Raw genomic sequence first — 55,433 nt, 5'->3', positions numbered from 1 at the left:
CCCGTGCAGCCCGGCGAGGGGAACGCGGACGGAGAGCGCCGGGAGGGCGAGTCCGGCAGCGGCGGGCGGGACGGCGGCGGAGCCGAAGACTCCGTGGACCCCGATGGAATTTCCGATGCGCCCGCAGGCAGTCACGGGCTGCCCGTGGTGGATCTGGCCGACCTGCTGGGCTACCTTTCGGGTGGCCGGCGCGGCAGGTAGACCCGGCACCGCCCGCATCCGCCCGTCCCCGCAGTTCCGGGGGCGGCGTCATTCACGCATGTACAGCCACGCAGACACAGCCCACAGACAGAGCAAGGAGAACGCGCATGGCGCGACGCAGGATACCCGATGCCCTGCCCCCGTCCGGGGTGGCGGCCGACAACGACATACGCGACGTGAGCCGCTCGCAGAAAAAGCGCGAAAGCAACGCCATGCAGGCCCTGGGCGAGGAGTTGGTCCGCCTGCCCGCCTCGAAGGTGCGGTCCATGGGCCTGCCCGGCGACCTGGAGCGGGCAGTGCTGGAATGGCATGCCATGCCCACGCACGAGGCCAAACGGCGGCAGTTGCAGTTCATCGGCCGGGTCATCCGGGAAGGCGACTGGGAGGCCGTGGCCGCGCAGATGGGCGAGGTGCGCGCCGTGAAGCAGGCCGAGGACGACGATTTCCACCGCATCGAGGAACTGCGCGAGGAATTGCTGGCCGCCGGGCCGGACCGCCTGCATCCCTATCTTGAACAGTGGCCCGACGTGGACCCGCGCCACCTGCGCCTGCTGGTGCGCGACGCGCTGGCCGAGCGCGCGGCGGGCAAGCCGCCCCGCGCCGGGCGCGCCCTGTTCCGGCTGCTGCGCGACGTGGCGGAAGAATAGCCGCTCCGCTCCTGCCGTCTTCGCAATGAAAACGCGCCGGGTGCTTTCGCATCCGGCGCGTTTTGTCGTCGGTTTCTCGAAGGATTGCCTAAATACCCGCCTGCCGCCACACCTTCAGGGTATGCCGGGCCACGGTGAGCACGTCGTGCAGCACAGTGCCGTCCAGCATGCGTTCCAGCAGTCCGGCGGATTCCCCGTGGCCGTCCACGTCGATGCGGCGCGGAGTGCCGAAGCGGCCCAGCATGCGGCGGTGCAACTGGCTGCCCAGTTCCGGGTCCGCGCCGGACAGGGCGCGGCACACGGCGGCGGCGGTGCGTTCCGGCGCGCTGGTGAACTGGCAGGCGCGGGCCACGTGCTCGTGCAGGGGTGCGCCGGGGGTCAGTTCGCGCCCGGCCAGCAGGGCGGCGGCGGCATCGTCGATGCGCCCCTCGCGCAGCAGGCGCGCGGCTTCCCCCAGCAGGGGGTTGGGCGTATCGCGGGGCGCTTCGGCCAGCAGTTGGGCAAAGACCTGCTGGGCGCGCCGCCACTGCCGGGCGCGGGCGTAAATCTCGCCCGCGCGGCGGCGGAATTCGTGGCTCTTGTCCATGTCGCCCTTGCCGCGCCAGGCGTCGGACAGGCCCAAGCACGCCTCGGCATGCTGGGCGTTGCAGCGCAGGGTGCGGCCAAAGGCGGTGATGGCCTCGTCCCACTGTTCGCGCAGCAGGTGGGCCGTGCCTTCCAGGAAATGGATTTCCGCCTCGCCCGCCGCGTCGGTGGCGGCGGTGGCGAACCGCTCCAGGGCTAGGTCGAATTCCTGGTCCGAAAGCAGGCGCGTTCCGTCGGCCACGGCGCGGGCGGCGCCCGTTTCCAGCGCGCGGCGGGCGCGCAGCAGTTGCCCGTCCAAGGCGGCCAGGGTGTACGGGCGGCCCAGAAAGCCGCTGCATCCCGCGCCGATGGCCGCCAGCACGGCCTCGCGCGTGGCCGCGCCCGACACCACCAGCACCGGCAGGTCGAGCAGGCGCGGGTGCGCGCGCACCAGCCCCAGGAATTCAAGGGCGGTCATGTCCGCCAGGTGTTCGTGGCAGATCACCACGTCCACGGCGGGGCGCGCGTCGTCGTCGTCGGCCGCGTGGGCGCGGTGCTGCCGGGCCAGACGCCGGGCGGCGGCGGCGCCCGAGGTCAGCACGCTGATGTTGCGGGCGCCCGCCAGGCGCAGGGCGCGGCGTTCCACCGCGCTCAATTCCTCTCGCGGGGCCAGGATGAGCGCGTGCGCGAATCCGTGCGCGGGAAGGGCGTCCGTGTTGGGTGCGTAGGGTGCGTTGACCGGCAGGCTTTCGGTCCGCACGGCCTCCACCAGGTCGGCAAGGCTGGCCGCGCCGCGTCCCGCCCTGCGCCATGTGGGCTCCACGCCGAGGGCCGCGAGGCCGGTGGCGGTGATGCCGTCGCCGGGGCGAAACGTGCGGGGCAGGGGGGTGCTTGCGGCCACCGCCGCCGTAGCGGCCAGGCGGGCGGGGGACGTGCTGTGTCTGGGTGCGGAGTGCATGCCGGTCCTTCCTTTCGGGGCCTTGCCCCATGTACCGGATTCATCGGCGCGGCGGCGGGAAACTTTAGCGCGGGCGGTGCGGTACGGTGCACGCCGCCCGGCCCCGGAATGACGAAGGCCCGCCGGAAGCGGGCCTTTGGATGCGTCCGGCATGCGGGCGCGGGGTCATTTGACGAAAGGCAGCAACTTGCCGGTACGGACCGGGCGCACGGCCTGCGTGCCGGGCGGCGGCCCGTCCGTGGCGAGGCCGTCGCCGGAGCCGAGTCCGGCTGCGCGGCCCGCCATTTCCGCAAGCCCGGCCAGACCGGTGCGTCCGGCGTCGTGGGCCGTGGCCAGCGCCGCGCCCAGCCCGAAGCCGGGCATGGGCATGCCGTAGTGCGGTTCGCGGTCGTGCACGGTGCCGCAGGTGGCGCACCGCCACATTCCCTCGTGGGCGGCCAGACGCACCAGCACGCCGTCGCGGTTGTAGCAACTCTGGCAGAACGGCCCCTGCTTGATGTTGCCGGTGATGAGCCAATAGCAGAACCCGTCGAAGACGAGATTGCGCGACAGGTAGAGGATGTCCTCGAATTCCTGCACCTGCATCTTCAGCATGGTGTTTTCGTCGCACAGGGAAACGTAGCGCGACTGCATTTCCATCAGCAGGTGGCGCGCTTCCTCGGTCTTGCCTTTCATGAACAGGTCGTGGATTTCCTTGAATCTGTAATAGTCGAGCATGGCCGCACCTCTGCGGGATGGGGAACCGGCGGCCGGACAGCCGCGGTACATGTCTCCCATCGGCAGTTCGAGGCGGAACTTTAGGCCGGGGGGCGGTGCTCCATGCGGAGGGGAAAAGGCGAAAGCGTACTATGGACAGCCCCTAACGGGCGGCGCGCACGAGCCGCTCCACCAACTGGCGCTGGGCCTGCTCGGCGGCCTCGATCTCTGCCGGGGCAAGGCCCGCGCCCAGGGCCACGGCGCGGCGCTTTTCGGCGGACACGAAGTCTTCCTTGCGGTGGGCGTCGTTGTTGATGACCAGCCGCGCCCCGGCGGCGCGCGCGGTGATGGCCACATGGCCGTTGGACAGCGCGTGCGAGGGGCGGGTGGTGATTTCCAGCAGCACGCCGCGTTCGGCGGCGTAGGCGGCGTCCTCGGGCGTGAGCAGGCCGGGGTGGGCCAGCACGTCCGCGCCGCCCTCGATGGCGGCGAGGTTGGTGCCCGTCTCCACCACGTCGGCCAGCGACTGGCCGTGCACCACCACCAGTTGCGCGCCCAGGGCCCGCGCCTCGCGGATGGCGTCGGGAATGAGGGCCGGGGGCACGTGGGTCAGTTCCACCCCGGCGAAGACCTCGATGCCCGCGTACAGCCCGTATTGGCGGGCCATGGGCAGCACCTGGCTCAGGATGAGGTCCATGTTCGATCCGTCGGCATGGTCGGTGAGGGCCACGGCGCGGTAGCCCGCAAGGCGCGCGAAGCGCACGGCGGTGGCGGGCGTCATGGAGGAATCGCTGAAGCAGGTGTGCACGTGCAGGTCGATCATCTGGTGGCTCCGGTCATGGGATATGTGCGGGGGCGTGTGCGCAGGGCGGCCGGGAACGCGCCGCGCGGATGCCGCGAGGCGCGGGCGTGGCGATGCGGGTGGAACGGTGGGCCACCGGTACACTGCGGGCGGAACGGGATGGGCGTGGCGGCGGCCCGCGCCGGTGCGCGGGCTACATGCGGTACTTGGTTTCCGGGTCCAGCGAGCGCAGCAGTTCGGCCAGCTGTTCTTCCAGATCGTGCGGGTCGCGCGCGGGACCGGCGTCCTCGCCGCCGGAGGCGTCGGGGGCGGCCCCGGCATCCCGCGCACGGGCCATCTGCTCCACGATGCCCGCCACCCCGCCCTCGCCGTCGGCCCAGGGGGGCTGGCCCGCCTTGCGGCGCACGTCGCGCCGGGCGGCCTCTTCGCGGGCCATGGCCGACGCGGCGTCGGCCGGGCGGCGGGGGGCGTTCTCGTCCAGGTTGGGGCGCATGCGGTCTTCGGCGGCGCGGCGCAGCACGTCCTCGCTGACGAAGATGGGCACGTCGGCCCGCAGGGCCAGGGCGATGGCGTCGGAGGGGCGACAGTCCACGCGGGTGCGCGTGCCGCCCTGCAGGATGTCCAGTTCCGCGAAGTAGGTGCCGTCGCGCAGGTCCACCACGTCCACGGCCACCAGCTGCGCACCCAGCGAACGCAGGGTGTTCAGCAACAGATCGTGGGTGAGCGGGCGCGGCACGTCCACGCTGTTCAGCGCGATGGAGATGGCCATGGCTTCCATGGCCCCTATCCAGATGGGCAGCAGTTCCTCCCCGGCCTCGCGGCGCAGGACGAGGATCGGCGCCTTGGTGGCGTCGTCCAGCGACAGCCCCACGACCTTCATCTCTACCATGGGATACCTGCCTGTGCGCCCCGGCGGGCGTCTTCGCATGGCGCGTGCCCCGATCCGGCCTGCCTGACCTGGCTGATCTGGCTGGCCGGTATGGGAGGACGTTGCATCCGGCGCGTTCGCCGGTTCCTGTCCGGTCCGTCCTTGCGGGCCGCGGCGACGGCGGAAACGGATCATGCGCGCATGACCCCGCGCAGCGAATGCTTTTTGGCCTCGACGATGGTCACCGGCACGATCCGGCCCCGCCAGCCTTCCGGACGAGGGGGCAGCACCACGTTGACGGGCTGGCCGTAAGGGTCGCGCCCCTGCCAGCTTTCGCCGTGGCGGGGTGCCGGGCTTCCGTCCTGCCTGCCGTCGCGTCCGGCGTCGCGTCCGGCGTCGCATACGTCCGGGGGGGACTCCGGCGGGGAGATGCCGGGCTTCTTGCTCATGCCGTCCAGCAGCACCATTGTGTGCAACCCTACCATGTTCCGCAAGCATTGTTCAGTATAATCATTCTGCCATTCCTGCAGGCGGGCCAGGCGGGCGGCCTTTTCGGCGGCTTCCAGCTTGCCGGGCAGCATGGCGGCGCGGGTGCCCGGCCGGTCGGAATAGCAGAACGAAAAGCTGGTGGCGAAGCCCACGGCCCGCATGGCGGCAAGGGTGTCCTCGAAGTCCTGTTCCGTCTCGCCGGGAAAGCCCACGATGATGTCCGTGGAAAGCTGGATGTCCGGCCGGGCCGCCTTCAGCCGGTGCACGATGTCCATGTACCGGGCCATGTCGTACTTGCGGCCCATGGCCTTCAGGATGCGGTCGGACCCGGATTGCAGGGGCAGGTGCAGGCGCGGGCACAGGTTGTCCAGCGTGCCGAAGGCGTCGATGACCTCGGGCGCGATGTCCTTGGGATGCGGGGTGACGAAGCGCAGCCGGGCCAGCCCCGGCAGGGCGGCCACGCGGTGCAGCAGCCCGGCGAAGGTCACCGCGTCCCCGTCCGCACCACCCGCCACTGTTGCATGGCGGGCGGCTTCCGCGTCTTGCCCGTAGGAATTGACGTTCTGGCCGAGCAGGGTGATCTCCTTCGCGCCGCGATCCACCAGTTCCGCGCATTCGCGCACCACCGCGTCGGCCGCGCGCGACTTCTGGCGGCCGCGCGTGTACGGCACGATGCAGTAGGCGCAGAAGTTGTCGCAGCCCTGCATGATGTTCACGAAGGCGGAAGGCGGCACCGGCCCGGAATCCAGTTGGGCGTCGCGCTCGGGGTATTCCTCGGAAAAATCCAGCAGCGAGACGCGCAGGCCCGGCTCCGCGCACAGCCGTTCGATGGCCTGGGGGGCCATGGCCGAGCCGTCGCCGCCGAACACCAGGCGCACCTGGGGAAAGCGGGTGAAGAACCCGGCGCCGATCTGCTGGGCCACGCAGCCGCCCACCACGGCAAAGGCGTCGGGCAGCTTGCGGGTGGCCTGGCGGATGCGTCCGAGCACGCTGTATACCTTCTGTTCCGGCTTTTCGCGCACCGAGCAGGTGTTGACGATGTTCACGCGGGCCTTGCCCAAGGGGGCTTCCGTGAAGCCGCGCGCCACGAGGGCCCTGGCCAGCCAGTCGGAGTCGTTGACGTTCATCTGGCAGCCGAAGGTCAGGATATGAAATGTACGGTCGCTCATGGTCCGGGGGTCTGCTGGTGGAGGGCCGGGATGCACCCGGCGCGGGTGGGTGGTGAAGAAGGGCCGCGCTGCGGCTATTCGTTGCCGTCGCCGTCGGCAGGGGCCTGGGCCTGTGCGCGTTCGGCCCTGTCACGTTCGGCCTGGTCGCGTTCTGCCCGGTCGCGCGCGTCCGCGCGCCCGCCGTGCTCGCCCGCCAGGTAGAACAGGGCCACCGGGGCCAGCAGGCAGGCCACGCACCACAGCGCGGGGTTGCGCCCCTGCCGCCGGGCCAGCACCACGGCGATGAGGCCCACACCGGCCCAGATGAGCGCCATGTAGACATAGCCGGAGGTGGTGAAGTCCAGTTCGAGCATTGGGTGTGCGGGGGTTGCGGTGGAGGGGCGTGGCGGCGTCGCCGCAGGTCGTGTGCCGTCAGGCGTATGCCTCGGCGGCCCGCCACGGACTGCCACGGATCGCCACAGATTGCCACGGATCGCCACAGATTGGCGGTCCCTTGAGGTAAGGCATTCGCAAGGGGCGCGCAAGGGGTCAAATCCTACTTGCACAGTAGGATAAAGCGGTATAGTCTCGGCATTGAAGACGAAGCGTCGTCACGCGCCGGTGGCTGTCCCGGCGTTTCCCTTCACATCGTGCGCCGCGCCCGCGGCATACCGCCCACGCGGGGAGGATTTCCCATGAAGAAGTACAGGGTGAAGGGGCTGCAAAGCCCGGACTGCGCCGCCACCGTGACCACCTCCATCAAGACCCAGGCCGGGATCGAGGAAGTGAACGTGAACCTGGCCACCGGCGAGATCACCTACGGCCCGGCGGTATGCGTGGACACGCGCATCCTGCGCGAGGCCGTGGAGAGCGCCGGGTACACGCTGGAGGAGGAAGAGGCGTAGCCGCATCGTTCCGTGGCGCGCGCCGGACGGCGGGCGCCGCGGCGCCGGATTCGCTTCGCATGAAGGGGCGGGGGCCTGTGCCCCCGCCCCTTCGATCTTTATTATGCTTTCATGCCTTCATGGGGGGGGCCGCCCGGCCCGCTACACGGCCTGCGCCGGTTCCGAGCCGTCCTTGACCAACTGGTAGTAGGGCAGGATGTCCGCCCCGAAGCTGAGCTTGAACCAGCCCCGGCGGGGGCTGTTCACCCCTTCCAGGTCCACCTCGGCCACGCCCGCGCGGGCCAGTTCGCCGAAGGCGTCCCACAACACGGCCGTGCCGCAGGGGGTGTTGCGCAGGTGCGGGTCGCCTGCGCCGAACAGGTAGTAGGCGCGCTTGCCGTCCATGCCGAACAGGGCCATGGCCGCCAGTTCCCCTTCCGGGGTGCGGGTGGCGAACAACCGGCCGAAGCCGCCCGCCAGCACGGCGGCGGCCAGGTCGCGCAGTTCGTCCAGCCGTTCCCGCTCCACCTCTATGCCCTGGCGGCCCATGGTCAGGGCGTAGAAGGCGGAAAGGTCGTCCGGGGTGGCGTCCTCGGTGGTGCGCACGCCGGTCTTCAGCGCCTTGCGCACCTCCTGGCGGCGCGAATAGGAAATTTCCGGAAACAGGGGCACGTCTTCGGGGGCGGCGGCATCGGCGAAGCCCGCGAGGCTGGCGTAGGCGGTGTAGCGCACGTCGGCCGCGTAGCGGGGGGCGTCGTCCCTGCCGTAGTTGTGCCACAGGAAGGGCCGGATGTCGGTGACCTGCGGCGACAGGGCCAGTTCCACCCGCTCGTAGCGGCGCGACAGGGCGGCGGCCACGTCCACGGCGATTTCGAACCGCTCGGACAGCACCGTGGAGCGGTTCTGTTTGTTGGCGGGCGGCGCGAAGAGGATGCCGTTGTGGATGACGAAGTCGTGCAGCACCGCGCGCGAGCCGTCGGCCGATTCGGTGACGGCCACGGCGGCGCGGCGCTCGTTGCCGTTCAGGCACCAGTACAGGCGGCTGGGCTGGCGCACGGCGGCCAGGTACGCGGACAGCGAGAAGATGGTGCCGTTGGGGGAAGCCTCGACAAAGGCGTCCCACTGGGCGCCCGGCGCGGTCTCTTCGAGACGGTATTGCGTGGTCACGGGGGCTCCGTTGGATGGCGCGGGAAGGCTGCCGGGCCGCGCGCAACGCGCGGCGCGCCGGAGGGCGCGGACGCGTCGCCCGCCGCCGGGCGGAACATGACACCGCCGCCCCCCGCCGTCAATATGCGAGGCGTGGCGGGCCGGATGTCTTATCGTACTCGACCGGAATAAAAAGGTGTTCTGACGACGGCAGAAGCAAAAAGGCTCTTGCGCCAACCAGCTACGCTACGAGCACCCCCGCGTACCCCACCACCCGCTGCATGTCGCCGCTGACCTCGCCCGAGGTGGCGTAGGCCACCACGCGCGCGGTCTGGGCGCCCAGGGCCAGCGCGGCGAACAGCCCCAGGGTGGCGGGCAGCACCCCGCACATGGAGATGCCCCGGTCGCGCACCGTGGCGTACAGGCCCACGGGGTCCAGCGCCTCGATGCGGGCCAGGGCCATGCGGTCCAGGCGGGCGGCGTCGGCGTGGGTGACGTAGTGGCTCATGTCCGAGGACACCACCATGGCCACCCGCCGTCCGGCGGCGGCCATGCGGCGCAGCGTGTCGGCCAGGGCCTGCGACGCATCGCGCAGGGACTGGGGATGCGGCTCGGCCACGGCCACGGGCACGATGGACAGGTCGGGCGTGTATTCCTGCAGGAAGGGCAGGACCACCTCGATGGAGTGCTCGCGCACGTGGGCGGCGGTGTCGCGGGTGAAGCCCGCGTCCGATTCGGCCAGGGCGTCGGCCAGCTCGGCGTCCACGGGCACGGGACCGAGGGGGGTGTGCCAGTGCCCGCCCGGCCAGACCGACAGCGGCGCGCCGAGCCCGGTGTGGTTGGGGCCCAGCAGCACGATGGTGTCGGGCAGGTTGGCCGCGCCCAGGGTCTGCCCGGCCACCTCGCCGGAATAGACGTAGCCCGCGTGGGGCACCATGGCCAGCAGGGTGGGGGCGGGGTCGCGGGTGGCGGCGGCAAGGTGCTCGCGCACCTCGTGGCGCAGCAGGTCCGGGTCGTCCGGGTAGAACATGCCCGCCACCACGGGGTTGCGGTCGATGGCGTGTCCGTTGTCCAGATGCCTGTCGTGCATGGTGGCCTCCTGTGGCGGAGCGGGCCGCTTACTGCTGCGCGCCCTGGGTGAACCCGGAAAGGCCCTTGGTCACGTCGGTGGTGCGCAGTTCGGAGGCGGCCATGCGGCCGTACAGCGACTGAGGGTCGCGCCGGGCGAGGTCTTCAAGGATGGACTTCCACGCGTCCATGTTGCCCGTCTTGCGTTGCAGGCGCGCGGTGCGGAAGCGCATGGCCGCGTAGCCGGGGTCGGAATCGGGCACGTATTTGGCGTACTGCTCGGTCCAGTCCAGCGATTCGCGCAGGCGGCCCGCCGCCTCGGTGATGTCCATGAGCGAGATCAGGCAGTCCTTGATGCGCGGGGCGTCGGCCTTGTCCGGATTGGCCTGGGCCACGGCCAGGAAGTCGGTGAGGGCCTCGCGCGTGAGCAGGTAGGCGTTTTGCAGTTCGCGCTTGCGCTCGGCGTCGCGCGACAGGAAGAAGCTGACGTAGGCGCGCTGCTCGGGGGGCATGCCCTTGCGCTCGTGCAGCCGTTGCCACAGGGGGACCGCCAGGTCGGAATGCTCCTGGTTCTCGTGGGCCAGGGCCAGTGCGTAGTCGGCCTGGGCCTGCACGGGATCGGACAGGGTCCACCCGGACACGCTCTGCATCAGGTCCACGATGTTCTGCCAGCTCTGGTTTTCCAGGTACACCGAAAGGGCCAGCGACAGCGCGGTTTCGCCGTGTTGCGCGTCCTTGGGGCCTTTCAGGAAGCCGTCCAGGATTTCCAGCGCCCGCCGAGGCTGGCCCTCGCGCGAGTAGCTGAGGCCGAGGGCCACGCGGGTGTCGGCGGACAGGGCCTTTTCGTTCTCGCGCAGCAGCGGGTACTGTTCCCACAGTTGCAGGATGCGGCCGTAGTTGCCGTCGGCCACCGATTCGGCGGCGGCCTGGGTGAAGCCTTGCAGGGCCACGTCGCGCACCTTGGGCAGCATTTCGTTGCCGGGGTGGGCCTGGATGAATTCCGCCGAGGTGGCCAGCGCTTCCGGATACTGGCGGTTCCACAGGTACCACATGGCCAGTTTCAGCCGGGCCAGCGGCACCAGCGCGCTCTGCGGATGGCCCGAGATGATGGTGGTGTAGGCCTGCACCGGACGGGTGTTGTCCGGCCGCTGGAACACCGAGACCATGTCCCCCAGGTTCGGCGCGTCGTGGATGCCTTCCTCGGCCAGGCGCATCAGCGAGACGAGGCCGCCGTCCTTGTCCGGGAAGCGGCGCACCGCCTCTTCGTAGATTTCGCGGGCCGCCTCGGTCTGCTTCTGCTTGGCCAGGATGTCCCCGATGCGGGCCAGCGCGGTGTCGGTGTCCTCGCCGTCGGGAATGAGGTTGTAGTACAGCCAGTAGTGGCTGCGCGCGTCGTCCAGCTTGCCCACCTGGTAGGCCACGTCGCCCGCGATGGTCAGCAGCGGCGGGTATTCCAGGTAGAAGCGGCCCCAGCGCTTGTCCACGAAGTCGAGGATGGATTCCGCCTGCTGGTAGTAGCCCATCTTGTGCAGGGAGCGGGCCAGGCTGACCGACCCTTCGCGCACGTACTTGCTTTCCGGAAAGTCCTGCACGATGGACTGGAACTTGTCGGCCGCCTTCTGGTACTCGCCGCGTTTGTAGGCTTCTTCGCCGGCGTAGTAGAGGGCCAGGGGCACGTTTTCATCGTGCGGATACTGGCGGCGCAGCAGGTTGAAGTAGCCTTCCGCCTCCTGCGAGTTGCCGATGCGCATGTTCACCACCCCGAGGCGCAACAGGGCCTGCGGCACCCGGCGCGACTTGAGGTTGTAGTTCATGGCCTCGTTGGTGGCGGTCACGACCTTGTCGTAGACGGCCAGCATGTTGTCCTTGCCCTGAGCGAACAGCACGTCGCCGATGAGGTACAGCGCCTCCTCGCGCATTTCCCTGGGCGTGTCGCGCAGGCCCTTCAGGGTTTCCAGCAGTTCCAGGGCCTTGGGGTAGTCGCCGTTGACCATGAAGGTCTTGACCTGTTCCATCAGCTCGGCCGGGACCGGCGGCGGGGGCACGGGATTGCCCTTTTCGTCCACGTACACCACCTGGGTGGCGTTGGTGGCGTTGCCCCCTTCGGCGGCCTGCTTCGCCTGCGGCGAGGTGGCGTCCACCTTTTCGGGAGTGCCGGGCTGCGCGTCCGCCGTGGCCTGGCCCGGCGTTTGGGCCGACTGTTGGGCAGGCGGCACCGCGCCTTCCGGGCGCTGCGCGGCGGATTTGCGCGCCTCGCCCTGTGCGCCGTCGCCCTGTGCGCCGTCGGCAGGGGTGGCCGGAGCGGGGGGGGGAGGCGTGGCGTCGGCGGTGGCCTGCGCGGATGCCTCTGGAGCGGGCTGGGACGCGGGTTGCGGCGCGGCGGGCTGTGCGGCCTGCTGGGCGGTGGCGGCGGGGCCGGCCTCGCCGCGCGAGGGCACCGGCGCGGGAGCCGTGGTGGGGGCGGAGGCAGCCGCCTCTTCCGGCCAGTCGGACGGGCCGCCGGGGTTGATGCGCGCCCGCACGGAGTAGGGCACGGCAAAGAAGCTGCGTTGCGGCTCGGGCGGTTGGGCGGGAGATGCTGCGCCGATCTGCCCGGTGACCTGAGAGGGCGGCGCTGTGCCCGGGCCGGAGGAAAGCTGGCCGGTGACCGCGCCCTGGGGAGCGGACTGCTTCGCGTCCTGTTCCGGAGCCGGGGGGGCGGCCTGCTCGGGGGCGCCGGGTTCCGTGGGTACCGTGGGCAGCGGCGCATCGGCCTGCGGGCCTGTGGCGTCGGTGAGGGCGCGTTCGACGATGCGCGGCTGACGGGCGCCGTTCCGCGCCGGGTCGGGCGCGGTGGAGGGCAGGGGAGCGGGCGTTGCCTGGGCCTGGGGTACGGGCTGCGTGGGGGGCGCGGGCTGCGCCTCGGGCTGGGCGGCCGTCTGGGCAGGAGCTTGGGCCGCGTCGGACGGTGTCCAGCGTTCGCCCATGGGGTCGCGGAAGATGTCCACCACCACCCGGTCGGGCGCGGGACGGGTGACCACGTAGCCGAACCCCGGCGTGCGCGTGTCGATGCGCAGGCCGCCGGGCTGCGGCGCCACCTCGCCCACCAGCGCCGCGCGGGCCGGGTCCGCCCCGCCCATGCGCGCGGGGGCCGCGCCCACGGCGCGCGAGGTCAGCGACAGGGTCTGTCGCCCGGTGCGCGCCACGTCCACCTCGCCGGGCCGGTCCAGGGTGATGGTCACCCGCTCGCGGTCGGGCAGGCCGCTCCACTGCCACGAGGCCGCGTGCGCGGCCGTGGCGGGCGGCCCGGCAAGGGCCGCGATGAGGAGCAGCCGGGCAAGACCGGCGGCGGAGGGTCGTTTCACGCGGAAATCCTGTGCATGTACGCGTATGTGTGCGCGTGCGGGGGCATGCCCGTGCCCCGGCGCCGGTTCCGTTGCGGATGCCGTGCCCCGTGCCCGACGGGAAAAAACCGACACGGGCACTTGTTCATAGCAAAAAACGTGCAGCGGCGGATAGCTGCGCGCATCCCGCCTTGCCCTATCCGCCCTGTCTGCCCGGTCCGCCCGGTCCGCCCGGTCTGCCCGGTTCGGGCCGGGCGCGCGCCCCGATCACGAGTCCGTCCGCTTCTTCTTCAGCTTTTCGATGAGCGTGGTGCGCTTGATGCCCAGGATTTCCGCCGCCTGGTTCTTCACGCCCTCGGCCATGCCCAGGGCTTCGTCCAGCAGGCGTTCCTCCACGGTGTCCAGGAAATCCTTGAGGTTCATGCCCTTGTCGCGCAGGTCGGTGATGGTGGGCCAACTGAAGCCGGCGGGCATGCCGCAGGACGCCGCTCCGGAGGCCACGGGCAGCGGGTCGGGCGGGGTCGGTTCCGGCAGCGAGACGATGTCGCCCACCTCGTCCAGGATCTTGCGGGGCAGGTCGGCCGGGGGCACCACGTCGTCGTCGGCGAGGATGCTGAGCCGCTCCATGAAGTTTTCCAGTTCGCGCACGTTGCCCGGCCACGAATAGGCGGCCAGCACCTTGCGTGTGTCGGGCGCCAGGACGAGGCAGCGGCGGCCCTTGCGCTCGCAGAAGCGGCGCATGAAATGCTCGGCCAGCACCAGGATGTCGCCGCCGCGCTCGCGCAGGGAGGGCAGGTGCAGGGGAATGACGTTGAGCCGGTAGTACAGGTCTTCGCGGAAGCGCCCAGCGGCCACCTCGCGTTCGAGGTCGCGGTTGGTGGCGGCCACGATGCGCACGTCCACCTTCTTCACCCCCGCGCCGCCCACGCGCTCGATTTCCTTTTCTTGCAGCACGCGCAGGATCTTGACTTGCAACGTCAGGTCCATCTCGCCGATTTCGTCCAGGAAAATGGTGCCGCCGTCGGCCAGTTCGAACCGGCCGGGCCGCGAGCGGATGGCATGGGTGAAGGCGCCCTTCTCGTGGCCGAAGAGCTCCGATTCCAGAAGTTCCTTGGGAATGGCCCCGCAGTTGATGGGCACGAAGGGCATGGCCCGGCGCTGGCTGTTGGAGTGCAGCGCGCGCACCAGCAGTTCCTTGCCGGTGCCCGATTCGCCCGTGACCAGCACGGTGCTGTCGGTGGGGGCCACCTTGGCGAGAATGCGGAAGACGTCCCTGAGCGATGTGCTTTGGCCGATGATGCCGCTGGTGTCGAGATCCATCCCCTCTCCCGGAAGGCTCGCTGAATGTGTCCCGCTTCCCCCCGCGCCACCCCGGTGCGCGCCCCGGCCCGGCCCGCCCTGGCCCATCTGGCCCGCCTTGGCCGCCGGGCCATTCGGCCGCAGTGCCGCGCGCCCGGCGCGATGGCGAGATGCCCGGAACACCGGACCGCGCGGGCGGCATGGCGCGTCTGGCTTCATCAGTGTCAATTCGCTGACGCGAAGTCAAGTACAGGGGCGAAAAAAGCGGATTCCGCGTGCCAGGGCGGGGGAGGACGGCCATCCTGCCGCCATCCCGCCGCCACGCGGGCGCGGCGGCGCGTGCGCACGCGCACGGGAAGGCGGCGGAAACCGGCCCGGCGGGCGGGGGGGGATGGCCTCGGGCATGGTATCCGGCAGGTGCGTACCTTGCCCGCGCCCCCGTGCGGTCGTATGTTCGGGGTTCACGCCATCATCCACAGCCGTACCGGCCAACGTCTGGCACAGCCGTACCGGCCAACGTCTGGCGGGCCGCCGAGCCCGCCGGGGAGTTTTACGTGCTCGACATCCTTTCCGCCCTGGTCCCGGTGTTCGGCATCATCGTGCTTGGCATGTTCGTGGAACGGCTGGGCAGCCTGCCCAGGGGCACCCCGGCCGCCCTGAACCAGTTCGTGTTCCGGGTGTCGCTGCCCGCGCTGCTGTTTTACGCCGTGGCCCGCAAGACGCCGGAGGAACTGGCGCGCGGCGGCTTCGCCGCGGGCACCGTGGCGGGCATGCTGCTGGCCTTTGCCCTGGGCTACCTGCTGTGTTCGCGCGGGGGGCGGCGCAACGGCCCGGACATCGCCGTGCTGGCCCAGGCGGGCAGCTTTCCCAACAGCGCCTTCCTGGGGCTGCCCATCGTGGTGTCCCTGCTGCCCGGCAACGACGACGCGGTGCTGGCCGGGGGCATGGTCTCGGTGCTGTGCCTTGCGGTGCTGCTGGTGACCATGGCCCGGCTGGAGGCCATCCGCAAGGGCGGCGGCCTGTCGTGGCGGGTGCTGCGCGAGGTGTCGGCGGCCCTTGGGCGCAATCCCATCCTGCTGGCCTCGGTGGCCGGGGTGGCGGTGAGCCTTTCCGGCCTGGGGCTGGCCGGGCCGGTGGCCGTCATGGCCTCCATGCTGGGGGCCACGGCCTCTCCGTGCGCGCTGTTCGGCATCGGGATGGTGCTGGCCGCGCAACTGACCGCCGAGGGCGCGGGCTGCCCGCCCGAGAGCGGCGGGGGCGGCGAATGCGACCCCGAGGCCCTTTCGCCGCTGGCCCGGCAGGTGGTGGTCAACGCGGTGAAGCTGTTCGCCCATCCGGCGCTGACCTGGCTGTGCCTGTGGGCGTTCGGGGTGCGCGGGCACTGGCTGGGCATGGGCGTGCTGTTCGCGGCCATGCCCACGGCGGCGGTGGCCTACGTGGTGGCGGAAAGCTACGGCGCGGGCGCGCGCGACACCTCGCGGGCCATCGTGGTGAGCACCATGCTCTCCGCGCTGACGCTGTTCGGCGCCGTGGTGCTGCTGCGGCATCTGGAACTTCTGTAGCGGCGGGCGATACGCCAGAGCGGAAGGGAAAAGAAGCGCGCCGCGTACCCTGTGGGGGTGCGCGGCGCGCATGTTGCCTTGGCTCTGCCCGGCGCAAGCGCCGGTGGATTGCGGGGCGGTGCCCCTCGGTTCCGGTCGGCCTTCCTTGTTCCTTCGCGCGCTTCCGCTCTCCCTTTTCAGGTAAGCACGGTGGAGTTCCCGTGCAAGCGCCCGCGCGCGTGAGGAAACAACCCCCTAGACGAAACGGTCCACCAGTATCCCGGTCATCTCGTCCCGCGCGCGCACCACGGCGGCGTTGGCCTCGAAGGCGCGCTGGTCCGTGAGCATGTCCACCATCTCGTTGGCCACGTCGGTGTTGCTGCCCTCTATGGCGCTGGTCTCCACCGAGACGGAGCCGTCCTCGTGCAGGATGCGGCGCAGGTCGAGGCGTACCGGGCCGTGGGTGGTGCTTTGGCGGATTTCCGCCACCTCCACGCCCTGTTCCCGGCCATCCTGATCGGCAGGGCCGGTTTGCAGGCGCACGTCGGAGGCGCGGAATTCGTCCGTGTTCATGTTCGCCACGTTGTTGGCCGTGACGGTCATGGACGTCCCGAAGGCGTCCAGTGCGCTGAGCGGCGTGCCGAATCCGTCGATCATGGCGTGTCTCCCGTGCGGTCGCGCGGTGGCGGTAACCCCCTGATCGCTCCTGCCCCCTGCGGGAGAGAATAATGCCGATGGCCTCGCCTGTCACGGGGGAGGGGTGCGGGCAGCGCGGCTACCCCTTGCGCACCTCTCGCTCGATGCTGGCGAAGGCGTTGTGGCAGTGGATGGACTCGAAGCTCTCCACTTCCACCCGGAACCAGGCCACGTGCGGGTGTCCTTCCAGGCGCTGGGCCGCCGCGCGCACCACGTCCTCGACAAAGGTGGGATGGGCGAAGGCGTCCTCGGTGACGAACTTCTCGTCCTCGCGCTTGAGCAGGGTGTACACCGGCGACGACCCGGCCGCCTCGGCCAGTTCGATGAACTCCTCCATCCAGCTGAACCCGGTCATGCGGATGGACATGCGCACCACGGCGCGCTGGCTGTGCGCCCCTTCGTCGCTGATGGCCTTGGAGCACGGGCACACGGTCATCACCGGCACCTCCAGTTCCAGCAGGAACGAGGGCTTGCCGTCGCCCAGTTCGCCCGTCAGGCGGCATTCGTACCACACCAGGCCCGAGCTGGCCGTGGCGGGCGCGCCCTTGCGCACGAAGTAGGGAAAGCGGAACAGCGCGTACGCCTTGCGGGCGTGCAGCCGTTCCTTCACGTCTTCGAGCAGGCGCTTCATGGAGTTGTAGTCCAGTTCCTCGGACCAGTTCTCCAGCGCTTCGACGAAGCGGCTCATGTGGGTGCCCTTGAACTCGGCGGGCAGGTCCACGCCGATGTCCACGGTGGCCACGGTATGCTGGCGGCCCTGCGCGCGGTCGCTGACCACCAGGGGCAGCTTCAGGTTCTTCACGCCCACGCGGTCGATGGGCATGGCCACCTGCGCCGGGCTGTTCTGTACGTCTTCCATATTTCTCTGGGGTGTGTTCGCGGATTAGGATTTTTGTTCGCTGGCAAGGAAAACAAGCCTGCCATGAAGGAATATGCCTCAGCCGTTGGCGAGTCCCCGAGCCATTACGGATGAGGACCGCAACGCGCTCTTCTCGTATTTGACTGAAATGGCGGGCGCTGTTTGACGACGCCAGCGGGCAAAAAGACAATACGCGGGCATACCCCTACGTCAGGTCCTGACCGGTAGTGGTGAGCGAGAGCTTGCCGTGCTTCACGCCCTTGGTGGAGATGAGCCGTTGCGACAGGGTGCGCACGTCGGCGCCGGGGCCCTTCAGCACCAGCACTTCAAGGCAGTTGTGGTGGTCCAGGTGCACGTGCAGCGAGGTGATGATGATGCCGTGGTGGTCGTGCTGGATTTCGGTCAGCCGCTGGGCCAGGTCGCTCTTGTGGTGGTCGTACACGATGGTCAGGGTGCCCGCGATTTCGCGGTCCGTGTCTTCCCATTCCTGCTGGACCAGGGTGTTGCGGATCAGGTCGCGGATGGCTTCGGACCGGGTCTGGTAGCAGCGGTCGTCGCACAGGGCATCGAACTTTTCGAGCAGGTCGGAATCGAGGGAGACGCCGAAGCGGATGGTGCGGCCCATAACGGCTCCTGTGGTTGCGGTGGCGGTGTCCTGCGGTGGAACAAGCGGTCTGGAGGGAGGCAGGGATATCTGAAAAATGTCTTTCAGAGGGTGCCGTCACGAGTAGGATTTTTGTTCTCTGCCAAGGAAGAATGATTTTTTATGGAAGGAACATACTCTGATGGTATTTGACTGGAATAAAAAATCATTCTGACGAAGGCAGAGGGCAAAAAGACACTCGTGGCGACACCCTCTAGGTGTGCGGGGGGCGCATCTCCCACAGGTATACGGTAACACGTTCGGCCTGCCGGTACAGCGCGTCCACCTGCATGGTGCGGGCGCAGCGCGTGGTCCAGCCACGGGCCTCCAAGGTTTCCCGGAACGCAGCGTACACGTTTCTGCCCGGTTCCGCCACCCAGACCATCCCGTCCCGTGCCACGGAATGATCCAAGAATTCACTGACGGGTGTTACGAACCGGCGCTCGTACATGATGTCGCCCGCCCAGACCGCATCCAGCGAACGGGGGGCCACGGCGGGCACGCGCCAGTCCATCACCGTCCACAGGGGCTGCGCCACCCCGTTGCGCGCGGCGTTCAGCCGGGCGAAGCGCAGGGCCGCCTCCTCGTAGTCCATGCCGATGACCCGCGCGCCCAGCCATTGTCCGACGATGGCCGTGAGCCCCAGCCCGCAGCCCAGGTCCAGGCAGCGGCGGCCGTGCAGCGCGGCGCGGTTTTCGGCCAGCCATTCCGCCAGGGCAAGGCTGGCGGGCCACAACTCGGTCCAGTAGGGCAGCCGTTCGTCGTCCACGAAGGCGGCGCGGGCCGCGTCCGCCGTGCCGGTGGAACCCGCCACGGGGTTTGGGCCGTCGCAGGCGGCCAGTTCTTCCCACAGCGATTCGAGGTCGGCGTGGCGCTCCAGCGTCCAGACGCGGCCGCAGGCGTGCACCTCCACGACGGGGGCGTACGTGTCGGGGCGGCAGGGCGCGGAAGGGGGGCCGGAGGAAGGTGGAGACGGGGCGGACATGGGTGTTTCGGATAGCAGGGTAGTTCGCCCCCGTCCAGCACCGGCATGGAGCGGGGAAGGGCGTGATGCCGCGTCAGGCTGCGCCGTCCGCTTCCGTCGTGTACCAGGGAAGTACACTCCGGTCGCGGTCGGCGTGCCTTCCTTGCCTGACGCCCCTCCGCGTTCCATGCCGCCGGTGCGCGGGCCCGAGGTCACTGCCGAGCCTCCTCGTTGACCGGCGCGGGCCGTGGCCCTATGTTCGGGCGCGAACCACAACCCCGCGCGGACGCGCGGACGGGAGCCACATGCACGACGCCCCGCTGGCGGGCCTGCACCGCTTGGTCTGGACGGCCCTGATGGCCGCGCTCATCGCCGTGGGGGCCATGGTCATGCTGCCCGTGGGGCCGGTGCCGGTGACCCTGCAAACCCTGTTCGTGGCCCTGGCCGGGCTGGTGCTCGGCCCCGTGCGCGGCGCCGGGGCCATGCTGCTGTACGTGCTGGCCGGGGTGATGGGGCTGCCGGTGTTTTCCGGCGGCAAGGCCGGGTTCGCCCACCTGCTGGGTCCCACCGGGGGGTACCTGTTCGGGTTTGCGTGCATGGCGTTCATCGCCGGGTTCGGCGGACTGGGTGGGCTGCGCGGACGTGATGTGGGGGATGGCGCGATCGGGTTGCCCCGCGTCGCGCTGGCCCTGTGCTGCTGCCTTGCCGGACTGGCCGTGGCCTATCTGGCGGGCGCGGCCCGGCTGATGCAGGTGCTGGACATCGACGCGGCGTACGCCGTGGCCGTGGGCGTGCTGCCCTTTCTGCCCGGCGACGTGGTCAAGGTGGCGCTGGCCGTGGCCGCATGGCGGTTCCTGGCTGCGCGAAGGCTGCTGCCCCGATGATCGTCGTCAGGGGGCTGCGCTACACCCATCCCGGCACCCCGGCCGGAACGCCGCCCGCGCTGGACGGCGCGGATTTCGCCGTGCCCCCCGGCGCGCTGCTGTGCCTGTGCGGGGTCAACGGCAGCGGCAAGTCCACCCTGTTGCAATTGCTGGCCGGACTGCTGCGGACCGGTGCGGGCACGCTGGACGTGGCCGGACACCACTGCCCCGGTGCGGAGGCCGCCCTGCGCCGCCACGCCGCGCTGGTCCTGCAGGACGCGGACATGCAGATGCTGGGGGCCACGGTGGCGGAAGACCTACTGCTTACCGCGCCGCCCGCGCACACCCCCGACGGCGCGGCCGCCCTTGCCGCCGCGCGCGATGCGGCGGCAAGGTTCGGCCTTGCCGCGCACTGGGACAGCCCGGTGCATACCCTGTCCTACGGGCAGAAGCGCAAGTTGTGCCTTGCCGCCGCGCTGCTTGCCGCGCCGGGCCTGCTCTTGCTGGACGAGCCGTTCAGCGGGCTGGACCACCCGGCGGCACTGGAACTGCGCGACATCCTGGCCCGCAACCGGGCCGCCGGGCTGACCCAGGTGGTCTCGGTGCACGAACTGGAGCCGGTGGTGGACATGGCCGACCTGATGCTGGTGCTGGACGGGGGGCGGCAGGCGCTGTTCGGCCCGCCCGCCGCAGTACTGGACCGGGTGCGCGCCCACGGCATCCGCCCGCCCTGCTCGTGGACGGAGCGGCGGGAGATCGTTCCCTACGAGTAGCAGGCCGCCCGGCAGCCCCGCTACCGGCGGCGGCCGGTGCCCAGCGCCACGCCCACCATGACCACGGCGGCGGCCAGCATCTGGGTGGCGTTCAGGGTTTCGCCCAGCCACAGCCAGCCGAACCCCACGGCGGTCACCGGCACAAGGTTGATGAACGCGCCCACGCTGCTGGCGGGCAGGTGGCTGGTGGCCCAGTTGAACAGGCCGAAGGCGCCCAGCGAGGCCCCCGCGCCAAGGTAGACCACGGCCAGCACCACGTCGGCGGGCCACTGCCCCGCGCCGGTGAGCACGGCATACGCGCCGGGCGCGAAGAACAGCGCCCCGGCCACGGTCTGCAACGCCGTGAGGGTCCACGGATTCCAGCGGAAGCCGCCGCATTCCCCGTGTCCCCCATGCGCGGACAGCCTGCGCACCAGCAGCATGTTGCCCGCCGCGCAGGTCATGGCCAGGAGTTCCAGCATGTTGCCCAGGAGCGGGTCGGGCGCGGATTCGGTGCCCGCGCCGCCGGACAGGGTCAGCCAGGCCACCCCGGCGCACGAGAACGCCACCCCCACCCACAGCCGGGGCGAAGGCCGCTCGCCCAGCAGCAGCCACGCGCCCGCGCCCACCAGCAGCGGCACCGAGGCGGAAATGACCCCGGCCTGAGAGGCCGTGGTAAGCTGCATGGCCTTGGATTCGAACAGAAAGTACAGGCAGGGCTGCAACAGCACCGTGGGCAGGAGCAGCAGCTTGTGCCGGCGGGGCACGCCGCTCCAGAACCCGCGCCGCACCAGCGTGCCGGAAGGGGCCACGGCCACGGTGCGGGCGGGGAACAGCCGGGCGGTGAACGGGGCCAGCAGCGCCATGGCCACCATCATGCGCGCCCACATCAGCGGCATGGGGCCAAGGGCCTGCACGGCCACCTTCATGGCCGGAAAGGACAGGCCCCACAGGGTCACCGCGCCCAGGGCCGCCAGACCGGGCAGCAGCAGGGAGGGACGGGCGGGGGCGTTGCCGGAAAGGTCGGCGGCGGCAGGGGCGCAGGGTGCGGAATCGGACATGGAAGGCGTCTCCGTGAAGTTATGATGTGCGCCGGATGTACCGCGTTGCGGGGCGGTGCGTCTTGCACGGAGTTTTTGCAGGAAATTGCGGTGGGGGGCGGGGGCGCGGGGCCGTCGGAGGCGGGGGCGCGCGTCTCAGCGCGACAGGTACTGCCCCGGCGTGGCCCCCACGTAGCGGCGGAAGGTGTTGGCGAAGTGGCTCTGGTCCACGAAGCCGGTTTCCTGCGCCGCGTCGGCCATGGCCCAGCCCCGGCGCAGCAGCAGCTTTGCGCGGTCCACGCGCAACTGGGTGTGGTAGGCGTGCGGGGTCATGCCCGTGGCGTCGCGGAACACCCGCAGCATGTGGAAGCGGCTGAGGCCCGTGGCCTCGGCCAGGTCTTCCAGCGTCACCTTGTGGGCCAGCCGTTCGGCAAGGTAGGCGCGCACCCGGCGCACGGCCGCGTTGCCGTCGCGGGCGGTGACGGCTTCCGGCCGCACCCCGCCGTGGCGGGCCAGCACCAGCGAGAAGGCCCCCACCATGGCCGACTGGCGGGCCAGCAGTTCCGCGCCCTCGGCCACCAGGTCGCTGAGGCGCAGGAAGGCGCGCAGCACGTCGGCGTCGGGCACGATGAGCCTGCGGAAGTCGGGCGGGCCCCCGTCGCGGCCGCCCAGTTCCACGGCCACGCGGTGCAGCCAGCACGGGTCCGCGTAGAACATGCGGTAGGTGGCGGGCACGCCGCGTTCCGGTTCGCCGCTATGCACCTCGCCGGGGTTGAACAGGCAGACCTGCCCGCCCACCACCACGGAACTGCGCCGGGAACGGCCGTGGCAGTAGTTGGCGCCTTCCTCCATCAGGCCCACGGCGTACTGCTCGTGGGTGTGCTTGGGGAAGGTGTGCGCGCTGCGGAGCACCCGGTTGGTCTCCAGACCGTCCAGGTCGTCGCTGCGCCAGTAGCGCACGTTTTCGAGGGGCTGCCGCATGCCGGGCTCCGCTAGCGGTACGCCTTCTCGAAGATGGCGATCACCGCGTCCTCGCGCAGGTCCACCGGGGTGACGGCGAACAGTCCGCCCATGGTTTCGCGGGCGTTGCGGGCCAGGGCGGGAATCTCGTCGCGGGTCACCCCGTAGTCGGACATCTTCAGGCCGTCCAGCCCCACGGCGACGATGAGCTTGCGCAGGGCGGTGACCAGGGCCAGCCCCTGCGCGCGCAGGTCCATGCCCTCGATGTCCTCGCCCATGGTCACGGCCAGGTCCGCGCAGCGCTTGGGCTGGAAGCGGGCCATCACCTCGAAGTAGGGCAGGGACAGCATCACCAGGCCCGCGCCGTGCGGCAGCGCCGGGTGGTGGGCCGACAGGGCGTGCTCCAGCGAATGGTGCGAGATGCACGACGACAGCGATTCGCACAGCCCCGCCGCCGTGGACGCCCACGCCAGCATGGTGCGCACCTGCACCGAACTGCCGTCCTTCACCGCCTGCGGCAGGAACTGGGTGATCAGGCTGACCGCCTCCAGCGCCAGCAGGTCGCTGGACGGCTGGCGCGCCGTGGAAAGATACGCCTCCGCCGCGTGGAAGAAGGCGTCCATGCCGGTCATGGCCGTCACCGCCGGGGGCACGCTGACCATCAGCATGGGGTCCACGATGGACAGCGCGGGGTAGGTGGAATCGTCGCCCCAGCCTGTCTTTTCGTTGGTGTCCTCGCGGGTGATGACCGTCCACGGGTCGGCCTCGGTGCCGGTGCCCGCCGTGGTGGGAATGGCCACCACCGGCAGGGCCGGGCGCTCCGGCCGCTTGCGGCCGCCGGTGCCGCTCTGGATGTAGTCCCAGTACGAGCCGGGGTTGGCGGCGGCCAGGGCGATGGCCTTGGCGGAATCGATGCTGCTGCCCCCGCCAAGGCCCAGCACGAAGTCGCAGCCTTCGGCGCGGGCCAGCGCCGCGCCCTCGTCCACGTGGGTGAGGACGGGGTTGGGCTGGATTTTTTCAAAGACCACGGTGGTGCAGCCGTTCTGCGCCAGCAGGGCCAGCACCTTGTCCAGATGCCCGGTGCGGCGCATGGAGCCGCCCGCGCTGACCACAACCAGCGCCTTGCGGCCCGGCAGGCGGGTGCGGCCAAGCTCGGCCAGCCTGCCCGCGCCGAAGACGATGCGGGTGGGCATGTGAAAGGTGAAGTCGAGCATGACGGTCTCCTTGGGCTGTGCGCCACGGGCGCGCGGTGGTGGTGCGGCCGGGTATGGTCTGGCCGGGTACGGTGCGGAAAGCCGCCCGCGCCGGGCGGAATGCGTCGTCGCGTCGCCGGCTACTTTTCCAGAAACGCCGTGTAGGCCAGCCGGGTGGCGTACAGGTCGGCCACGCTGGACAGCTCGAACGGGCTGTGCATGGACAGCACCGCCGGGCCGAAGTCGATGATGTCCATGCCGTAAGCGGCAAGGTACATGGCCACGGTGCCGCCGCCCCCGCCGTCCACGCGGCCCAGTTCCGCCATCTGCCATGGAATCTTGCGGCCGTTCAGCACGCCGCGCAGCCAGCCCACGTATTCGGGGTGGGCGTCGTTGGCCTCGTACTTGCCCCGGTGCCCGGTGAACTTGCAGAAGCACGGGCCGTGGCCGATGACGGCGGCGTTGAGCTTTTCGTGCAGTTCCTGCCAGTCGGGGTCCATGGCGGCGTGCACGTCGGCGGACAGGGCGCGGGTGGCCAGCATCACGTCGCTGAAGCGGGCGGCGGGCTGCCACGCGGCGATGAGGTCTTCGATGCAGTATTCGAAGAAGCGCGACTTGGCCCCGGTGGAGCCTTCCGAGCCGATCTCCTCCTTGTCCCAGAACAGCACGCACTGCGGCTGCTGCGGGTTTTCCGCCGCCAGCAGGGCCTCCAGCGCGGCGAACACGCAGATGCGGTCGTCCTGCCCGTAGCCGCCGACGAGGGAACCATCCAGCCCCACATAACGGGCGGGACCGGCGGGCACGGCCTGCAACTCGGCGGAGTACAGGTCTTCCTCGCGGATGCCGTACTTTTCGTGGAGCAGGGCCAGCATGCGCGCCTTGATCGGATCCTTGGGGGCGTCCTTTTTGGCGGGGGCGCTGGCCGGGGCGTCGGGCGGAGTTTCGGAGGCAGCGGCGGAGGCGTCCACGCCGTTTCCTTCCGTCACGGGCTTGGGCGCGGGCCGGTGTCCCAGCACGATGTTCAGCTTTTCGCCCTCGAAGGCGTCGGCGATGGTCTGCCCGGCCTGCTTCTGGGCCAGATGGGGCAGCAGGTCGGCGATGGTGAACACCGGCTCCGCCGGGTCCTCGCCCAGGGTGACGCGCACCGATTCGCCGTTCTCCTTCACCACCACGCCGTGCAGGGCCAGCGGGCGGGCCAGCCACTGGTACTTGCGGATGCCGCCGTAATAATGGGTCTTGGCCTGGCCGATGCCCGCCTGTTCCTGCAACGGACGCTGCTTGAGGTCGAGGCGGGGCGTGTCCGCGTGGGCGCCGATGAGCCGCAACCCCTGCGACAGCGGGGCGCGGCCCTTGCGGGCGATGAACACGGTCTTGCCCTTGAACACCCGGTAGACCTTGTCGTGGGCGAAGTTTTCGGTGTAGCCCGCCGCGCGCAGGCGCGTGACCACGTAGTCCACGGTTTCGCGCTCGGTCTTGCAGCGGGACAGGAAGTCCACGTAGCGGTCGGCCAGTTCGCGCATGGCGGCCTGATGCTCGTCGCCGGCGTAGGCTTCCCAGCAGTTGGTGGTCTCGAAGTCGAGTTTGTCCATGAGGGATCCTTTCGGGGAAGATGCCCGTATGTGGTGCGGCGCGAAACCGCGAAGGTTTGCGGGGGGCGCGCGGTGCTGTGCAACGCGGCGAAGGACTAGGTAATATCTCTTGCGGCGGGGGGCAACCAGGGGATGGGGGTTTGTCGGCAGGGGAATGGGGGAGAGAAAGAGGGGGAGGAATGTCGTGCGGGGTTGCACCCGTCTTCGTAGAGGCCGCGTCCACCAACGCACGAACCTCTCTTCCCCCCCGCGCAGCCCCTTACACCTCCGCTCCTTCCTCCCTCCGCGACCTCAGCAATCTCTCGAAATACTCCACCGTCCGCTTCAACCCTTCCTCCATGCTCACCCTGGGCTCCCAGTCCAGCTTTTCCCGGGCCTGCGCGATGTCCGGGCGGCGGCGGCGCGGGTCGTCCTGCGGCAGCGGGCGGAAGTCGATGGTGGAGCGCGAGTTGACGAATTCGATGATGATTTCGGCAAGGTTCAGGATGGTGCGTTCCTCCGGGTTGCCGAGGTTCACCGGCAGGTGGGTGTCGTCCGGGGCGTGCATCAGCGCGGTCAGGCCGTCCACCATGTCGTCCACGTAGCAGAACGAGCGGGTCTGGCTGCCGTCGCCGTAGATGGTGATGGGCTTGTCCTGCAATGCCTGAAGGATGAAGTTGCTGACCACCCGGCCGTCGTTGGGGTGCATGCGCGGGCCGAAGGTGTTGAAGATGCGCGCGATGCGGATGGGCACCCCGTGCTGGCGGTGGTAGTCGCTGAACAGGGTTTCGGCGCAGCGCTTGCCTTCGTCGTAGCACGAGCGCGGGCCGATGGGGTTCACCCGGCCCCAGTAGTCTTCGGTCTGGGGGTGGGTTTCCGGATCGCCGTAGACTTCGCTGGTGGACGCTTGCAGGATGCGCGCCTTGACCCGCTTGGCCAGCCCCAGCATGTTGATGGAGCCGTGCACGCAGGTCTTGGTGGTCTGCACCGGGTCGAACTGATAGTGGATGGGCGATGCCGGGCAGGCCAGGTTGTAGATTTCGTCCACTTCCACGTAGAGCGGAAAGGTGATGTCGTGGCGCAACAGCTCGAAGCGCGGATGGTCCTGCATTTCCTGCACATGGTCGCGCGAGCCGGTGAAGAAGTTGTCCACGCACAGCACTTCCGCGCCACGGTCCAGCAGGCGGCGGCACAGGTGCGAGCCGATGAAGCCCGCCCCCCCGGTGACCAGGATGCGCTTGCGGGCCAGTTCCTTGAATTCGCCGTTTTGCATGTGGGCTCCGATTCTAGCGGGTGCGGTGGGCGCGCGGCGCGCGTTTGCCGGGCGCGGCGGCGGGTCGCGCCGCATCCGGTGAGTTGGGCAGGCCAAGCGCCTGCGCCAGCGCGGCGGCCACCAGGGGAAATTCCGGATCGTCCAGGGTGCGCGGATCCAGCCGGAAGGTGTCGTCCTCCAGCCTGCCGACCAGCGGAAGGGCGGGCGGGGCGACATCCAGCAGCCGTTCCTTCAGCGTGGTGGCGGAACACCCCGCCGGAGCCACGCTGACCAGCGTGGTGGGCAGGTCGCGCTCGGGAAACGAGCCGCCGCCCACCCGCGACATGCCGGGGGCAAGGCCGATGACGGCCGCATCGCCCAGCGCGGCGCGCAGCCGGGTGGCCAGTTTGCGCGCCCGCCGGGCCAGTTCGTCGGCCGGGGCGGTCATCATGCGCAGGGTAGGCACCTTGCGGCGGGCCAGTTCCGGGTCCAGGTACAGGCGCAGGGTGGCTTCCAGCGCGGCCAGGGTCATCTTGTCGATGCGCAGGGCGCGGTTGAGCGGGTTGCGCTTGATGCGCGCGATGATTTCGCGCCGCCCCACGATGAGCCCGGCCTGCGGGCCGCCCAGCACCTTGTCGCCCGAAAAGCTGACCACGTCGGCCCCGTCGGCCACCACCTCGCGCACGGTGGGTTCGCCGGACAGGCCCCACGGGGTGAAGTCCAGAAAGCTGCCGCTGCCCAGGTCTTCGATGACCGGCAGGTTGCGCGCCCGGCCCAGGGCCACCAGTTCCGCCAGGGGCACTTCCTTGTGGAAGCCGGTGATGCGGTAGTTGGAGGTGTGCACCTTCAGCAGGGCCACGGTGCGTTCGGTGATGGCGTTCTCGTAGTCGCGCAGGTGGGTGCGGTTGGTGGCGCCCACCTCGCGCAGCACCGCGCCGCTCTTTTCCATGACTTCGGGAATGCGGAAACTGCCGCCGATCTCCACCAGTTGCCCGCGCGAAACCACCACCTCGCCGCCCTTGCACAGGGTGTCCAGCACCAGCAGCACGGCGGCGGCGTTGTTGTTGACCACAAGGCCCGCCTCTGCCCCGGTGACCTTGCACAGCAGTTCTTCCACGTGGGAGTAGCGGCTGCCGCGTTCGCCGGTGGCCAGGTCGAACTCGAGGTTGGAGTAGTTGGCGCAGGCTTCGGCCACGGCGGCGGTGGCTTCTTCCGCCAGCAGGGAGCGCCCGAGGTTGGTATGGATGACCACGCCCGTGGCGTTGAGCACGCGGCGGAAGTGGGGGCGCGCGGCGCGCAGCACGTGCGCGGTGAGGGCGGGCAGCAGCGCATCCGTCGAGAGGGCGGCCGCGTCGGTGATTTCTCCGGTCCGGATGGCCTCGCGGCACTGGTCGAGGAAGGCATTGGTCAGGTCGCGCAGCAGGGGGCGCGGCAGTGCGGTGAGGTCCGGCGCTGCGGACGTTTCCGGCCCTGTCAGTTCCGGGTGTGCCAGGGCGGTGAGCAGGGCGTCCATGGAGGGCAGGGACCGGAACAGGTTCGACACGTGGGACTCCTTGCTGGCGGTGCGGCGGATGCGGGGCCGGTCAGTTGCCGGAGGGCGACGGGGGGTGCGGCGTTTCCGGGGCGTCGTCGGGGGCGTCGTCCGGAACTGTGTCCGGGGGCGCGGCGGCCACTTCACAGACACCGCCAGCACCCCGCGATTCCAGACAATCGGGCCGAAGTGTAAAGAACTCGCCGAGCAAATACAAGGAGCCGCACAGCAGTACGGGGCCTTGCGGGGCAAGGGCGGCGGCCTCGCGCAGGGCGGCGGTGATGTCCGGCACGGCGCGGGCGGTGGGGCCCAGCAGAACGGCCAGGTCCTCGCCGCGCGCGGCGCGGGCGTTGCCCTGGATGGTGGGGACCAGCACGGGCGCATCACCGGCCAGACGCCGCACCCCCTCGGCCACGGCGACAAGGTCCTTGTCGGCCAAGCACGAGAAGATCACCACGGCGGGCCGCGTGCACTGGGCGGCCAGGGCCTCGCGCAGGGCGGCCAGCCCGTGGGCGTTGTGCGCGCCGTCGATGACCAGGCGTGCGGGAAGGGGGGGCTGCGTTGCCGTTTGGGCGGCATCGGGCCGTTCCACCCATTGCAGGCGGCCGGGAATCCACGCATCGGCAAGGCCCCGGCGCACAGCGTCCTCGTGCGATTCCCATTCGTTGGCCTCGGCCAGCGTGGCCCATGCGGCCAAGGCCAGCAGCGCGTTGCCGCGCTGGTGCGGCCCGGAGAGGCCCAGTTCCGCCTTGGAGGGCAGCTTTGCCACGTCGTCGGCCTCGTGCAGGGGGGCGCCGCAGGCATCGGCGGCCGTGCGCAGTTCGGCCATGGCGTCCGATGGCTGCGGCGCGGTGACGGCGGGCACGCCCGGCCGCAGCGCCCCGGCCTTGTCGGCGGCGATGGCGGCGATGGTGGCGCCCAGCACGGCCTGATGGTCGAGGCCAATGGGCGTCACGCAGACCACGTCGGCGGCCACGGCGGTGGTGGCGTCGTGCGCGCCGCCGAGACCCGCCTCCAGCACGGCCAGTTGCACGCCCGCTTCGCGGAAGGCCAGCAGGGCGAGCACGGTGAGGAATTCGAAATAGGTCAGCGCATCGCCGCCCCCCGCCATGATCCGGTTGGCCAGGCCCGGCCACAGATCGGCGGCCAGCATGGCCCCATCGATGCGGATGCGCTCGCGCGGGGTGACGAAGTGCGGCGAGGTGTACAGGCCGGTGCGCAGCCCGTGCGCCGTGCCGATGGCCGCCAGAAAGGTGGACGTGGAGCCCTTGCCGTTGGTGCCCACCACCTGCGCCACCGTGAACGGCGGCGCGGCCAGGCCCAGCGCGTCCAGCACGCGCTCCATGCGGCCGAGGCCAAGGTCCATGTGGAACATGCCCAGCCTGTCCAGGTGGGCCTGCACGTCGTCGTAGGTGGCGAAGCTGGTGGGCGTGGGTGCGTGCGTCATGATGCATGTGCCTGTAGAGGGTGCGGTGGTGCCCCCGGAGCGTAACGTGCGGACGTCCGACAGCCGGACGCCGCGCGCGGGCGCATCTATTCCGGTAGGACGCCCGGCCGGGTGCGTCAAGCAGAGGAGGGGGCTGTCCACTAGGGGGCGTTGCGTGTCCGCCGCGTTTCTCTGTGAGGAGCGGCTTGCGCCACATGGGAATGCGGCTGGCAATACGTACTCCCCCAGGACGCAGTTGCGCGTCCCCCGGACGGTCGCCCGCCGTGGGGTGTTCGCCGCCCTTGACCGGCGGCACCGGCTCGGCTAAAAAAATCCCCTCTCGTCACGCGCCCGTAGCTCAGTCGGACAGAGCAGGAGCCTTCTAAGCTCTTGGCCGGGGGTTCGAATCCTCCCGGGCGCGCCAAAATGAAATCAAGTTGTTGGATGATAAAAAGAGCATGCTCGGCAAGGGTTGGAAAAACTTTTCCAACCCTATTTCCAACCTTGGGGATGTGAATAGAAATACTCTGGTGGCAGTCCAGGTGAAAGCAGAGGGCGCGGAGCTTGGTTCCGCGCCTTTTGCTTTGGGTCGACATGGGCTGATTTCACCAGCCGTTCCTTCCGCTTGATGGGTATAACGGTTCTTTGTTGGGGCGGGGTGTTGATCTTCGCAAGGGTGGTCACAGCAGTTGGCTCGGCCACAAGGTGCGAAAATCACCCCTGTGGTTTCTCCCCATTTAGGTTGGTTTGGCCTGCCGGGGCGGGGTGCGCGGTATTGCGCAGTTCCCCTTGGGTGGAAAAGGTGCGAACAAAGGGAGCGTGATTTCAAGGGATAATGCGGATTGGCATTTCCCCTTTAATTCAGCTATGGTAGCAAGGTATTGGCACGCCAGACATGCCGAAGGGGCACTTCATGAGCCAGCAGTACCAGCCGCCTTTCTCCATCACCCCAGCCATCGTCACTCTTGTCGGCCGGATCAGCGAAGCCGTGGGGCGGTTGACCATTCTTCGCGAACAGGCGGCGTCACTCCGGTTGCGGCGTATCAACCGTATCCGCACCATACGCGGGTCGCTCGCCATAGAAGGCAACCAACTCAGCGAAGCGCAGATCACCGCCATCCTCGACGGAAAACGGGTCATCGCGCCTCCTCGTGAGGTTCAGGAGGTGCGCAATGCCCTTGCTGCGTACGAGCGCTTCGATGACTGGAGCCCTGTCGTCGAAAAGGATCTGCTGGAAGCGCACGGCATCCTGATGTCCGGCCTGATCGACGAGGCAGGCAGCTACCGCCGGGGTGGCGTCGGCGTGTTGGAAGGCTCCCACGTTATCCACCTGGCACCTCCGGCGGACCGGTTGCCCGTGCTTATGGGCGATCTGTTTCACTGGTTGGCGACCAGCGATGCCCACCCGTTGGTTGCAAGTTCCGTGTTCCACTACGAATTCGAATTCATCCATCCCTTCGCCGACGGGAATGGCCGCCTGGGGCGGTTGTGGCAGAGCCTCATTCTGGCCCGTTGGAACGGGTTGTTCGCCGATCTCCCGGTGGAGAACCTGATCTTCGCGCATCAGGCCGAGTACTATGAGGCGTTGCAGGAAAGTACGCGACAGACGGACAGTGCCCCCTTTATCGAGTTCATGCTCACGATGATTTTTGATGCCGTGATCGCGTCCGTTGCTCCAGATGCCCCCCAAGTCGCCCCCCAAGTCACCCCCCAAGTCGGGCAGCTATTGCAGGCCATACATGGCGAAATGTCCCGTGAGGAGTTGCAGAATGCACTTGGTCTGCAAGACCGCAAGTCTTTCCGGGAGCGCTATCTCAAGCCGGCCCTGGCGGATGGGTTCATCGAGATGACCGTTCCCGACAAGCCCAATAGCCGCTTGCAGCGGTATCGACTGACGGACAAGGGGCACCAGTGGCTGCAACTCCGTCGTGAAGGGTAGGTTCCAGACACGGTTGTTGGCGGTTCCACGGCAGTGCCCGCAAAGCATGTTTGCGGCATAGGGGGGCCGCAGCCCCCCTGACGGTAGTCCTAGCCTCCTCCTGCCTCCCCCTCCGGCAGCGCCAGTTGCGCTTCCTCTTCGCGCTCCTTGCTACCTTTCAGACTTGCCGGGGTGTCCGATACGATGGCCGTCACGAACACGCCAGCGACCCCGGCCAGGCAGCCGCCAAGAAACACCCAGGCCCTGTTCATTCCCTTGTCCTTGGATTCGTGCTCAGTCATCGATGCTCTCCTTGACGACGTTAAGTACCGCGATGGCTATGGCGATGATTGATCCCCAGTTCATATCTTTATCCTCCTTGGGATGCGGACCTTCGGGCAGTCCGCGAAGAGCACGCATTCCGCAGGCGGCAGAAGGCATTTCTTCCACGGCCAGAACCGGCACAGGTACATCCAACGCATACGACCTCCTTGTCGGGGTGTTGAAAGAGAACGGGGAGGCGTGGTGCCTCCCCGTTGTTCGTTGCCGGTGTTTTTCGTCGTTGCATCATGTCGCGCGCCTTCCGACCAGCGCGCCTTGGAGCAGGCCGAACATCGCCGGGGCAAGTTCGGCCATGGTGTTGATCGTCCGGTGCCGTCCCGGCAGGTGCTGCAGGATGTTCACCGCGTCGATGCCTATGGCGTAGACCTCGAACCCCAGCCGTTCGGCGTGCCGGATGGCTTCCAGGGCACATGTCGGCGTATCGGGGTCGCCATCGGTCAGCAGCAGGATGAGCTTGCGGGCCTCACGCAGGGGCAACATTTCCTGCATCACCCACCACAGGGACTCGGCCAGTGGGGTGGTCCCCACGGCTGCCACCTTTAGTCTCGGATGTACCCGCTGTCCGTGCCGCACCAGGCGGCCCACGGTTTTCTGTTCCGTCGACGCCGGGTCATGGCTGGCCGGAAAGGCGGTGATAGCCACGTTGATGCTGACGGTCTCAAGGGCCGAGGCCACGGCGTGACAGGCCGTGCTGGCCAGCCGGATGTTCGGGGTCATGGACCCGGAGCAGTCGAGAAGCAGATGCACGGCGGTGTTGATGCCGACGCGCGCTCCCTTGCGCATGAAGACGCGAGCGTCATCCGTCGCGATGCGGTGGAGCCTGCGCGGGTCGAGCCTCCCACTTCGTGCCCCGTGGGTCCGGCTGATGGTCGCAGCCTGTAGTAGGCCATGGAGCCGCGTCCGCAGGGCCGTTGATGCCCGTTTGGCCGCTGCGATGTCGTCGGGGTGCAGGTCCCAGCTTACCTTGTGGGTGACGGTGGCCACGTTCACAGGCAGTCCATCGCTTGCGGGTGTCTCAAGTTTCAGGGCCTCACTAAGGATTGCGCCGAATTTCTGCGGAAGTTCGTCCTCCTGGGCGTGCAGCAGGTTCCGTATCCGTTCCCATGGTGATGCCGTGGGCTGGTTGCCATTGCCGGGCGCACCATCCGGGGTGCCCCCGGCCTGACTGGCATCCGGATTCCTACCTGACGCGGGTTGCGGCGTTTGCGCGGCCTTGCCCAGTTCCGCGACGATGGCCCGCGTATGGGCAATGGCTTCGACAGTGGATGCGCACGAGGTGCGTACCGCCTCGACAGCACAGGCCATGCGGGTAAGCAGGCCCGGACAGAGTCTATCGAGATGCGCTGCGATGGTGTCGCGTTGCTTCCCTATGGCCGGGACGTCCCACGCCCGAACCGTGAGCAGCAGCCAGTTCAGGAACAGCACTGCGGGATCGTCCGTTGTCCCTGTCGCCTTGCCGCCGAAGAAGTGTTCTATGAGCCAGTCGAAATTTCCCCGGCAGCCGGGGAACGAGGCGACCAGGCGGTTTTCCACCCTCCAGTCCTCGATGATGTTCCATACATGGTGCTCAAGGGGGGTAAGGTTCGCGGCCTTCAGCGCCGTGAAGTCGGTATCCCGCAGGTGGGCGGCCTCATGGTCGATGTAGCCACGGGCCAGTGCGAGGAAGGTGTCGGGCACGCCCACTGGCAGGGCGGGGAGATGGATCGCGCTACCGTCCGTGTACGCCTCTGTGCCCCCGATGGTCACGGTGACGCCATATTTCCTGCCGAGCACGCTCGCCACCAGCGGCAGCGAGCGCATCACGGCGCGTGTATCCAGCATGTGGTCCTCCGAATGCGAAAAGGCCCCGAAGCTTGGTGCTCCGGGGCATTTCGCGGCTTGGGCTGTGTGGGGTCAGGCGGCGGTGCCGAGCAGTCGCCAGTAAGGTTCGAAGCTGGCCGCCACCAGCGCGCCGATCTGCGCGAGGAAAGGGGCGTAGTCGCCGCGCACCCCGATGGCGTCGAGGTTCTCGTAGTACGCGGCCCGCTGTTCCACCGGTATGATCACCGTGGGGAACCCGGCCCGCATCAGTTCAAGGTTCATCAGCAGCCGGGCGGTGCGTCCGTTGCCGTCCGTGAACGGGTGGATCACCACGAAGTCGGCATGGACGCGCGCGGCCAGTTCCACGGGGTGCAGGCGTGCCGCCGCATCCGCGTACCAGCGAAAGAAGGCGTCCATGCGTTCCTGCACGTGCAGGGCATCGGGCGGGGTGTGCCCCGCGCCGGAGATGATGACATTGCGGGTCCGGTAGCGGCCCGCGTCATCGGCAATGCCCCGGAGTACGAGTTGGTGCAGGTCCTTCAGGGTGCGTTCGTCCAGCCCGCGTCCGTCTCGCACCACCTCTTCCAGAAAGCCAATGGCTTCCCGGTGGTTGATGGCTTCAAGATGCTCGCGCATGGACTTGCCGCCGATGGTCACCCCGTCTTCCAGCACCACCTTGGTCTCCATGAGGGTCAGCGTGTTCCCCTCGATGGCGTTGGAATGGAAGGTGTACCGAAGCACCATGTCCGCCCGCAGTTCAGCCACCATGTCGGGCGGCAGCGGACGATGCCGGTCGAGCCGCGCCTTGAGGGCGTCAAGTTGGGCGAAGTCGATGGGTGGTGTGGGCGATGGCGTTGTCATGGTGTGCTCACGGGTAACATGCAATCTCGTCAACAGTCTCGATAGGTAAACGGGTTGGCGTGGCCTGTCCAGCCACCTACCACAGCCCGCAATTGGGCAGGACGGGTTGCAGGCCGGGCATGACATCGCGGGGGATGCCGCCCTGCGCAAGGTCGTCCCCAAGGTCGGGCATGTCGTCTTCCCCACCTTCGGGTTCGTCTGTGGACGTTACCCGTCCATTTCCCGTGTCCCCATCCTGCCGCAACAAGGCATCCAGCAGGTCTGCCGGCCGATGCCCCTCCATGATCCGCTGTCCATGCTCCATGAGTGCGGACGGGTCGCGCAGCAGGGCCACCAGCCCCTGCAGCATGAGCAGATGCGCCCCCTGTATCCTGCCCCGCTTGGGCAGGTTGGCGAAGGCCGTGCCGATGAGGTCGGCCACCGGGGCTACCCTCGGTTCCACGAAGGTGAGCCCGGCCAGTTTCTGGTGGATGGTTCGCAGGGGAGACAGCGCCTTGTGGGTCACTTCGCTGCGGCCCGCATAGCACTTGTGCCAGGCCTCGGTGGCGGCCTTGGCCACCTCGTCGAACAGGGTCCGGCCAAGCCCGCGCACCTCTTCCGCAAGCCCCTGGGCCACCGGCTCCGCATCGCCTGGGGCAGGTGGCACGATGCGGTAGACCTGCCAGCGGAATCCCATGCGGCTGCGCACATAGTCCGCGCTGACGGTGGAATCGGCGATGATGCGTTCCCACTCGCCGTGCCGGGCTATCCAGTCCCGAACGGCGTCATCGTACCGGGTGAGGAAGGTATCCCTGGCTGCCAGGAATTCGTCCCGAATGCGGTCGAGTTCTTCCACAAGGACGGGGGCTTTTTCCTCCGGAATGCCCCAACCGCCAAGAAAGCGGACGCCGTGACGGTCGAGCAGGTTCACCGCGCGCGCCTTCAGCGTGCCGAAGATCTTCAGTTCCTCGGGGTCGCAGATGCGCTTGCTGCCGAGCGAGGCAAGTTCCTCCGGCGGTAGGTCCGCGCCGCCGAAGTCCGCCGGGGTCAGCTTGCGGCGGGCGGTCCAGATGTTCACGTCGAGGTTGATGGCCATGAGGCAGTTCAGGATGGTGTCGTTCATGTGCGTGCTCCATAAAAGCGGAACGCCCCTCGGGGGAGGGGCGTCCTAGATTCCGTTGAGGAAGTGGTAGTGGCCTTTTTCGATCTTCTCTGCGGCCCGTAGCCACATCTCTTGTACCGGGTCTTCGTCGAGGCACTGGCCCCACCCGATGGTGTGGACCGTGACCCGCGAGGGATGGGGTTCCTCGTCATCCCCGGTCCAGGTGCAGAGCTTGAGGAGGTAGAGTTCTGCTTCCGCCTTCCAGTGTTGGCGGACGCCGTTGGTGTGGATATCCCGGACGAGATGGATACTGCGGGTGAAGGGGAAGATGCGCATGGCGGATGTCGCTTTCATGAGTCCGTGCTCCTCGTGGTGCGGTATAGGGCAGAGTCGTTCCAGAATGCGGAATCGTCGGGAGGGAAATCGCGGTTATGGGAGGGGGCCGTATGACGAGACGAGCCGATAGCCTTCCTTGAGTTTTCCGAAGATGCGTGACCGCGCCTCGCGGATGGGGCTACCTCGGTTGCACCGGGTGATGGCCAGGGCGAGCCGTTGTCCTTGCGTATTGAGCTTGCCCCAGTGGAGGTCGATGCCGTGCTCTTGGATGGTGCAGGACCAGAACTTGCCGCCCGAAGGCGTGTCCTTTTCGAGGCGCAGCCAGGGAGACGAAGGGAGGGAGGCGAAGAAGGCGGGATCAAAAGACTGACGGGTGAGCAGGGAATCCATGAACTGGAGCACCAGGCCGGTATTGCCGGGGATTCGGGGAGACGCGGCATCCTTGCCGGGGGTGTCCGCAGCGGACGTGTTCGGCGCGGTAGCAGCGTCCCCGTTCACTCCCCCGTGGGAAACATGCGCTGGGCGATTTCGTGGAGGAGCGTCCGGGTTTCCCGTGTGGCCTTGAAGCCGAGCGTCCGGTCGAGGGCGTAGGCCACGGGCTGGATGCCCTGCCGGGCGAGCGGCTGGAACCGCTGGGTCAGGTCGGCCCAGCGGATCAGGGTGCGGGTGGAGAAGGTCACCTCGATGGAGGCGCCATGTGCCGTGCCCGATTCGCCCATGAACAGACGCCGGACCTCGTTGGCGTAGTCGATCATGGTGCGCCGCAGGGGTGCAGGGAGTTGCGGCGCTATGCGCTCCAGCAACCGTTCTTCCGCTGCGGGTTCGGGGTAGCCCATCTCGCACAGCCAGAACCGGTCGAGAAAGGCGAGGTTCTGGCGCAGGGTGCCCTGGTAGAGGCCCGTTTCGTCGGAACCGCCGTTGGTATTGGCCGTGGCCGCGAACCGGAACATGGGGTGCGGCATGACCAGTTCACCGCCATTCTCCGGGATGCATAGGGGCTGGCCGTCGAGGATGCCGTTGAGGCCCGTGGCCGTGGCGGGTTCCAGCAGGTCCAGTTCGTTGAGCAGGAAGAGCCCGCCATGCTTCATGGCCAGCGCCAGCGGTCCGTACCGGAATTCCATGGACCCCTGATGCACGGACAGGTGGCCCACGAGGTCGGGGAACTCCAGCCTGCCGTGCCCGGTGACCTCGAAGACAGGGTAGTTGAGCCGGGCGGCCAGTTGCCGGATGGCGCTGGACTTTCCGCTGCCAGTGGGGCCGAACACGTAGAGCGGATCGGATGCGGTCATCAGCCAGACCACGATGTCGCGTGTGGTCTCGTGGAAGATGTGGTCGGGATCGGCCTTGGGGGTATACGTCGAGGGCTGGCGGTAGCCCTTGATCATGCGGCCCGACGGGGTGCCGCTGAACACGGCGCCGGCGTCGAGATCGACGGGCTGCAACGCGTGCAGGCCCGAATCGGTATGGGGCATGGTGGTGCTCCTTGATGTTGTGTCGGTTTGGGATGTTGGCTATGCCGTCGGAATGGGGAGGTACGCATGGCCGATTGGGATACGCATCTCGACCCGGAAACGAAGGGACGACTGGAGGCTCTGGCGAGAGCCATGGGCAGGCCCGTGCCTGAACTCATGGCCGAAGCCGTTCGGCGGTATGTCCGGGACGAGGAGTGGGCTGTGGCCGACATCGCGGAAGGCGTTCGTCAGGCGGATGCCGGACTCTTCGCATCGAATGATGAGGTCCGGGAGTGCTTCGCGCAGTGGGGCGTGGACACGGAACCTGGAAAGAACCCATGAGGCAGCCTGGTCGGGCGTACCCACCCACGGAGTGATCATGCCGCATTCGACGAGCATCCGTTTCGACAAGGCCACCGTGGATCGGCTGGACGAGATCGCCGCAACCACTGGCAGTACGCGTGCAGCAGTCATTAAGGATGCCGTTGCGCAGTTTCTTGACCGCGATGCGCGGTTTTGCCGCACGGTGCAGCAAGGGCTGGATGCCGTGCGTGAAGGCCGCGTGGTGAGCCATGAAGATGCCAAGGCCCGGATGTGCGCCCTTGGCATCACCCTGGAATGATCCGGAAGCGGTGCGCCTGGGGCCGCGCTGACCGAGGGGGCTGCGCCGACGCCCCTTAGCCGAAGTCGATGGTTCGGAACAGGCGCGCATCGAAGGGATTGTCCCACCAGCCGCCGAGAATCTCGGCATCGTCAACGTCCTCGCCGATGCGCAGGAAGAGGTAGTCGTCAACGTCAAGTTCATCCATGACGTCGGTGATGAATCGTACCTCCTCGAAATCCGCGTACCATTTGACGCCTTCCCAGTAGTACAGCACGCCTTCCGAGTCCGGCGCGTCCTGCCTGAGGCCGTTTTGCAGGAACAGTTCGATATCGCCGGGGTTGGTGGCATGCTGCCTCGCCTCGTGCATCGCCGCATCAAGCCGTGCCCGCCCGTTGCCGGACAGGCACAGGGCGACTTCGCTGTAGTATCCCATGGTCATTCTCCTTTTCCGTTGATGGGGCTGATGAACAGCCGTTCATGAGGCTGGCCGGTCTTGCGGGCTCGGTCCAGGATGTCTGTTGCCGTTTGGGGATCACCGGTCAGGGCCTGCAGTTCCTTCTGCAGGGCCGCTTGGTCGATGGTCTGTCTGCCGGGCATGGCTGCCACCCGGAAGCGGTGCCTGCCCGCGGTTATCCAGTCCCGGGCCGGGGGGTCGCTTATCGCAACGATGCGCTGGAATGCGGTGCGGATGCGCCCTTCGATCGCTGCGATATCGCCCTCGATGGCGAGTTTGCGCTCCTTCAGGCTGGCGAGATGGTCGAGGTCCGCGGCATGGGCGGGTCCGAGGTCCACGGGCATGCCGTCAACCCGCATGGGCCGGAACTTGGGGCAGGCGGCATTGACGTCGCACCAGTCACACAGGGGGTGAAACCCCTGGCAGTATGGGAGGTCGTCAAGCGCCAACTGCCCCGCCTTGACGGCGTTGACGGCCTGCCACAGGTCGGCTGCAGTGTTGCAGCAGATGCCGAGCATGGTCCGGTTGGGCGTGTACGGCCCGAAGACCTTGGCATCGGCCATGGAGATGGAGAGCACCCAGCCTTCGATGGTCACGCCTTCCGGTGTGCTTGGCAGGTCGATGCCGAAGAGGAGCCGAGCCGCCTCCGGGAAGGTCTTGCGGGTGAAGACCGGCTGGCCGTCCTCGTCCCGAAGCGAACAGCACGGGCGATGCCAGGTGCTCTCCAGCAGGCCGATCTGCCCGTAGAGTTGCACCTCGTTGGAGGTGTAGAGGGTTTCGGGCAGGTGCCCGTTGCTTTTCAGCTCCAGCACCCGGATGACGGGTGTCGGAGCTTCGTGGATGAGGGTGATGTCCAGGTGGGCCTTGATGGGCACGCCGTGGAAGGAAGCGCTGATTTCCAGTTGCGGAATGAGTCGGTGGCCGCTTCTGGTGAGCGAGTCGGTAACCCCGGTTTCCTGCCAGTGGCCTCGATGCAGTGGGAGGTGGCGCTTCAGGATGGAACCGACATGCTGAGGCGGGATGATGTGGGGCTGCGTGCCCGGCGATGCCAACTTACAGGCAGCTGCCGAGCGCAGGCATTCCGTTGCGGCGCCGATGTCGGACATGCCGACGTAGGTGCTGCGGTCGCCCAGTTGGGTCTGCGTGGTGTGGATTTCTTGCGCGAGCAGGGATTCGGCGAGGAGGCAGAGAGGGTCCGGCAATGCCGGAGGCATGGGGGATTGCGAGGTGTCTGTCATGGGGGCTCCATCGAATGGGCGAGGCTCCCCCATGGCGGGGGAATCCCCGCCTTTGGCGTGGTGATGAGGATCAGGCGGTCTCGGCGTACCGCCACCAGACCTTGCGCTCGGCGTTCCATTTGAACCCGGCAGCCGAGAGCAGTTGCTTGCGGGCAGACGTGTTGCCCGACGCCAGAATGCAAAGACGGCCATCCTGGGCAGTGGCCGTCGAGTAGTTTACCCCATCCAGCCGTGGCAGTGACGCCAGGGCTGGATGTGCTGTTTTTGCGGGCTTGGGTTGAGGAGTCGTCGGTGGTTGGGGCGGTTGCTGCGCAGGTGCGGCAGCAGGCGCTTGAGACCGAGGCTGGCGAGGCGTTTTCTGCCGTGCGGGCCTGTCGCGTGATGCGGCCTCCCCGTCGTCATCGTCCTCCGTCACCATGCCGAGCATGGCCGAAAGCGCGTACCGGCGGGCGTAGGTCATGGCGCTGCCGTATCCCTGCGGGTCGGCCTTGGGCAGGGGCATGACCAGCAGCGACGACTGCCACTGGCCGGACTCCGCGTGCGTGAGCTTGGTGACTAGGCCGAGGTGTCCGGCTTCGGCTGGAACCGGGTACTGGGTCACCCAGATGCCGTTGGTCAGCAGGGCATCCCGACAGGAATCCATGACGGAGTTGAGGGTGGCGTAACGGGACTTGGCGAACGGGTTCTCACGGTCCTTGATGGCCGGTTGCAGGGTGTGTTGAACGGCAATGAGGGCCTTGGCGAGGTCGGTGACCTCGGGGGAGGTGTACTGAAGGCTGTCCATGGCGGCTCCTTGGAAAGAGGAAAGCCCTGATACACGGGGTATCAGGGCGGTTTTCGGGAATATCTCCCCAGTATCATGAATGTAATGTATATCTGAAAAGATGATGGGCGATGCGCCTTGCGGCATGGCGGGGCACCATGCCGACTGCCTGTCTAGTCGACGGTAAATGATCCTGAAAACATCGTCGGAACGTACCCTGAACTTCGTCCATGAATCGTTGGTGTATTCGTTCAGTTGGAAGTTCGTTTTGTCCTGGGAAAGGACCGGGGCGAGTGTCCCCTGACCGATGCAGCCAGTACGAGCAGAACCTACGCCTACAAGTCATGCATCGTCTGGTCTCCAAGGGCGCCGCCCCCCTGCTCCGCGCGTTGCTCCATAGTGCGACGCTTGGCCCCTCGCCCCACTTAACCGAGTGAATATACGATTGCATTTTTTCTTTCATCCTTTTAATCCTTTGCACAAACCGGTTGGACGAGTCTGCGTCTATATCTGTCTTCTCGGTGCAAAGGAGCTGCTTCATGCCCAACCCCTTTTTTGAACGCCCAATTCTCAATTCTCCCTATGAATACCCCTCCCGCCACTGGGAACTCGATGAGACTGGGCAGCCTACCCAACAGATTATCGAATCGCGGCGCAGGGTGTCGTTCATTACCCCCATTCCCAAGCCGAAGAAGCAGGGGGGGCAGAAGCAGTACTCATTGGGCATTGATGAAGGCAAAGGGCTGTCGACTGACGGGCAGCGCTACGATGCGACTTCGACCATCAATGAAATCCGGAATCAGGTTGATATATGGCGCAAACTTCCCAGCCCTAGTCAGTGGCAGGTCACTCCTACGACGGCCCGCTTGCTGCAACACTGGCGTTTTCATCAATTCAGCGGTATCCGCCCGTTCTTTTGTCAAGTGGAGGCTGCCGAAACAGCCATCTGGCTTACTGAGGTCGCACCGAACACTCCTTACGGAAAAAAGTTCGTAGAGCACCTCAAAAAAGCCAGCACCGCATCCAACCCCGATCTGCTGCGCCTTGCACTCAAGCTTGCCACCGGGGCAGGCAAGACAACGGTAATGGCCATGCTCATTGCTTGGCAGACGCTAAATGCCGTTCGTCATCCCGGCAGCAAAAAGTTTACGCGTGGTTTTCTTGTTGTTGCCCCAGGGCTGACCATCAAGGATCGCCTGCGAGTGCTGCAGCCGAATGATCCGGACAGCTACTACCAGAGTCGCGAGTTGGTGCCGCCTGATATGCTCTCTGATTTGAGCAAGGCAAAAATCGTCATCACAAACTACCACGCATTCAAGCTTCGCGAACGACTTGAAGTATCCAAAGGTGGGCGGGCCCTCTTGCAAGGGCGTGGCCCTGAATTGGCCACACTGGAAACTGAGGGTCAGATGATTCAGCGTGTCATGCCTGACCTCATGGGACTAAAGAACATCCTCGTCATCAACGACGAGGCGCACCATTGCTACCGGGAGAAACCGGGCGAACCGGAAGAAGCGCTGGATGCCGATGACAAGCAGGAAGCCGAACAGAACAAGGAGGCCGCTCGTCTCTGGATTTCCGGCTTGGAAATGGTGAATCGCAAGCTTGGAGTGGCTCGCGTCTTCGACCTGTCTGCTACTCCCTTCTTTCTGAAAGGCTCCGGCTACGCAGAGGGTACCTTGTTTCCGTGGACCGTAAGCGATTTTTCGCTGATGGATGCCATCGAATGCGGCATCGTCAAACTGCCACGTGTTCCTATCTCAGATAACATTCCCGGCGCGGACATGCCCATGTTCCGCAATCTCTGGTCACACATCCGAAAGAAGATGCCCAAAAAAGGGCGCGGCAAGGCCAAGGGGCTAGATCCGTTGAGCATTCCACCGGAGCTGCAGACGGCACTGGAGGCTCTCTACGGGCATTACAAGAAGACCTTCGAACTTTGGCAGGACGCCGGCATTGATGTGCCGCCGTGCTTCATCGTCGTGTGCAACAACACGGCCGCGTCAAAGCTTGTCTTCGACTACATCTCCGGTTTTTTTCGCGAGAATGAGGACGGCACCACCGAATTGGAAAACGGGCGTTTGCCCCTCTTCCGCAACTTTGACGACCACGGCAACCCGCTGGCCCGGCCTCACACCCTGCTTATTGATAGCGAGCAGCTTGAAGCGGGCGAGGCCCTTGATGACAACTTCCGCAAAATGGCCGCTGATGAAATCGAGCGATTCCGGCGCGAAATCATCGAGCGAACGGGCGACCCGCGACAGGCAGAGAATCTGTCAGACAACGACCTTTTGCGCGAGGTCATGAACACCGTGGGCAAGCCGGACAGGCTGGGCGGCTCTATCCGGTGCGTCGTCTCCGTGTCCATGTTGACGGAAGGCTGGGATGCGAACACCGTCACCCATGTGCTCGGCGTCCGCGCCTTCGGCACGCAGCTCTTGTGCGAACAGGTCATCGGCCGTGCCCTTCGGCGTCAGGCCTATGACCTGAACGACGAGGGGCTCTTCAATGTGGAATACGCCGACGTGCTCGGCATCCCCTTCGATTTTACGGCGCAGTCCGTGCCGGTGAAGCCGCTTAAGCCTCGTGTGACCATCCACGTGAAGGCCATGAGCCCGGAGCGCGACCACCTTGAAATCCGCTTCCCCAACGTCGCCGGGTACCGCGTGGAACTGCCGGAAGAGCGGCTCACCGCGAAATTCAACGCAGACTCCGTGCTCAAGTTGACGCCGGAACAGGTCGGTGCAACCAGCACGCGAACGCAAGGCATCATTGGCGAGGGAGTGGACCTTAATCTTGTCCACACTGGCGACTTGCGCCGCTCGACGCTTCTGTTCCACCTTACCCAGCGCCTGCTGTACACCAAATGGCGCGACCCGAACACGGAGCCAAAGCTTCACCTCTTCGGCCAACTTAAGCGTATCGCCAAGGAATGGCTCGACACCTGCCTTGTGTGCGAGGGTGGCACCTTCCCGGCACAACTCATGTATCAATCTTTGGCCGACATCGCCTGCGAACGAATCACCAACGCCATCACAAGTGCGCACAGTGAAACGTGTCCGGTCAAGGCCGTACTTGATCCCTACAACCCCACTGGCAGCACGCGGCATGTCGCCTTCAATACGACCAAGACGCTTCGGTGGCAGACGAGTCCGAACCTCTGCCATATCAATTGGGCTATCCTCGACAGCGATTGGGAGGCCGAGTTCTGCCGCGTAGTGGAAGAACACCCCCGTGTGCGCGCCTACGTAAAGAACCACAACCTCGGCTTCGAGGTGCCCTATCGCTTCGGCTCGGAGACGCGCCGCTACCTGCCGGACTTCATCGTGAAAGTGGATGACGGGCGCGAAGACCTGCTCAACCTGGTGGTTGAGGTGAAGGGCTACAGGGGTGAGGACGCCAAAGACAAGAAGGCGACCATGGATACGTACTGGGTGCCGGGCGTGAGCAACCTTGGCACCTATGGCCGCTGGGCATTCACGGAACTGACGCAGGTGCTGCGCATGGAGCCTGACTTCGCGGACAAGGTCCGTTCCTCGGTCAACAGCATGATTACAGCAATCGCCGCCCCCGGCGCGGGAGAGAAATAACCATGGCCAAGCCCTCTACCCCCAAGACAGTTGAAGCCATCACACATGGTGACGCTAGTCGAAAGAACATTCCTACGGCCGAATACCAGTCCATCATGACCGAACGTGACAAGGCGCCGGTGCAGGTGCGCTACGAGCGCAACCGCGACCTCGACCCTCAACTCATGTGGCGAGGGAAAGACGAACAGGATTGGTCGGACCTCGTGGTGAATGCACCGCCGCTGTATATTCAGGAAAAGGTGCACCCCAAGGTGCTCATTGACGACTTGATGCGTCGAACGAAGGAAGAGAAAAAGTCCAAACAGGCACAGTATGACCTTTTTTCCGACTTCAATGGTCTGCCGACCGAGGATGCCAAGACTGAATTCTACCAGCACGACGCCAACTGGACCAACCGCATGATTCTGGGCGATTCGCTTCAGGTCATGGCGAGCCTTGCCGAACGCGAAGGGCTTCGCGGCAAGGTCCAGTGCATCTATCTTGACCCACCTTACGGGATTAAGTTTAACTCAAATTTTCAGTGGTCCACCACAAGTACGAAGGTGACTGATGGGAAGACAGACCAAATCACACGTGAACCAGAGCAAGTAAAAGCATTTCGTGACACGTGGCGCGATGGGATTCATACATACCTAGGTTATTTGAGAGATAGACTTACATGTGCTCGTGACCTTCTGTGTGAAAGTGGCTCAATTTTTGTGCAAATTGGTGAAGAGAATATGCATCGAGTTCGGTCATTGCTCGATGAGATATTCGGAGATTCAAATTGTTGCTCCGTTATAGCCTTTGAAACTACTACCGGACAAACATCACGATACCTAGCGCAGAATAATGACTTTTTGCTATGGTATGCAAAGAATCAGAGTATTGTTAAGTTTCGTGCAATGTACAGGCAAAAGATTGCCGGGCAAGATGGTGGAACAGGGTATAGATATGTGAGAAATATTGATTTGAGTGAATCTCAATATGATGGAAGTTTATGTGATGGTTCAAGAATATTTATGAAAGGTGATGCAACATCACAGCGTCAAGGTAGACCTTCTGGTGAAGGGTCGGCTATGCACTTTGACGTATATTGTTGTGGGAAAAAATTTGCTCCTAGAGGTGGCAGAGGCTGGTCAACAACAGATTTAGGGATGAAAAGACTTGATAAAGCAGACAGAATTATGCCCAACGGTATCAATCTTGCCTATCGGCGTTACATAGATGATTCTCCGGTACTTCCGATGACGTCGTCATGGCGTGACACCGGAAGCGGCTTTATGTCTGACAAGATGTATGTCGTCCAAACAAATAGTAAAGTCATTGAGCGTTGCATTCAAATGACTACAGACCCCGGCGACCTTGTGCTCGACCCCACCTGCGGCTCCGGCACCACGGCCTACGTTGCCGAGCAGTGGGGCAGGCGCTGGATAACCATAGACACTTCCCGCGTGGCGCTGGCGCTGGCCCGCGCACGCATCATGGGCGCGCGGTATTCGTACTACCTGCTGGCCGACAGCAAGGACGGCCAGCTCAAGGAAGCGGAGATTACCAACAGTGCGCCCTCCAGCAAGCCGACGTATGGCGACATCCGCCACGGCTTCGTTTACGAGCGGGTGCCTCACATCACGCTGAAGTCCATCGCCAACAACGCCGAGATTGATGTCATCTGGGAGAAGTATCAGGAGCGCCTTGAGCCGCTCCGGGCCGAGCTGAACAAGACGCTCGGCAAGAGCTGGGAGGAATGGGAAATCCCCCGCGAGGCCGACGAAAAGTGGGCACCGGGAGCGAAGGATGCCCACAAGCGCTGGTGGCAACTGCGCATCGCCCGGCAGAAGGAGATTGACGCGTCCATCGCCGCCAAGGCCGACTTCGAGTACCTCTACGACAAGCCCTACGAGGACAAGAAGAAGGTCCGCGTGGCCGGTCCGTTCACCGTGGAGAGCCTTTCCCCGCACCGCGTGCTGGCCGTGGACGAGAATGACGACCTCATCGATCCGACGAAGCAGGGGCAGGCGGCAGGTGGCGAGCAGGACTTCGTGCAGATGATTCTGGAGAACCTGAAGACCGCCGGGGTCCAGCAGTCGCGCAAGGACGATAAAATTACGTTCACCTCGCTTGTGCCGTGGCCGGGCGACAGGGTCTGTGCCGAAGGGCGCTACGCGGAGGGCGGCGGGCAGGGGCCGGAGAAACGTGCCGCCGTCTTCATCGGGCCGGAGTTCGGCACCGTTTCCCGCCCCGACCTGGTGGAAGCCGCGCGCGAGGCCGGAGAGGCGGGCTTTGACGTGCTCATTGCATGCGCCTTCAATTACGACGCGCATTCCACGGAATTCTCGAAGCTTGGACGCATCCCCGTACTCAAGGCGCGGATAAACGCAGACCTGCACATGTCCGACGAGCTCAAGAACACCGGCAAGGGCAACCTCTTCGTTATCTTCGGCGAGCCGGACATCGACATCATTCCGACCAAGGACGGGCAGATTCAGGTGAAGGTGAAGGGCGTTGATGTCTTCCACCCGAATTCGGGCGAAGTGCGAAGCGACGGCCCGGATGGAATCGCCTGCTGGTTCATCGACACGGACTATAATGAAGAGAGTTTCTTCGTCCGGCACGCCTACTTTCTTGGCGCAAACGATCCCTACAAGGCTCTGAAGACCACCCTCAAGGCGGAAATCAACGCGGATGCGTGGGAGACGCTCAATAGCGACACGTCTAGGCCTTTCGACAAGCCCAAAAACGGTCGCATTGCGGTGAAGGTCATCAACCACCTCGGCGACGAGGTCATGAAGGTGTTCCGAGTGTAGGGCAGGAGGCGACATGGCAGGCGAGGTTTCACTGGCGACGGAGCAGATTGTAGATGCGGTCAGGGAAGGAGTGCTGCAGAGCGCCGCTGTCCCGAGCGTTACGGATACGATTAGTGCTGTTTGTTCTTTTGGCCTGCTGCTCTTTACCGCGGTGTTGGCATGGTTTACTGCGCAACTCGTGCTGGAAGCCAGAAAGACACGGAAGTTTCAGGCGGAGCCGAACGTTGTCGTCTCGGCAGTGCATGATCTGCATCGGCCGAGCATCATTCAGCTTGTGATCAGAAACATAGGGAATGGACTGGCTCAAAATGTCAGATTCGAAACGTCCCGCCCGCTAATGGTCATGTACGGGCTTGATGAAGAAAACCCAGATCCCCCGCGCCCTGTCGACAAGGGGCCGTTCGTTACCGGCATCCCTTCTCTTGGGCCGGGTGATTGCCGCATAATGAACTGGGGACAGCCTGGGGCCTTGAAAAGTGTGCTAGGTGAAGGGGCTATTGCCATAACCAGTCTGTACGAATTTGAAGGCAAGCCAATGCCGCCTACGGTTTGCCATGTTGATGTCGCATCCTTTCTCGGGACAGTTGCGCACGAGAGCATAGAGCTCAGAGCTGTCAAAGCTCTCGAATCCATCGCCAAGAAGACAACGTAGAGGGCCTGATGGAATTTCGCATAGCCGACACCTTCACCGACAGCCTTCGCCGCTTGACCGGCGACGAGCAGAAAGCGGTGAAGACCACCGCCTTCGACCTTCAGCTCAACCCGGCCAACCCCGGCATGAGCTTCCACAAGCTGACCCGTGCGCGCGACAAGAATTTCTGGTCGGTGCGGGTAAATGCGGATGTGCGGATAATCGTCCACCGGACGCAGGCCAGCCTTCTTCTCTGCTACGTCGACCACCACGAGCAGGCTTACCGCTGGGCCGAGGTGCGCAAGCTTGAAACGCATCCGAAGACGGGCGCGGCGCAGTTGGTTGAACTGCGGCAAGTTGTGCAGGATGTTGATGGTTCTGGCTGGAAGGAGCCCTCTGCTGTCACTCCGGCTAGCCCCCTGCTTTTTGCCAGGATCACCGACGAAGATCTGCTCGGTTACGGTGTGCCGATGGAGTGGCTGGGGGCTGTCCGTCAGGCCACCGAGGACACGCTTCTGGATCTTGCCGATCACTTGCCCGCAGAGGCTGCTGAAGCCCTGCTTGCTCTGGCCACGGGCGTACAGCCGAAGATGGCCGCCGCAACGGAGATCGGCAGGTACGCACCGTTCGACCACCCGGACGCCCAGCGGCGTTTCCGCGTGGTGGCAAATGTCGAAGAACTGGAGCGGGCCCTCGACTACCCTTGGGAAAAATGGACTGTCTTTCTGCACCCGGCACAGCGGCAGACCGTGGAGCGTGACTTCTCCGGCCCCGCCCGTGTCTCCGGCTCCGCTGGCACCGGCAAGACCATCGTCGCGCTGCACCGGGCCGTAAATCTAGCCCGGAAGAATCCGGATGCCCGGGTGCTGCTAGCGACCTTTTCTGAGCTCCTTGCGAACGCCCTGCGAAACAAGCTCAAGGTGCTTGCGGGAAATGAACCTCGGCTCGGGGAGCGCATTGACGTCCATGCCATGGATGCCCTTGGCGAGCGACTCAACCGGCTGTGGCTCGGGCGGCTTCGCGTTGCGGATGCGGAGACTGTCTCGGCGTTGATCAGGGGGGCTGCCTCGACAAACACGGGCATTCGCCAAAGCGAGCAGTTCATGTTGTCGGAGTGGGATGAAGTCGTGGATGCCTGGCAACTGAAAACATGGGAAGAGTACCGAGACGTCCCCCGGCTTGGCAGAAAAACGCGTCTGCCGGAAAAGATGCGCAAAGCGCTTTGGGACGTGTTCAGCTACGTTTCTGCCGGTCTCGCCGAGCAAAACCAAGTGACGCGGGCCGGGCTGTTTACGCGCCTGGCCGGGCATGTGGCCAGCCTCAAGGCTCCGCCATTCGACTATGTGGTGGTTGACGAGGCACAGGACGTCAGCGTGCCCCAGCTGCGGTTTCTCGCGGCGCTGGGCGCAGGCAGGACCAATGGGTTGTTCTTTGCCGGTGACCTTGGCCAGCGGATCTTTCAGTTGCCGTTTTCGTGGAAGTCGCTGGGGGTTGAGGTGCGGGGGCGCTGCCAAACCTTGCGCGTCAACTACAGGACATCGCACCAGATTCGCGAGCAGGCGGACAGATTGCTCGGCCCCACGGTAGCCGATGTGGATGGCAATACGGACGACCGGCGGGGGACAACTTCCGTCTTCAACGGGCCGGAGCCGACGATTCTGGTTGCGCCTTCCCCGGATGAAGAGATTGCAGCTGTCGCCCGGTGGTTGACGGCACGGATCGGCGAGGGGCTTTCGGCATCCGAGCTGGGCGTTTTCGTGCGTTCCGAAAAGGAATTGGGGCGTGCCGCCGGTGCAATGCAGTTGGCGGGGATTCCTTTCCGGGTGCTGGACACCCGGCTGGACACGGCGCCGGGCGAGGCGGCAGTCTGCACCATGCACCTTGCGAAAGGGCTGGAGTTTCGTGCCGTGGCCGTGATGGCGTGTGATGACGAGGTGGTGCCCCTGCAGGAACGTATAGAGTCTGTCGCGGACAATGCGGATCTTGAAGAGGTTTACGAAACCGAGCGGCATCTGCTGTATGTGGCCTGCACCCGGGCGCGCGACAACCTGATGGTGAGCTGTGTTGCGCCGGGATCAGAGTTTCTGGATGATTTGAAAAGACAGGAATAGCGCGTCGACGTTCTTCTTGCGCGTTTGCCTGACGGATAATGCCCACCCCGTAGAACACAGGTTGGCCATTCTGTTTTCTGGAGAGGTGGCAATGGATGCCGAGGGGCGCTCCTGTCTGTCCATGATCCTGACACATAACTGTGGACACTGATTTAAACCAGTTTCCTAGGTGAACAGGCTCACTTGGGATGTCGAGGAAAAAGCTGGCTACTTCCTAAGAGAAACCGCTGAAACTGCCGTGTTCGGCTCCATTGACGCGCTGAGGCAGGTCTACCTCCGCACCACCACGCTGTGCCCGCTAGATTAATCAATCAGGCCTGCGGGCTTGGCTGTTGACGCGCAGCCGTGCTTAGCCAGCTGTGTTGAAGCGAGATATTCCCGCCTGGATGCAGGAGCCCGAAACCGGCTAACGGTCAGCTTCCGGACATTATTTTGCCCCTCTCTTTGAGGTTCTGGTGCCCCCGCAGGTCCATGCCCCTTTTGGGCGGATGTCCTTGCTGTAGGCTTTCGCCAAGTACGAAGCCTGCTGCTCGCACTTGGCTCGTTGGGCAGCCTCGTCGGGTGATCCCCGCCTGATCATTATGCCGTTTTCCTGCCTGTTCCCGTTCCTGTCCCTATCGCAGCGGTGAACAAGTCCGGCCGGATCGACGCCCAATGCCCTGCCCCAAAGGCTGCTCGCTTTTTCTAAAATCGAGTGAGGGTTGTCCAAGGCATTGCCATTGACGAGCATCAGGGCGTGGTAGTGTGGGTGCTCGCTTTCGCTCTGCTCCCTCACCCAGATGAGTTTGGGATCGGGATTGTGGCTCCCGGCAAACCTTTTGCGCGTAAGGTTGCGTTTGAGGTTGTAGCTGAAGTCTTGGATGTGTGTGCTGTTAGGCGTAACGTATCCGTTTTCGGGATAGTGCAAATCTAGCCTGACCTGCATGACCTTGCTGTGATCAACAAGTGATTGCTCAAGCGCACTGTGATACTTATCCATGATGCCGTTGATGATCTCATATTTTTTGCAACTACTGTAGTCCATATGCTTGTCTCCTGTGTTGGTTCGTTAGTTCTTGTTCATTGTTTTGTTTTGATTAGTGCGTGTGTTTATGTCTTGTAGTATTGCTTTGTAGTGTTTTTTATTATTCATACTCTCGTTATGTGTATGGATATTTATAGTCTTAATCTGTATTACCATTTACCTAGTTCGAGCATGATGGGCAGTGATCGATCTGCGGGGCTGTTTTGGGTGGGGTTCGTGCTAATAGTGGTGGTGTATATTGGCGGAAAAATTGTCATAATATATGTGGTGTGGTCGTTTGGCGAATTGAGTTGTTGGTAGCGTGGGAATGCAGGTGCTATGCGGTCCTCGCAGTGCAGGGGATGTGGTGTCGTCGTGGGAGGCTGGGGTGGTGGTGCGGTTGCGCAGTTCCGTCAGCTAGCTACTGGAGTAGCCCCCATTTGGGCCGGACACCCCGCCAACGATAGGAGATAGGTCTAGCCCTATGTCCAGACCTAGTGCTAACGGGGGAGCAGTGGTGGAAGTGTTGACCACAGCCCAGCGTCGACGTTGGACGGTGGCGGAGAAGGTTCAACTGGTCCAGGAGTCGTTGCAGCCGGGGATGAACGTCTCGTACGTCGCCCGCAGAAACGGCCTTTCTCCCAGCCAATTGTTTCGCTGGAGGAAGCTCATGAGCGACGGAGGCAAGACCGCTGTCCAAGCGGATGACCAGGTGGTCGGAGCCGGAGAAGTTCGGGCGCTCAAGAAGCGTATACGCGATCTGGAGCGGATGCTGGGCAAGAAGACCATGGAGGTCGAAATCCTTCAGGAGGCGTTGGAGATTGCGCGCGAAAAAAAACTGATCTCGCGCACTCCGTTGCCCTGGGAGGACGGTTCCCGATGAAGCGTGTCGCCGAGGCGCTGACGGTCTCGCGCTCCAGGCTGGCCGAAAGAGTGAAAGACCCAGTTCGGGAGCGTCCGCCCCGCTACTCCAAGGCTGAGGACGAGGTGCTGTTGCCCCTGATTCGGGACATCATCGACCATCGGCTGACCTACGGCTACCGCCGGGTCTGCGCGGTGCTGAATCGTCGCCTGGTCCAGGATGGTCATGCGCGCGTCAACCACAAGCGCGTGTATCGGATCATGCGCCTTCATGGCCTGCTTTTGGCCAGGCACAAGGGCTACCGGCCAGACCGCAGCCACGACGGCAAGGTCATCACCCTCAAAAGCAATCTTCGCTGGTGTTCAGACGGGTTTGAAATTCATTGCGACAGTGGCGAGGTGGTGAGGGTAGTCTTCGCCCTTGATTGCTGCGACCGCGAGGCCATGGGGGCCATTGCGACCACGGCGGGCATCAGTGGGCAGATGGTGCAGGACTTGATGCTGGAGTGCGTAGAGAAGCGGTTTGGGGTCGTGAAGGCCCCGCAGCCCGTCGAATGGCTCTCGGACAACGGCTCTTGCTACACGGCCAGGGAAACGGTGGCGTTCGCGACACTGTTAGGCCTGCTTCCGCGCTTCACGCCGGTGGGCAGCCCGGAAAGCAACGGCATGGCCGAGGCCTTTGTGAACACCTTCAAGCGGGATTACGTGCATGTTCACGCCCGTCCTGATGTGGCAACGGTTCTGGCCCAGCTTCCCGGCTGGTTCGAGGACTACAACGAGAGGCACCCTCACAAGGGCTTGCGGATGAAATCCCCCAGGGAATTTATCCGCGCATCAGCAGCCGCAGGGTGTCCGGTTTAGCAGGGGCAACTCCAGCTACGATGTTCAAAAGTGCAGTTGCTGGGTGAGTAGGACTTCCGCGCTGTGTGTGGTGAGGCTCGCTAGGCGTAGTGATTGGGCTAGCAGTCATGCCATGTTTTCTCCCCATGAGTAGGGCGTAAATAAGGGCGGAAAGTTGCCGATCTGCCAGGGGGTGAGTTTGCTTTTAAGTTCTTACCTAATACTTCCTGATGCGAGTTGAGGGTGGTCTAAAGAGCCAAAAAGGCGCCCCGGGCTGTCTACATGTGTGGTTGTAGACGGTCCGGGGCGCTTTCCGTGGCATTTTGGGGCGCGGTTTATCAGAACCTTCGCGTGAATATCTGTGGGTTAACCACGAAGATAGGGCTAGTCTTAGGCGTTGTAATATCTTCTAGGAAGTGATTTTCGCAGAGAAGGTGAAGTGCTCCGATCGCGTTATCTTTGTTTAGGCCGCGTACGTTTTGCTGTGCGATTCTCGAGTCGAAGTGGAGGATGTTGTCTTGGGTGTCCCAGCGTTTTATCCAAGAAAGGATTTTTTGGGCAAAAAATAAATCCCTTTGATATTCTATGTCGTAGAGGTTTGTAGCGTTCTCCAGCACGTACCTCGATATTTCAATGGCGTACTCAGCGTCTTCAGCACTGATTAGCGCAGCGCATGGATCGTCGTATTTCCATGCATGAATGTCGCCTGCTATTCGTGCGGCATGTCCAGGTAGCCTGCGCAATATGGAATGAATTGCGGGGGTGGTTGATGCTCGCAGTGCGAGTCTTTCGTTTTCATCTTTGAATGCAAGAAACATTTTTTCGGCATCTTTTGTCGTCTTGATTTCTTGAATGCCTCTAGCGCTATCCTGTGTGTAGTTGCGCTCAAGCATGCTACGTATCTTTTTCTCATACTTCGAGGTAGCATCGGTGAAGGATGAGTCGCTGTATGTATCTTCTATTTTGAAGATCGGCGCGTGGAGCTGGATCGGGAGGAATCGTGCCATCAGGCCCCGATCCACAGCTTCCTTGTTCGTCAGCAAGCCGTGCAGCACGCTTTGCTGTGCGAATATGAGCATGGACATGGCTGGGGATGTGATCTGGCATGGTGTCCCGTTGTGCGGATCGTGCGAGTAGTGCTCCATTGCGTGGGCTTTCAGGAGCAAGTTGATGTCCATGTCTTTGAAGGTTCGAGAGGAAAAAATTCCTCCCTCGGCGTCAAGAAGGCTGGCGCAGCCGCCTTGCTCAGACATGAGGCGTGCCAGATTCCGTAGGCTACCATTCTCGAAGAACAGGCGAACTGCGACCGGCGGATCCTGTTTGAACTTGTCGAGAAAGGTGACCGTCTCGGCTGAGAGAGCGCTTATCTCTCGGGCTGCAACCTCTGAAAAATCCAGGGAGATGCCTTTCAGTCGGGCGCGGGCCACCCGTGAGGCCTGCCGATCGGCAAGCTTGCGTTGCGTTTTGCGGGTCTCGGCTTCGCCTGGCCGAAGGAGATATTCTTTCGGAGGGGCGGTCGCGAAACCATCAAAGGGTTTGCGAAGTACCGCGACCAGCAGGCTTTTGCGCGTGCCGGATTCGCCGATCATTAGCCAGTAATCCACGAGTGGCTCTTCCCATGTGGAAGTTACTCGCACGCGGTACCGTCCCCTTAGCGCCATGGAGGTACTGCCGAGAAGGGCGCAAAGTACTGTGATGTAGTCCTGGCCGCACGCGTCGGCAATAGGGCGGACGAGGGCCAGGGATGGCGGAATGCTGGGGTGGGGAAAGCTCGTGCGGCGGAAGAAGCTGTTTGGCTCAGGGCCATCTTTCAGCTTTCGAGCGATCGCGTTGATGTGCTCATCGAGGGCATGGGCAAAGAGTTCCTCTTCGTATGCTTGGCCGTTGTGAACGAGAGCCGTGGAGTGGATTGAGTCGCCATGTCGGCGAAAGCTGGCCCCGCTATGGGGTTCGAAGCGCCTAGGAAAGCTCATGTGTGGTCTCCAATTCTTGTTGGTTGGGGTGGGGGGTATCACCTCCCCACCCGCTATTCATTAGTCCGTGACAACGCTAAGCACGAGGCTCGTGCCGTTGAGTTCGCACTTGACCAGGTCGCCTGCGGTCGCTCCGAGTTGTTTTTGGACTGCAGGCGGTAGTGCTTTTGCCGTCACGACTTCGTATTGTGGCTGCTGGACACTGAACCCTTCGGCGCAAAGTGCGGCGATGTGGCTGTTGAGCTGCTGTGCAGTGAGGCCGAGCTGATGGCGGATTTTGAGGAGCGGGACACCGTTGCCGAGCAGGTCCTTGACCGTGTTCCTTTCGGTGCTGAGCTGGCTCGCATTCTTTCGAGCCCTTTTGCTCTCTGGGGTCGGTGTGCGTGTGGCGTTTTCGATGTGCGTCGAGTCACTTGGGCGAAAGTGCATGGACATGGCGCTCTCCAGTGATGGTTAGTAGGTGATTGAATGGGCGTTCATGTAGTCTTCAACGGCCCGACGGGCATAGCGCACGGATCGGCCGAGCTTCACGTATGGGATGCCCATGCGGCGCTGGCGATGGTTCCGTAAGGTGGACACGCTGAGTGAAGTCAGCAGTGCAACCTGCTTTTCTGTCAGCCATCCGGGCAATGCCTCTGGTGCGTGGACTGGCGAGAGAAATTGAGTGGCGGAGGTTTGTGCAGTGTTCATTGTGTTCCCCTTGTTCGGTGCGCCTTTGTGATTGTGCGCACTTTGCTGATTGGTAGTGCTTAAATTTTGTCATAGACGTCGTGGCGATGTCTCGTGGCGCGTAAGTTGTGTACTTATGTGCTTTTGAGAGATATGCCAAAGTGTCACATCGTGCAGAAAATTTTTCTGCATGATGAATATGATGTGAACGACAGGAGTCGTCCACATTTTTCAAGCGAAATTATAGTGCCAAAGTGGGTAAAGCATTCCTAAGTGTGGCGTAGTGCGCTATTTTTTAGGCGCAACATAGCTACGAGCACGATCCTGTGCGGATTGGGTGCGGCTTGGTTTGCTTTTATTGAGAAGGGAGCGCTGCTTGTGTCAGGCCGACGCAGCGAATTATGTCGTACGCTATGGCTGACGGTGCATGCTGCGTAAGGCGAGGAGAGGGGGGCGCTGAGGGTTCCATTGGCGTCTCCTGATTTTCTGAATGCCTTAAAAAGAAAAGCCCCTTTGCCATGGCAGCAGTGCTGCGTGCAGGGGTGGCATTCAAAATAAAAAAGAGAGTATGGAATTAGCGCATAAAGCGAGGTTAGCGGGGGCTATTTAAGCGCTATATTTCATGAGATCAAAAACTTAGCATGTCGTGAGCTCCTTTATTGGCGGCGTATGGCTCCCGCTAGTCAAGGGCATTAGCTTGATCGCTGTGAAAGGTCAAGTGGCAGGTTAGGGGGTGTCTT

Annotated in this window: 51 protein-coding genes and 1 tRNA gene (2 of these 52 cut by a window edge); 15 read left to right on the top strand and 37 right to left on the bottom strand. The window is 65.3% G+C overall.

The window, feature by feature from the left end:
• A protein-coding gene (locus ACR4XJ_RS09030; RefSeq protein ID WP_434754922.1) for a hypothetical protein crosses the window boundary here: on the top strand, window positions 1–201 show its end. The gene continues 297 nt to the left of window position 1, outside the view; only the last 201 of its 498 coding nucleotides appear in the window; the start codon falls outside the window, past its left edge; it ends in the stop codon at window positions 199–201.
• A 107-nt stretch (window positions 202–308) separates the two neighbouring features.
• Complete coding sequence (gene yjgA, locus ACR4XJ_RS09025) at window positions 309–848, top strand: ribosome biogenesis factor YjgA (RefSeq protein WP_434754921.1); 540 nt, start codon at window positions 309–311, stop codon at window positions 846–848.
• Window positions 849–936: 88 nt separating this feature from the next.
• On the opposite strand, the gene ACR4XJ_RS09020 is transcribed toward yjgA, so the two are convergent.
• From ACR4XJ_RS09020 to ACR4XJ_RS08995, 6 genes are all read right to left on the bottom strand, one after another.
• Window positions 937–2,370, bottom strand: coding sequence for a response regulator (locus ACR4XJ_RS09020; RefSeq protein WP_434754920.1), 1,434 nt, complete (start codon window positions 2,368–2,370; stop codon window positions 937–939).
• Window positions 2,371–2,535: 165 nt separating this feature from the next.
• A complete protein-coding gene (locus ACR4XJ_RS09015) occupies window positions 2,536–3,087 on the bottom strand; it encodes a hypothetical protein (RefSeq protein ID WP_434754919.1) in 552 nt (183 codons plus the stop codon).
• Window positions 3,088–3,229: 142 nt separating this feature from the next.
• Window positions 3,230–3,889, bottom strand: coding sequence for a histidinol phosphate phosphatase domain-containing protein (locus tag ACR4XJ_RS09010; protein WP_434754918.1), 660 nt, complete (start codon window positions 3,887–3,889; stop codon window positions 3,230–3,232).
• A gap of 172 nt (window positions 3,890–4,061) precedes the next feature.
• A complete protein-coding gene (locus ACR4XJ_RS09005) occupies window positions 4,062–4,757 on the bottom strand; it encodes a bifunctional nuclease family protein (protein WP_434754917.1) in 696 nt (231 codons plus the stop codon).
• Between the two features lie 170 nt (window positions 4,758–4,927).
• Window positions 4,928–6,394 (bottom strand): tRNA (N6-isopentenyl adenosine(37)-C2)-methylthiotransferase MiaB, encoded by a 1,467-nt coding sequence (gene miaB / locus ACR4XJ_RS09000; protein WP_434754916.1) that lies wholly within the window; start codon window positions 6,392–6,394, stop codon window positions 4,928–4,930.
• Between the two features lie 74 nt (window positions 6,395–6,468).
• Window positions 6,469–6,747: a hypothetical protein gene (locus ACR4XJ_RS08995; protein WP_434754915.1), complete on the bottom strand. Its 279-nt coding sequence runs from the start codon at window positions 6,745–6,747 to the stop codon at window positions 6,469–6,471.
• Window positions 6,748–7,068: 321 nt separating this feature from the next.
• Here ACR4XJ_RS08995 and ACR4XJ_RS08990 point away from each other — a divergent pair, with 321 nt between their 5' ends.
• Window positions 7,069–7,278: a heavy-metal-associated domain-containing protein gene (locus ACR4XJ_RS08990; RefSeq protein ID WP_333505931.1), complete on the top strand. Its 210-nt coding sequence runs from the start codon at window positions 7,069–7,071 to the stop codon at window positions 7,276–7,278.
• A gap of 141 nt (window positions 7,279–7,419) precedes the next feature.
• On the opposite strand, the gene ACR4XJ_RS08985 is transcribed toward ACR4XJ_RS08990, so the two are convergent.
• The 4 genes from ACR4XJ_RS08985 to ACR4XJ_RS08970 form a co-directional block, all read right to left on the bottom strand.
• The gene (locus ACR4XJ_RS08985) at window positions 7,420–8,424 is read right to left on the bottom strand and encodes a GNAT family N-acetyltransferase (protein ID WP_434754914.1); all 1,005 of its coding nucleotides are present in this window, start codon (window positions 8,422–8,424) and stop codon (window positions 7,420–7,422) included.
• A gap of 220 nt (window positions 8,425–8,644) precedes the next feature.
• Window positions 8,645–9,493: an AmmeMemoRadiSam system protein B gene (amrB, locus tag ACR4XJ_RS08980; RefSeq protein WP_434754913.1), complete on the bottom strand. Its 849-nt coding sequence runs from the start codon at window positions 9,491–9,493 to the stop codon at window positions 8,645–8,647.
• A 28-nt stretch (window positions 9,494–9,521) separates the two neighbouring features.
• On the bottom strand, window positions 9,522–12,815 hold the full coding sequence (locus ACR4XJ_RS08975; protein WP_434754912.1) for a tetratricopeptide repeat protein: 3,294 nt from the start codon (window positions 12,813–12,815) through the stop codon (window positions 9,522–9,524).
• A 246-nt stretch (window positions 12,816–13,061) separates the two neighbouring features.
• The gene (locus ACR4XJ_RS08970; protein ID WP_434754911.1) at window positions 13,062–14,114 is read right to left on the bottom strand and encodes a sigma-54 interaction domain-containing protein; all 1,053 of its coding nucleotides are present in this window, start codon (window positions 14,112–14,114) and stop codon (window positions 13,062–13,064) included.
• A 533-nt stretch (window positions 14,115–14,647) separates the two neighbouring features.
• On the opposite strand from ACR4XJ_RS08970, the gene ACR4XJ_RS08965 reads away from it, so the two are divergent.
• On the top strand, window positions 14,648–15,655 hold the full coding sequence (locus ACR4XJ_RS08965) for an AEC family transporter (protein WP_434754910.1): 1,008 nt from the start codon (window positions 14,648–14,650) through the stop codon (window positions 15,653–15,655).
• Window positions 15,656–15,889: 234 nt separating this feature from the next.
• On the opposite strand, the gene ACR4XJ_RS08960 is transcribed toward ACR4XJ_RS08965, so the two are convergent.
• The 4 genes from ACR4XJ_RS08960 to ACR4XJ_RS08945 form a co-directional block, all read right to left on the bottom strand.
• Window positions 15,890–16,291 carry a flagellar basal body rod protein FlgC gene (locus tag ACR4XJ_RS08960; RefSeq protein WP_434754909.1) on the bottom strand — a complete coding sequence of 134 codons (402 nt, stop codon included), beginning with the start codon at window positions 16,289–16,291 and terminating at the stop codon, window positions 15,890–15,892.
• 118 nt (window positions 16,292–16,409) lie between these two features.
• Entirely contained in the window at window positions 16,410–17,189 is a 780-nt protein-coding gene (gene folE2, locus ACR4XJ_RS08955; RefSeq protein WP_434754908.1) for a GTP cyclohydrolase FolE2, read from the bottom strand.
• 205 nt (window positions 17,190–17,394) lie between these two features.
• Window positions 17,395–17,814: a nickel-responsive transcriptional regulator NikR gene (gene nikR, locus ACR4XJ_RS08950; RefSeq protein WP_012612453.1), complete on the bottom strand. Its 420-nt coding sequence runs from the start codon at window positions 17,812–17,814 to the stop codon at window positions 17,395–17,397.
• A 232-nt stretch (window positions 17,815–18,046) separates the two neighbouring features.
• Window positions 18,047–18,817, bottom strand: a complete 771-nt coding sequence (locus tag ACR4XJ_RS08945; protein WP_434754907.1) for a class I SAM-dependent methyltransferase — start codon at window positions 18,815–18,817, stop codon at window positions 18,047–18,049.
• Between the two features lie 284 nt (window positions 18,818–19,101).
• On the opposite strand from ACR4XJ_RS08945, the gene ACR4XJ_RS08940 reads away from it, so the two are divergent.
• Together ACR4XJ_RS08940 and ACR4XJ_RS08935 are read left to right on the top strand one after the other, a co-directional pair.
• Complete coding sequence (locus ACR4XJ_RS08940; RefSeq protein ID WP_434754906.1) at window positions 19,102–19,680, top strand: biotin transporter BioY; 579 nt, start codon at window positions 19,102–19,104, stop codon at window positions 19,678–19,680.
• A complete protein-coding gene (locus tag ACR4XJ_RS08935) occupies window positions 19,677–20,432 on the top strand; it encodes an ATP-binding cassette domain-containing protein (protein WP_434754905.1) in 756 nt (251 codons plus the stop codon). The genes ACR4XJ_RS08940 and ACR4XJ_RS08935 overlap by 4 nt, the downstream gene beginning before the upstream one ends.
• Window positions 20,433–20,452: 20 nt before the next feature.
• Here the strand turns inward: ACR4XJ_RS08935 and ACR4XJ_RS08930 are convergent, their stop codons facing one another.
• The 7 genes from ACR4XJ_RS08930 to ACR4XJ_RS08900 form a co-directional block, all read right to left on the bottom strand.
• Entirely contained in the window at window positions 20,453–21,472 is a 1,020-nt protein-coding gene (locus ACR4XJ_RS08930) for a DMT family transporter (RefSeq protein WP_434754904.1), read from the bottom strand.
• A gap of 135 nt (window positions 21,473–21,607) precedes the next feature.
• Window positions 21,608–22,432: a helix-turn-helix domain-containing protein gene (locus tag ACR4XJ_RS08925; RefSeq protein ID WP_434754903.1), complete on the bottom strand. Its 825-nt coding sequence runs from the start codon at window positions 22,430–22,432 to the stop codon at window positions 21,608–21,610.
• Between the two features lie 11 nt (window positions 22,433–22,443).
• A complete protein-coding gene (locus ACR4XJ_RS08920) occupies window positions 22,444–23,625 on the bottom strand; it encodes an iron-containing alcohol dehydrogenase (RefSeq protein WP_434754902.1) in 1,182 nt (393 codons plus the stop codon).
• Between the two features lie 119 nt (window positions 23,626–23,744).
• On the bottom strand, window positions 23,745–25,193 hold the full coding sequence (locus ACR4XJ_RS08915; RefSeq protein ID WP_434754901.1) for an aminopeptidase: 1,449 nt from the start codon (window positions 25,191–25,193) through the stop codon (window positions 23,745–23,747).
• Between the two features lie 259 nt (window positions 25,194–25,452).
• Window positions 25,453–26,445 carry a UDP-glucuronic acid decarboxylase family protein gene (locus ACR4XJ_RS08910; protein ID WP_434754900.1) on the bottom strand — a complete coding sequence of 331 codons (993 nt, stop codon included), beginning with the start codon at window positions 26,443–26,445 and terminating at the stop codon, window positions 25,453–25,455.
• Window positions 26,446–26,458: 13 nt separating this feature from the next.
• Complete coding sequence (gene selA, locus ACR4XJ_RS08905) at window positions 26,459–27,967, bottom strand: L-seryl-tRNA(Sec) selenium transferase (RefSeq protein ID WP_434754899.1); 1,509 nt, start codon at window positions 27,965–27,967, stop codon at window positions 26,459–26,461.
• A gap of 40 nt (window positions 27,968–28,007) precedes the next feature.
• Window positions 28,008–29,402, bottom strand: a complete 1,395-nt coding sequence (locus ACR4XJ_RS08900) for a bifunctional folylpolyglutamate synthase/dihydrofolate synthase (protein WP_434754898.1) — start codon at window positions 29,400–29,402, stop codon at window positions 28,008–28,010.
• Between the two features lie 326 nt (window positions 29,403–29,728).
• On the opposite strand from ACR4XJ_RS08900, the gene ACR4XJ_RS08895 reads away from it, so the two are divergent.
• Window positions 29,729–29,805: transfer RNA gene (locus ACR4XJ_RS08895), tRNA-Arg, on the top strand.
• Between the two features lie 489 nt (window positions 29,806–30,294).
• Entirely contained in the window at window positions 30,295–31,320 is a 1,026-nt protein-coding gene (locus ACR4XJ_RS08890; protein WP_434754897.1) for a Fic family protein, read from the top strand.
• 89 nt (window positions 31,321–31,409) lie between these two features.
• On the opposite strand, the gene ACR4XJ_RS08885 is transcribed toward ACR4XJ_RS08890, so the two are convergent.
• The 8 genes from ACR4XJ_RS08885 to ACR4XJ_RS08850 all read right to left on the bottom strand — a co-directional run bounded on the left by ACR4XJ_RS08885 (window position 31,410) and on the right by ACR4XJ_RS08850 (window position 37,191).
• Window positions 31,410–31,601, bottom strand: coding sequence for a hypothetical protein (locus ACR4XJ_RS08885; RefSeq protein ID WP_434754896.1), 192 nt, complete (start codon window positions 31,599–31,601; stop codon window positions 31,410–31,412).
• Complete coding sequence (locus ACR4XJ_RS08880) at window positions 31,594–31,764, bottom strand: hypothetical protein (protein ID WP_434754895.1); 171 nt, start codon at window positions 31,762–31,764, stop codon at window positions 31,594–31,596. The genes ACR4XJ_RS08885 and ACR4XJ_RS08880 overlap by 8 nt, the downstream gene beginning before the upstream one ends.
• Before the next feature lie 102 nt (window positions 31,765–31,866).
• Window positions 31,867–33,462, bottom strand: a complete 1,596-nt coding sequence (locus ACR4XJ_RS08875; RefSeq protein WP_434754894.1) for a cobaltochelatase CobT-related protein — start codon at window positions 33,460–33,462, stop codon at window positions 31,867–31,869.
• A gap of 72 nt (window positions 33,463–33,534) precedes the next feature.
• Complete coding sequence (locus tag ACR4XJ_RS08870) at window positions 33,535–34,302, bottom strand: Fic family protein (protein ID WP_434754893.1); 768 nt, start codon at window positions 34,300–34,302, stop codon at window positions 33,535–33,537.
• Between the two features lie 76 nt (window positions 34,303–34,378).
• Window positions 34,379–35,404, bottom strand: a complete 1,026-nt coding sequence (locus tag ACR4XJ_RS08865; protein WP_434754892.1) for a DUF3150 domain-containing protein — start codon at window positions 35,402–35,404, stop codon at window positions 34,379–34,381.
• Window positions 35,405–35,449: 45 nt separating this feature from the next.
• Window positions 35,450–35,737: a hypothetical protein gene (locus ACR4XJ_RS08860; protein WP_167127030.1), complete on the bottom strand. Its 288-nt coding sequence runs from the start codon at window positions 35,735–35,737 to the stop codon at window positions 35,450–35,452.
• Between the two features lie 75 nt (window positions 35,738–35,812).
• Entirely contained in the window at window positions 35,813–36,109 is a 297-nt protein-coding gene (locus ACR4XJ_RS08855) for a hypothetical protein (protein ID WP_434754891.1), read from the bottom strand.
• Window positions 36,110–36,213: 104 nt separating this feature from the next.
• Window positions 36,214–37,191 carry an AAA family ATPase gene (locus ACR4XJ_RS08850; RefSeq protein ID WP_434754890.1) on the bottom strand — a complete coding sequence of 326 codons (978 nt, stop codon included), beginning with the start codon at window positions 37,189–37,191 and terminating at the stop codon, window positions 36,214–36,216.
• A gap of 66 nt (window positions 37,192–37,257) precedes the next feature.
• Here ACR4XJ_RS08850 and ACR4XJ_RS08845 point away from each other — a divergent pair, with 66 nt between their 5' ends.
• Window positions 37,258–37,512, top strand: coding sequence for a CopG family ribbon-helix-helix protein (locus tag ACR4XJ_RS08845; protein ID WP_434754889.1), 255 nt, complete (start codon window positions 37,258–37,260; stop codon window positions 37,510–37,512).
• A gap of 37 nt (window positions 37,513–37,549) precedes the next feature.
• Window positions 37,550–37,792, top strand: coding sequence for a CopG family ribbon-helix-helix protein (locus ACR4XJ_RS08840; RefSeq protein ID WP_434754888.1), 243 nt, complete (start codon window positions 37,550–37,552; stop codon window positions 37,790–37,792).
• Window positions 37,793–37,847: 55 nt separating this feature from the next.
• Here ACR4XJ_RS08840 and ACR4XJ_RS08835 read toward each other — a convergent pair whose 3' ends face one another.
• From ACR4XJ_RS08835 to ACR4XJ_RS08825, 3 genes are all read right to left on the bottom strand, one after another.
• Complete coding sequence (locus ACR4XJ_RS08835; RefSeq protein ID WP_035065277.1) at window positions 37,848–38,207, bottom strand: hypothetical protein; 360 nt, start codon at window positions 38,205–38,207, stop codon at window positions 37,848–37,850.
• A gap of 2 nt (window positions 38,208–38,209) precedes the next feature.
• A complete protein-coding gene (locus ACR4XJ_RS08830) occupies window positions 38,210–39,466 on the bottom strand; it encodes a hypothetical protein (protein ID WP_434754887.1) in 1,257 nt (418 codons plus the stop codon).
• Window positions 39,467–39,536: 70 nt separating this feature from the next.
• A complete protein-coding gene (locus ACR4XJ_RS08825) occupies window positions 39,537–40,250 on the bottom strand; it encodes an ERF family protein (protein ID WP_434754886.1) in 714 nt (237 codons plus the stop codon).
• Between the two features lie 518 nt (window positions 40,251–40,768).
• Between ACR4XJ_RS08825 and ACR4XJ_RS08820 the strand changes: the two genes are divergently transcribed.
• From ACR4XJ_RS08820 to ACR4XJ_RS08805, 4 genes are read left to right on the top strand one after another with little or no spacing between them, the layout of a single operon-like run.
• Window positions 40,769–43,819, top strand: a complete 3,051-nt coding sequence (locus ACR4XJ_RS08820; RefSeq protein WP_434754885.1) for a BPTD_3080 family restriction endonuclease — start codon at window positions 40,769–40,771, stop codon at window positions 43,817–43,819.
• Between the two features lie 2 nt (window positions 43,820–43,821).
• Complete coding sequence (locus ACR4XJ_RS08815; RefSeq protein WP_434754884.1) at window positions 43,822–46,605, top strand: site-specific DNA-methyltransferase; 2,784 nt, start codon at window positions 43,822–43,824, stop codon at window positions 46,603–46,605.
• Window positions 46,606–46,618: 13 nt separating this feature from the next.
• A complete protein-coding gene (locus tag ACR4XJ_RS08810) occupies window positions 46,619–47,257 on the top strand; it encodes a hypothetical protein (protein WP_434754883.1) in 639 nt (212 codons plus the stop codon).
• An 8-nt stretch (window positions 47,258–47,265) separates the two neighbouring features.
• Window positions 47,266–49,347 carry a 3'-5' exonuclease gene (locus tag ACR4XJ_RS08805; protein WP_434754882.1) on the top strand — a complete coding sequence of 694 codons (2,082 nt, stop codon included), beginning with the start codon at window positions 47,266–47,268 and terminating at the stop codon, window positions 49,345–49,347.
• Between the two features lie 427 nt (window positions 49,348–49,774).
• Here the strand turns inward: ACR4XJ_RS08805 and ACR4XJ_RS08800 are convergent, their stop codons facing one another.
• A complete protein-coding gene (locus ACR4XJ_RS08800) occupies window positions 49,775–50,371 on the bottom strand; it encodes a YagK/YfjJ domain-containing protein (protein WP_434754881.1) in 597 nt (198 codons plus the stop codon).
• A 463-nt stretch (window positions 50,372–50,834) separates the two neighbouring features.
• Between ACR4XJ_RS08800 and ACR4XJ_RS08795 the strand changes: the two genes are divergently transcribed.
• Window positions 50,835–52,072, top strand: a protein-coding gene (locus tag ACR4XJ_RS08795) for an IS3 family transposase (RefSeq protein ID WP_434754880.1) whose coding sequence is annotated in 2 segments (ribosomal slippage) — window positions 50,835–51,180 and window positions 51,180–52,072 — 1,239 coding nt in all. Because the reading frame shifts where the segments join, the coding sequence is not laid out codon by codon here.
• Window positions 52,073–52,389: 317 nt separating this feature from the next.
• Here the strand turns inward: ACR4XJ_RS08795 and ACR4XJ_RS08790 are convergent.
• The 4 genes from ACR4XJ_RS08790 to ACR4XJ_RS08775 form a co-directional block, all read right to left on the bottom strand.
• Window positions 52,390–54,024, bottom strand: coding sequence for a DUF3987 domain-containing protein (locus ACR4XJ_RS08790; protein WP_434754879.1), 1,635 nt, complete (start codon window positions 54,022–54,024; stop codon window positions 52,390–52,392).
• 60 nt (window positions 54,025–54,084) lie between these two features.
• Window positions 54,085–54,459 carry a hypothetical protein gene (locus tag ACR4XJ_RS08785; protein ID WP_434754878.1) on the bottom strand — a complete coding sequence of 125 codons (375 nt, stop codon included), beginning with the start codon at window positions 54,457–54,459 and terminating at the stop codon, window positions 54,085–54,087.
• Window positions 54,460–54,477: 18 nt separating this feature from the next.
• Complete coding sequence (locus ACR4XJ_RS08780) at window positions 54,478–54,714, bottom strand: helix-turn-helix domain-containing protein (RefSeq protein WP_434754877.1); 237 nt, start codon at window positions 54,712–54,714, stop codon at window positions 54,478–54,480.
• Between the two features lie 705 nt (window positions 54,715–55,419).
• A protein-coding gene (locus tag ACR4XJ_RS08775) for a tyrosine-type recombinase/integrase (RefSeq protein ID WP_434754876.1) crosses the window boundary here: on the bottom strand, window positions 55,420–55,433 show its 3' end. Its footprint extends 1,129 nt past the window's final position; 14 of the gene's 1,143 nt are visible here — the last part of the coding sequence; the start codon falls outside the window, past its right edge; its stop codon occupies window positions 55,420–55,422.

It is taken from the genome of Nitratidesulfovibrio sp. D1 (assembly GCF_051133415.1).
In the GTDB taxonomy this organism is placed as follows: domain Bacteria; phylum Desulfobacterota; class Desulfovibrionia; order Desulfovibrionales; family Desulfovibrionaceae; genus Cupidesulfovibrio.
This window is presented reverse-complemented; position numbering and strand designations above follow the sequence as displayed.

Coding starts and splice junctions, on each gene's coding strand:
- ACR4XJ_RS08935 (WP_434754905.1), top strand. CDS start 19,677: ATGATCGTCGTCAGGGGGCTGCGCTACACCCATCCCGGCACCCCGGCC.
- ACR4XJ_RS08835 (WP_035065277.1), bottom strand. CDS start 38,207: ATGGGATACTACAGCGAAGTCGCCCTGTGCCTGTCCGGCAACGGGCGG.
- ACR4XJ_RS08840 (WP_434754888.1), top strand. CDS start 37,550: ATGCCGCATTCGACGAGCATCCGTTTCGACAAGGCCACCGTGGATCGG.
- ACR4XJ_RS08995 (WP_434754915.1), bottom strand. CDS start 6,747: ATGCTCGAACTGGACTTCACCACCTCCGGCTATGTCTACATGGCGCTC.
- ACR4XJ_RS08855 (WP_434754891.1), bottom strand. CDS start 36,109: ATGGATTCCCTGCTCACCCGTCAGTCTTTTGATCCCGCCTTCTTCGCC.
- miaB (WP_434754916.1), bottom strand. CDS start 6,394: ATGAGCGACCGTACATTTCATATCCTGACCTTCGGCTGCCAGATGAAC.
- ACR4XJ_RS09015 (WP_434754919.1), bottom strand. CDS start 3,087: ATGCTCGACTATTACAGATTCAAGGAAATCCACGACCTGTTCATGAAA.
- ACR4XJ_RS08925 (WP_434754903.1), bottom strand. CDS start 22,432: ATGCGGCAGCCCCTCGAAAACGTGCGCTACTGGCGCAGCGACGACCTG.
- ACR4XJ_RS08920 (WP_434754902.1), bottom strand. CDS start 23,625: ATGCTCGACTTCACCTTTCACATGCCCACCCGCATCGTCTTCGGCGCG.
- ACR4XJ_RS08910 (WP_434754900.1), bottom strand. CDS start 26,445: ATGCAAAACGGCGAATTCAAGGAACTGGCCCGCAAGCGCATCCTGGTC.
- ACR4XJ_RS08815 (WP_434754884.1), top strand. CDS start 43,822: ATGGCCAAGCCCTCTACCCCCAAGACAGTTGAAGCCATCACACATGGT.
- ACR4XJ_RS08830 (WP_434754887.1), bottom strand. CDS start 39,466: ATGACAGACACCTCGCAATCCCCCATGCCTCCGGCATTGCCGGACCCT.
- ACR4XJ_RS08870 (WP_434754893.1), bottom strand. CDS start 34,302: ATGACAACGCCATCGCCCACACCACCCATCGACTTCGCCCAACTTGAC.
- ACR4XJ_RS08915 (WP_434754901.1), bottom strand. CDS start 25,193: ATGGACAAACTCGACTTCGAGACCACCAACTGCTGGGAAGCCTACGCC.
- ACR4XJ_RS08820 (WP_434754885.1), top strand. CDS start 40,769: ATGCCCAACCCCTTTTTTGAACGCCCAATTCTCAATTCTCCCTATGAA.
- nikR (WP_012612453.1), bottom strand. CDS start 17,814: ATGGGCCGCACCATCCGCTTCGGCGTCTCCCTCGATTCCGACCTGCTC.
- amrB (WP_434754913.1), bottom strand. CDS start 9,493: ATGCACGACAGGCATCTGGACAACGGACACGCCATCGACCGCAACCCC.
- ACR4XJ_RS08900 (WP_434754898.1), bottom strand. CDS start 29,402: ATGACGCACGCACCCACGCCCACCAGCTTCGCCACCTACGACGACGTG.
- yjgA (WP_434754921.1), top strand. CDS start 309: ATGGCGCGACGCAGGATACCCGATGCCCTGCCCCCGTCCGGGGTGGCG.
- ACR4XJ_RS08860 (WP_167127030.1), bottom strand. CDS start 35,737: ATGAAAGCGACATCCGCCATGCGCATCTTCCCCTTCACCCGCAGTATC.
- ACR4XJ_RS08810 (WP_434754883.1), top strand. CDS start 46,619: ATGGCAGGCGAGGTTTCACTGGCGACGGAGCAGATTGTAGATGCGGTC.
- ACR4XJ_RS08885 (WP_434754896.1), bottom strand. CDS start 31,601: ATGACTGAGCACGAATCCAAGGACAAGGGAATGAACAGGGCCTGGGTG.
- ACR4XJ_RS08780 (WP_434754877.1), bottom strand. CDS start 54,714: ATGAACACTGCACAAACCTCCGCCACTCAATTTCTCTCGCCAGTCCAC.
- ACR4XJ_RS08785 (WP_434754878.1), bottom strand. CDS start 54,459: ATGTCCATGCACTTTCGCCCAAGTGACTCGACGCACATCGAAAACGCC.
- ACR4XJ_RS08945 (WP_434754907.1), bottom strand. CDS start 18,817: ATGTCCGCCCCGTCTCCACCTTCCTCCGGCCCCCCTTCCGCGCCCTGC.
- ACR4XJ_RS08805 (WP_434754882.1), top strand. CDS start 47,266: ATGGAATTTCGCATAGCCGACACCTTCACCGACAGCCTTCGCCGCTTG.
- ACR4XJ_RS08960 (WP_434754909.1), bottom strand. CDS start 16,291: ATGATCGACGGATTCGGCACGCCGCTCAGCGCACTGGACGCCTTCGGG.
- ACR4XJ_RS08845 (WP_434754889.1), top strand. CDS start 37,258: ATGGCCGATTGGGATACGCATCTCGACCCGGAAACGAAGGGACGACTG.
- ACR4XJ_RS08790 (WP_434754879.1), bottom strand. CDS start 54,024: ATGAGCTTTCCTAGGCGCTTCGAACCCCATAGCGGGGCCAGCTTTCGC.
- ACR4XJ_RS09010 (WP_434754918.1), bottom strand. CDS start 3,889: ATGATCGACCTGCACGTGCACACCTGCTTCAGCGATTCCTCCATGACG.
- ACR4XJ_RS09005 (WP_434754917.1), bottom strand. CDS start 4,757: ATGGTAGAGATGAAGGTCGTGGGGCTGTCGCTGGACGACGCCACCAAG.
- ACR4XJ_RS08875 (WP_434754894.1), bottom strand. CDS start 33,462: ATGCTGGATACACGCGCCGTGATGCGCTCGCTGCCGCTGGTGGCGAGC.
- ACR4XJ_RS08850 (WP_434754890.1), bottom strand. CDS start 37,191: ATGCCCCATACCGATTCGGGCCTGCACGCGTTGCAGCCCGTCGATCTC.
- ACR4XJ_RS08930 (WP_434754904.1), bottom strand. CDS start 21,472: ATGTCCGATTCCGCACCCTGCGCCCCTGCCGCCGCCGACCTTTCCGGC.
- ACR4XJ_RS08825 (WP_434754886.1), bottom strand. CDS start 40,250: ATGGACAGCCTTCAGTACACCTCCCCCGAGGTCACCGACCTCGCCAAG.
- ACR4XJ_RS08990 (WP_333505931.1), top strand. CDS start 7,069: ATGAAGAAGTACAGGGTGAAGGGGCTGCAAAGCCCGGACTGCGCCGCC.
- folE2 (WP_434754908.1), bottom strand. CDS start 17,189: ATGGAAGACGTACAGAACAGCCCGGCGCAGGTGGCCATGCCCATCGAC.
- ACR4XJ_RS09020 (WP_434754920.1), bottom strand. CDS start 2,370: ATGCACTCCGCACCCAGACACAGCACGTCCCCCGCCCGCCTGGCCGCT.
- ACR4XJ_RS08940 (WP_434754906.1), top strand. CDS start 19,102: ATGCACGACGCCCCGCTGGCGGGCCTGCACCGCTTGGTCTGGACGGCC.
- ACR4XJ_RS08970 (WP_434754911.1), bottom strand. CDS start 14,114: ATGGATCTCGACACCAGCGGCATCATCGGCCAAAGCACATCGCTCAGG.
- ACR4XJ_RS08800 (WP_434754881.1), bottom strand. CDS start 50,371: ATGGACTACAGTAGTTGCAAAAAATATGAGATCATCAACGGCATCATG.
- ACR4XJ_RS08890 (WP_434754897.1), top strand. CDS start 30,295: ATGAGCCAGCAGTACCAGCCGCCTTTCTCCATCACCCCAGCCATCGTC.
- ACR4XJ_RS08865 (WP_434754892.1), bottom strand. CDS start 35,404: ATGAACGACACCATCCTGAACTGCCTCATGGCCATCAACCTCGACGTG.